Origin of the sequence: Gilliamella sp. Pra-s60 (assembly GCF_009795755.1) — a bacterium.
In the GTDB taxonomy this organism is placed as follows: domain Bacteria; phylum Pseudomonadota; class Gammaproteobacteria; order Enterobacterales; family Orbaceae; genus Gilliamella.
Map to the genome: position 1 here is coordinate 1 of NZ_WTFA01000001.1, position 57671 is coordinate 57671.

Sequence of the window (57671 nt, forward strand, 5' to 3'; positions counted from 1 at the left end):
ACCCAATCGCGATGGCAGAAGGTTTACGTTTTGCGATTCGTGAAGGTGGTCGTACTGTTGGTGCTGGTGTGGTTGCTAAAGTTATCAAGTAATCGACTTGCTACAATAAAAAAGGTGCTTTTATGCACCTTTTTTATTTTATTACTCAAAACATATCTGTCACATAAAATCCACTTTACCCATAACCATTATCGGCATAATCATCATTTAATATCCCCTCACTTTTCTATCTTAAAGTTATGCATACGTTTATTATTCGTGAATTTAATTCATGATACTATAAATTAATACCGCATTTATCTTAAACAAGATAACAATTAAAATATTCACAGAAATAGTGTGTATTGGTAGCAATAAAAAGCACCTATCACATTTACTCAAGTCAATTTCTAAAAAAGAGAGGGTGTTATGGAATATTTACAACTTGGTAATTCTGATATTCAAGTATCTCGTTTTTGTTTAGGCTGTATGAGTTTTGGTGACCCAGCTAGCAAAATGCACGCATGGACCCTTAATGCTGATGAAAGCGAAGCCATCATTAAACATGCACTCGATTTAGGCATTAATTTTATTGATACCGCAAATACTTATTCGGCAGGAACTAGCGAAGAGTATTTAGGGCGAGCACTTAAAAAAAATATTGCCCGCGACAAAGTCATCTTAGCAACCAAAGTCTATTTTAATGAAGGACACCTATCAAAAGCTGCAATTGAAAAGGAAATCGACAGTTCGCTTAAACGACTTGGCACTGACTATATTGATTTATACATTATCCACCGCTTTGACTACACAACACCAATTGAAGAAACAATGCAAGCACTACACAACCTTGTCAAAGCAGGCAAAGTCCGTGCGTTAGGCGCATCGGCTATGTATGGGTATCAATTTCATAACATGCAACTTGCCGCCAAACAAAATAGCTGGACACCTTTTGTTTCAATGCAAAATCACTACAATTTGCTGTATCGTGAAGACGAACGTGAGCTTATTCCTATCTGCCAACAATTTAATGTCTCTTTAACACCCTATAGCCCTTTGGCCGCAGGCAGACTTGCTCGTTTAGAGTGGCAAGCCGACACCTTACGCAGCCAAACCGACCAAGTCGCCAAGTCTAAATATGACAGCACGCAAAAATCCGATACCAGCATTGTACAAAGGGTTAATGAACTTGCCGAAAAATACGGTGTGACAATGACACAAATAGCACTAGCGTGGCAATTTGCAAAAGGGGTGACAGCACCAATTATTGGCGCGACTAAAACTAAATATCTTGATGATGCAGTTGGGGCTATTAAGGTTTCGTTATCGGAAGATGATATTGCTTATTTAGAAGAGCCGTATATACCGCATCGTATTGTTGGGGCGATTTGATGATAAAAGGAGAATGTTGTTGTTTTTTACAAAAACCATGCAAAAAAACTTTAATAAAATCAATACCTTTCCTGACCGCTTTTTTAGCGGAAAATCAGGCCTTTTTTTTGTTTTTGTGAATAGAATAAATTGGGTGCGGTGGTTTTGAAATCTTGCTTCTTCAATTATTTTACTTATTGCTACTTTAGCGCCATATAAGAAATTTAAAAAGTAATTAATTGTCAAATATATAGCATCTATTGATTTTTGTGATTTGTATAAATTTTCTTTATTCTTTACCTTATGGTATTTATAATCGACTTAAGGTTGAGAGCGTATTAGTTCTCAGCCATTCTTATATAAAAACTAATGAGGTGAATTTATGGGTCACGCACAAATAAAGGAAAATCGTCTTTATATTCCGCCACGTGACAAACATGTAGAGGTTAAAGCAAAACCTGCGTTAAGTGATGACTGCAATCATAATGAGCAAGTTTTAAATGCCTTTGCCTTTGGGTTCGCTCGCTACAAAAAAGCCATGAGAGACTTATCAAAGGTTTAACGAATGCTAGTGTCACAAATTGGGGAAATAGTTGATGGAATCAATTTTCTTTCAGTTGATGATATAAAGCTTATCAATTCATTGCTAATTAAACTACAGACACCTAAAGAGCCTATATATGTTCGTGATGAGAATACCTTAGGCTCATCCCAAGCTAGACCCAGTCTTTACAGGTATCACTAACAAACTGAGGATATTTTTAGGTTAGCGGCTGTTCTTATTGAGAGTTTGATTAGAAATCACCCTTTTGCAAATGCTAATAAAAGAACCGCTATGTTTTCTGGTTATCTCTTTTTACTATTAAATGGGCAAGAATTAAAAGCGCCTGACGCAGAAGTTGTTGAAATGGGCGTTGGAGTCGCGACAGGAAAGTATAGTGTGGAGGAGTTAGAAAACTGGCTTTTTTATTGGTCACACGAATTTGACTCCCGAACTCTTTGCGTTAGTAATGCGCATGCTATTGAAAAACTGATGAGTTCTATTAAAAGTTAGTGTATAGAGTGGGTTAGATGCAGTCGTTTCAGACGTTTTGACCTTTGGTGAATAAATTAGACCACCGCTTTAAACCGCCACAGCGTAATCCACTAAAACTGCTATCGATACTTTCAGCGTCGGCAGCGGGGGGGGGCGGCGCTATTGTGGCTTTGCCACAACGGCGCAACCCTAAGGGAAACGCCCCAACTTACGCGGGGGCTTTATTCTTTTTTATATTATCCCCTCAGGCACCATAACCCCCTTCCGCGCCCCAAGGATTAAGGGCTAAACGTTAAAAATTAAGGTGTGGTGCAAATAACGTAAAATCGGTAAGCAACACTGTAGCCGCCGATTTCGCCGTAGTGCGAGGTGACATAGGCCTTGTAGGCACTTATTGGGGTTCCCGTAAAGTAGATGCCAGTGACGTAGTTTGTAGCGTAACGAGGTATGTCACCCCACTCCGAGAAAAAACCTGCCCCTATGCGACGCGTGTAAGTCCTACCTGATAAACTAGGTGCTGCGCCTGAAATTTGATTAGTACTTCTTCTGGCATCGGTTAACTCTCTTACACTTGCCTCTTGATAACCCAAACTATTACACCAAGCATATTGTCTACTATCATAATCCAGTTTATTACCCCGATTGACGAACCACCGCCTCAATACAAATCCATAACGAACCTCATTACCATTACTATCCCTACCCACCAACTCAAACTTCTGTGGCAAAGCTGGACGTGGAAATGAACCAGGATTACTTGAACTTATATCTCTACTATCAGCTTCAGGACCACTCAACGTTACCCGTGCTACATTCTTAGATTTATCCCTAATCCATTCATCAGCTTGGACAGTACGCCCATTTGGGTCTGTGAATGTCCCTGTTAGCGGCCTTCTCCAACTCACCGTTGCTCCTAGACGACCACTTGTATTAACTGTCCAACTCAACTGACTTCCATCAATCCCAGTAGGAATTTCTAAATCAAAATACAAGCCATTTGAACCTGTAGTTGGAAAGTTTAGGTTGTAAGTTGATGGATTTGTTGATTGAGTTAAAAAGCCCTTAGCTGGATTCCATATGTTAGATGGACCGGCATAAATTGGGTTGTCGTCAGAATCAATGCCACTTGTTCCACCCATCAACAAATTCGGCCTGACCGATTGCACAAAGTAACAACTACCAGAAGAATCTGGCTTGATGTAATACTCTACACTGCCTCCAATAAATGTACTACTATTTGGTACACCATACCGTGTAGTTAAACTACCCCCTGTACTACTTAAGGTTACCTTATAAGGTGCACCACATTTACTTAATGTATCACCACGACTAACCGTAGCGCCATCTTTATCCTTTATTGTTAACGATATATTCCCTGTTGCAGTAACACCATTTGCACCCTGACCATCCCCATCATCATCTCCCCACTTCCCTTGAGTTATTAGACTATTTAAACTAATAGATGTTGTTCCCGATGGCAATACCGTATGAATATCATTAAATGTATAATTTCCACGAGGTAATATTATCGGATTTGTAGCACTCGATGTGTTAGTTGACTGCGTAATACGTCTTCCATCTGGCAACTCGATTGCCAAAAAGGTGTCTGTATTAGTAGCCTTTGTCTGTCCACCATCAAACGTTAAATATGGCGCGCTACCCTCTATTGCCCTTGATGTCTGTGCCGATAACGCCTGTACATCCTGCGTATATGACAATAACAACAATGGTGCGAAGAACAGTGCCGATTTAGACAATAATGACGGTTTGGATTGTAATGGTGGTTTGGATAACAACTTGGATATCGGCGGTAATTTTGCCGATGACGGCGTCGATTTCGCTACGCGAAATGACTTCGCTGATGAAAATAACTGTGGCGCCCTATTTTGGACACCGTGCGAATCAATAAGATTTAGGGCATAGGTTTGGCAGGCCAGATGCCAGATGCCAGATGCCAACCATGGTAATGCATTTTTATTCCTTTGTCAAGTAATTTGTTGTTTTTTATCGATTTTCCTATCCGTTCGCTTTGTTTTTTAGCGATTCCTTGCTTGAAGGAGCCTAAAAATTATAACTTGGTGGTGAATAATCTGCCACTTTTTTTGTTAATTTATTGTAAAGATTTGTTAGAAGTAAGAAAGCGTTGCTTTGGGTTTTTTGGGAGAGTGGTTTTGTTTGATAAAGACCTAGATTACACCATGAAGTGCAATTTTTCTTAGCTCCTTCGAATAAAAGGAGGCAGGGCTTTTAAACTTATGCCGTTTTCTTGGGCGTGTGTTCAATAGATATTGTATTTTCTTTATCTGTTCGTCGTCAACTAATGAAATGGCCGCTGACTTAGGTATAAACTGACGTATTAAGCCATTGGTGTTTTCATTTGTGCCTCTTTGCCAGCTTTTATAAGGCTCCGCAAAGTATACGGTAGTGTTTAAATAATGCTCAATCGCATGATGATAATTAAATTCCATCCCATTATCAAAGGTGATGCTTTTAACCATCTTTTTAAATGGCGTTAGCAATTTTATTATCATATCTCTCGTTTCGGAGGCGGTACGTTGATTAAGGCGTCCAATGAGTACGAGTCCAGTTTTGCGCTCAACTAACGTCAACAATGCTTGTTTGTCTTTACGGCTAATCATGGTATCGCCCTCCCAATGTCCTTGCGTTTTCCGGCTTTCTACATAACTTGGACGTTGTTTAATTGACCGTTTATATCGGCGGTCTCCTTCTTTAATACTCGGTGCCTTGCAATGCCGATAAGCTTTACCTTTTCGTCTTAGATAAGGTTTGAATTGTTCATAGCGTGCTTTATTTTGATAAAGGTAGTTATAGATTGATTGGACGCTGACTTTCTTTAAACGTGCAGCAATCTGTTCTGGGCTGTAATAAAGCATGAGGTATTTTTCAACTTGACGCCATACTGAAGACTCTATTGCCTTACCATTACCGCTGTTTTTTCGCCTTTTCCGAGCGAGTGTTACCGCCTCATGTGCTTGATAGGTTTGATTAGGTTTTGAGTTTCTTTTTATCTCTCGACTTATTGTTGAAGGATGTCTATTGAGTAGCTGCGCTATCTCTTTTTTATTCTTTCCGGCTTGTAATAATACGAAAATCTGGTATCTTTCCTTTCTAGAAAGGTGATTATAATACATAGCAATCTCCAAACTGTGGTGGTGCGAAGGTGCTAGTATAAATCACCTTTCACTTTCTTCACTCCACCGTGTTTAAAATTGCACTTCATGTTTGAATCCAGGAATAACAACAAAAAAATATAAATAAAATCAATATATTTTCTGGATTTTCTCGTAAGATAAGCCTTTTTTTATTTTGTTGATCAAAATAATTATAGTTGATTGTAGTGCTCACGTTGTAGCCTAAGGAATTGATTGATGGATAACACGCCAAAAACTCAAAACGTCTTAAAAATAAATCTATATTTTAATTACTCATTCCCCCAAATTAAATTTAACTATTTATTTTATTTATATTAATTTACGTTTATTTACAAAAAAACACACAAGAAAACTAGTCAAAATTTTTATGACACTTTATACTCTAAAACGTTAATACCATCTTATTTAAAAAATTGGTAAGCATAAAATAGAAAGATTTGTAGATGGAAGGCAATATATTTTTAATATAAAGCTAGGGATTGGTAAAGATATTCCTTAACCATTTAAAAATTCTCGAAAACCACAAATTTATCAAAGAAAGTTGTGAATTTATTTATATTCACACCACGATTTTTGAGTATTTTAATAATCGACATAATAAACAAAATAACCAAGCTGTTGGTTGTAGCGATATGGTACGTGTTTGCGGTGTGCTTTAATAAAGCCGTGTTAATTCATACCTAATGCCTAAACTCTCATTTTAGTTGCAACTTCCCGACTAGAGTGTGACTAGTTTTAGGTTTATCCATATCAAAACGACCAACTGACTTGGTCCTTAAAAAATATTGATTTAGTTAAAAATTTTTAGTGAATAAAGTTTTTCTTTAGTGATTTTTAACAAAAAACATCGTCTAAAATCACCATCAAAGCTGAACCATGAACTGCCCCCAAGAAAGTAGATTTAAACAATCCAACTTTTTAAAGCTGTTCAAATTCCCTTTGTAATCCCACACTTTGTCTACATAATATGACCTATGAATTCTCGACGCCGTCACTCGGTCTTAACGTATTGGTAATGATTACTTGTATCATCCTGATACTCGATTCTACAAGGCCACCTTCATTTTGTACAGATGTTCAAATTTGTTCCAGACGGAAAATGGTCTTGCTCTAATTGACTATATATTCTAAATGTCGGAGCAATATAGACAATATAGCTTTGAGTGGTTTTATAAGTGACTTTTTTATAAAAAACAACGAAATTACTTTTCAAAAATCGGTCAGGAAAGGTATTGATTTTATTGAAGTTTTTTGTTTAGCTATTTTCAAACAAAATCAACCAGTTGCATAACTAGCGTTGAACTCCAACAACTAATAAACCCACAAAACCAATAAAAGCACACTTTAGATAATAGCGCTTAACCACAAAAATCGGTCAGGAAAGGTATTGATTTTATTGAAGTTTTTTATTTAACTATTTTCAAACAAAATCAACCAGTTGCATAACTAGCATTGAACTCCAACAACTAATAAACCCACAAAACCAATAAAAGCACACTTTAGATAATAGCGCTTAACCACAAAAAACAGTCAGGAAAAGCATTGATTTTATTGAAGTTTTTATACAACATTTTTATCAAACAAAATAATCCCCCAAAAAAACAAAGCAACTCCCCCTACAATCTAACAAATCTTTACAATAAATTAACAAAAAAAGTGGCGGATTATTTATCATCAAGTTATAATTTTTAGGCTTTTTTCAAGCAGGGAATCGCTTATTAATTGAGCGAACGGATATAAAAATTCAAATAAAACAAGAAATTACTTGACAAGGAAATAAAAATGCATTACCATGGTTGGCATCTGGCATCTGGCATCTGGCCTGCCAAACCTATGCCCTAAATCTTATTGATTCACACAGTGGTCAAAAACAAGCGCCACAGTTATTTTCATCACCGAAGTCATTTCGCGTAGCGAAATCGACGCCGTCATCGGACATATTTTCGGCAAAATTATCGCCGATATCCAAGTGGTTATCCAAACCGCCATTGCTATTTAAATCACCATTATTATCTAAATCCGCATTGGTTCTTGCGTCATTGTTGTTATTGTCGTATACGCAGAGTGTACAGGCGTTAACGGCACAGACATCAAGGGTTATAGAGGGTAGTGCGCCGTATTTAACGTTTGATGGGGGAAGGATAAAGGCATTTGATATTGATACCCTTTTAGCGATAAAGTTGCCTGATGGTAGGGTTATCACTCGGTCAACAAATAGATCAACCAACACAAATCCGATAAGACTAGTCAATGGTAGTACATTTAATGATATACATATGGTGGTGCCATCATCACAAAGTTCAATTAGCATAAATGATTTGGTTACTCAAGGACATTGGGGAGATGATGATGGCGATGGGCAGGGTATAGGAGGAGTAACGGCAACTGGTAGGATATATGTATCTATTACGGATAAAGATAACCATACCGTTAGTCGTGACGATACACTAAGTAAATGTAATTCGCCCTATGAAATAAGGCTAAATAATTCAAGCGGTACATTAACCACCCAGTATGGTGTGCCAAGGAGTAGTAGCTTTAGTTCTAGTGGGGTAAATTATTATATTAGTACGAGTGCTGGTATTTGTTCTGTCAGGCCGAGTACGTACACAGATACAACTAACTTACCTACCGTTTGGAGTAATGGTTTTTTCGTTCAGTCAACGAATCCATCATTTTACGGCCGAAATTTCCCAACAACGGGAGCAGATGGCTTGTATTTTGATTTGAACATATCTGGAATTAATGAAAGTCAGTTGACGTGGTCAGTTATCACGACAGGTGATATAACGGCAACGGTAAGTAGGGTTAACTCATCCACACGGGTAACGTTGAATGGTCCTACGGCGGATTATACTAAAATATGGTCAAGTAACCCTGGTCCAATTAGACGCCCATCTTTGCCACAGACGTTTGAGTTGGTGGGAAGGGATGGTAATGGTAATGAGGTGAAGTATGGATTTGTGTTAAAGCGTTGGTTTGTCGGTCGGGGTTCTTATGATAAACCTTATAACGACCAGTTAGCATGGTGTAGAAGTTTGGGTTATTATCTTGCTAGTATAAGTGATTTAACCAATGCAATGTGTGGTCCTTATTCTTACTTCCCTTGTGTAAGTGGTATAAATGGTATAAATGGTGCCGTGCCGTGGTCTAATGGTAATTATTACCAGCGCCGAATAGGAGCAGGGCTTTTATCGGAGTGGGGCCGCCTGGGTTCCTATGAGAGTGCGAAATTCATGTCGGCCATTAATCCTTGGCACTGGACAAGTGACGAATTTAACGGGGCTCACTTTTATGTCGACTCGGACAAAGGCGAGGTCAGGAAGGATTACTCTCCTCGCGGTAGAGACAATCTTGCTATTTGCGTCGCACCTTAGTTCTTAGCATTTAGTTCTTAATCCTCATGGCACGGAAGGCGGTTACGGTGCCTGAGAGGACAATATAGACAAGAATAAGGCCCCTGCGTAAGTTGGGGCGTTTCCCTTAGGGTTGCGCCGTTGTGGCAAAGCTACAATAGCACTGCCCCCACCACGCCGTCAGCCGAGCCGAAGGCATGGCTGTCGGCACATTCTGACACCGAAACAAGACAACAACATAGTCTTGATTGGTTTTTATGAATTACTTTTTTATAAAAAATACTGCAAAACCATAAAAAAATGGTCAAGAAAGGTATTGATTTTATTTAAGTTTTTTACTGGCGTTTTTGTTAAAAAAACTCATCCGAAACCATCTTTACTTCCCCCTATAACCCAAAACCCTATCATTAATTCACCTTATTTAAATATTAAGTTGCAATATTTTGCTCAAAAGTTATTATATTTTTCCACTTTATTTACAATTAGGGCTATCGCAATGAAGTCTTTTTTTTCGTTAATCTTTGCAAGTTGTGTGCTTTTTTTTACTGCTGTTTCTTATGCCGATGAGCCAACTTATGTGGTTGGTGCTGGTGGTACATATCGTCCATTTGAATTTGAAAATAGCCAACGTCAGTTAGAAGGCTTTGATATTGATCTGATTAAGGCAATTGCCGATGCTGAGCATTTTAATATTAAGCTGATTAATACGCCTTGGGATAGTATTTTTGCAAGTTTGAATAATGGTGAGCGTGATATTATTATTTCTGGAATTACAATTACCGATAAACGTAAAAATTCAGTTGATTTTTCACTGCCTTATTTTCCTGCCGAACAAGTTATTGTGACGCAACAAGGATCTAATATTGCTTCGCTTGCTGATTTGAATACCAAAACAGTAGGTGTCGTTAATGGTAGTACAGCCGATGTTGTTGTGTCGAAGGTTTTAGGTCGCAATAGTCGTGCTATTAAGCGTTTCGATAATACGCCGCTACTTTTACAAGATCTATATGAACAAGGTATTGATGCTGCGGTCAGTGATGTTGGGGTAGTTAAGTTTTATATCAAAATGCACCCAGGTAAGGATTTTAATTTGATTTCTGATTCAAATTTTGAATCGCAATATTTTGGTATTGCTGTTGCTAAAGGGAATCAAAAATTAAATGATAAAATCAACGACGGGCTTAAGAAAATCGTTGCTGATGGCACTTATGACAAAATTTATCGTAAGTGGTTTGACGATAACGTACCAACTTTACCAATTAACTAATTTGGGCAATAGGTTTTATTGATGGGATTTAACTGGGATATTATACAAGATTATTTACCGTTGTTTATTGATGGCGCAATAATGACGGTGACTTGCACGGTTGTTTGCGTGGTGCTTGGGACTTTTTGGGGCTTAATATTAGGTATTGGTCGCGTTGCTCAGTGTCGGCATGGTATTTATAAATATGTGCTGTGTTTGCTAGTTAAGTGGCCGGTTAAAATTTATGTTAGCGCCTTTCGTGGTACACCATTATTTGTGCAGATTATGGTAGTTTATTTTGTTGTTATGCCTTTTTTGTTACATCCTAATAATGGAATTTTAGTGTCAGATTATTTTATTTCGCCACAATTGGCGCGATATTTGCGTGTTGAGTATGGTGCATTTATTTCGTGTATTTTGGCGATTACTTTGAATGCTGGTGCTTATATTTCTGAAATATTTCGTGCTGGTATTGAGTCTATCGATAAAGGGCAAATGGAAGCTGCCCGATCGCTCGGTATGGGGTATGGCAGTACAATGCGTAAAGTCATTTTGCCTCAAGCCTTTCGCCGTATGTTACCGCCTTTGGGCAATAATGCGATTGCTATTTTAAAGGATTCGTCATTAGGTTCCGCTATTGGGCTGATTGATTTGGCTTATGCGGCTCGGACTGCAGGTGCTGCTAATGCGGTTTATGCTGAACCTTATTTTGTTATTTCGCTTGTTTATTGGTCAATGACTTTTTTATTATCACTTCTTGTAAAATATATGGAAAAAAGGTTAAGTAAAAGTGATTCACATTAAAAATCTACAAAAGCAGTTTGGTGATATCCATGTATTACGTGGTATTTCTTGTGATATCCAAGAAAAAGAAGTCATTTCGGTCATTGGTCCATCGGGTTCGGGTAAGAGTACTTTTTTGCGTTGTATTAATGCGTTAGAAGATATCACATCAGGCGAAATTGTTGTTAATGGTTTTAAAGTACATGATCCTAAAACCAATATTAATCGTTTGCGCGAATCAGTTGGTATGGTGTTTCAGCGCTTTAATTTGTTTCCTCATATGACTGTGTTGCACAATTTGATTTTAGCGCCGATGGATGTCAAAAAAATGGCGAAAACCGATGCCATTGCTAAAGCCGAAAGTTTGCTTGTTAAAGTCGGTTTGATTGATAAGATTGATGCTTACCCAAGTCAACTGTCAGGTGGCCAACAGCAACGTGTGGCAATTGCTAGGGCTTTGATGATGGATCCCGCTGTGATGTTATTTGATGAGCCTACCTCAGCACTAGATCCAGAACTTGTTGGCGAGGTGCTTGCTGTTATGAAGTCGCTAGCACAAGAAGGGATGACGATGATTGTTGTTACCCATGAGATGGGGTTTGCAAGAGAGATGTCTAACCGTGTGATTTTTATCGATCAAGGAATTATTCAAGAACAAGGTTCGCCAGAACAGATTTTCAAAAATCCACAAAATGAACGAACACAGTTATTCTTAAGTAAAGTACTATAACTATTTTGTGCTTGATTATTAAAAATAAAAAAACCGTTCAATTTAGAACGGTTTTTTTATTGTTTGATATCAATTAAATTTGCTTACTAAGCTTTGTATTTTTTCATGACAATTGAGGCATTTGTACCACCAAAACCGAAGCTATTTGACATGACAGTTGTTAATTCACGCTCAGTTGGTTCAGTAATAATGTTCATGCCAATTGCCGCTTCATCTAATTCATCAATATTAATACTTGGGGTAATAAAGCCATGCTCTAACATTAACAATGAATAGATAAGTTCTTGCGCACCAGTTGCACTTAGTGAGTGACCGGTCATTGATTTAGTTGATGAAATAGCTGGAATGTTATCGCCAAATACTTGTTTAATTGCCCATAATTCTTTAACATCACCCACTGGGGTTGATGTGCCGTGAGTGTTGATATAATCAACAGGAACATCTAAATCTTGAATCGCAAGTTGCATACAACGCATTGCGCCTTCACCCGATGGGGCAACCATGTCATGACCATCTGATGTTGCGCCATAGCCAACAAGTTCGCCATAAATATGAGCACCACGAGCAAGCGCGTGCTCTAATTCTTCAACTACAACCATGCCTGCACCACCCGCAATAACAAAACCATCACGGTTTTTGTCATAAGCGCGTGATGCCTTTTCTGGGTTGTCGTTATATTTGGTTGATAAAGCACCCATGGCATCAAATTCGCATGACATTTCCCAACAAAGTTCTTCACCACCACCTGCAAATACAATATCTTGTTTGCCAAGTTGAATAAGCTCTGCTGCATGTCCAATACAGTGAACTGATGTTGCACAAGCTGATGTCATTGAATAGCTAATGCCTTTGATTTTAAATGGTGTTGCTAAACAAGCTGAAATGGCTGATGACATTGATTTGGTTACCGCATAAGGTCCTACGCCACGTAATCCCTTTTCTTTCATACCTGCAACAACATTGTATTGCGTTTTGGTTGAGCCACCATAACCGGCAATTAACCCAGTACGAGGGTTAGATACTTGCTCTGGTGTTAATTTGGCATCTTCAATAGCTTGTTGTAGAGCTAAATAACCATAAATAGAAGCATCATTCATGAAGCGAACAATTTTACGATCAATCAGTCCGGTTGTATCGAGTTTAACATTTCCGCATACATGGCTACGCATTCCGCTGTCTTTCATTTCTTGGGAAAAAGTAATACCGCTACGACCTATTTTTAGTGATTCTAAAACTTCTTTAGTATTATTCCCAATACTTGAAAGAATTCCTAACCCTGTAATTACAACACGTTTCATTTACTATTTAGCTCCTAAGTTATTTGGCTTCATACAGAAAGTGTGCTGATTATAGCGTACGCTTGTAAGCTGAACAATACCTTGGCTCTTTTTTTATTTCTAATAATGTTTTATTCCATTGGTTTTTTATATAAAAATAACTAATTTGGTTATTTGTTAAATAAAAGCTATTTGGTTTAGCAGTACTATCAGGTTGCATAGAATAGTAATATCGCTATAATACTGTATTTATAAACAGTATTATTGATGGTTTTTATATGAATGAAAAAATGGTAGCGAAGCTTGAAATATTAGCCGAATCGGCAAAATATGATATTTCTTGTTCGTCAAGTGGTGCGTCAAGAAGCAACAAAGGTAAAGGTATTGGTAATGCGCATAAATCTGGTATCTGTCATACATTTACTGCTGATGGTCGATGTGTTTCGTTACTTAAAATTATGCTGACCAATTATTGTATGTTTGATTGCGCTTATTGTATTAATCGACAAAGCAACGATATACCAAGAGCAGGCTTTACACCAAGAGAACTGGCCGATTTGACCATTGAATTTTATCGCCGTAATTATATTGAAGGTTTGTTTATTAGTTCTGGCATTGTAAGAAGCCCTGATCATACGATGGAAAAGATGATTAGAGTGGTAAAAATTTTGCGTAATGAGCATGGCTTCAATGGTTATATTCATATGAAAGCGATCCCTGGTGCAAGTAATGAACTTATTGATCAAGCAGGTTTGTTGGTTGATAGAATGAGTGTTAATTTAGAAATTCCAACCGAAGAAAATCTTAAATTATTAGCGCCCGATAAAGATCATCAAAGCATTTATCAACCAATGCGCCAAATTCATCAAAATTTGTTAGAAAATATCGAAGATCGCAAAAAATTTCGATCCACCCCTAAATTCGTACCCGCAGGGCAAAGTACGCAGGTGATTATAGGTGCGACAGATGAGTCAGATAAGCAAATTTTGCAATTAACTTCTAAACTCTATAAAAGACCAAGCATGAAGCGAGTTTATTATTCGGGTTTTATTCCTGTAAATGGTTACGATAAACGTTTGCCCGTTGTCCAAGACGTACCCAGAGTGCGTGAAAACCGTTTATACCAAGCGGATTGGTTATTGCGTTTTTATGATTTTAATGTCGATGAAATTGTGAACGATCAGTATCCTGATCTTGATTTAGCGGTTGATCCTAAACTGGCTTGGGCAATTCGTAATCCACAGTATTTTCCTGTTGATGTTAATCGTGATAGTTATCAAAAAATCTTGCGTGTTCCGGGTATTGGGGTTAAATCAGCAAAGTTAATTGTGATGGCAAGACGTCATCGTAAACTGACTTTTGAGGCACTTAAGCGTATTGGGGTGGTTTTAAAGCGTGCCAAGTTTTTTGTTGTGTGTCACGAAATGAAACAGTTTAAATTACTTGATTCTTCGGCCGATTATATCCGACTTACTTTGCAAGAGCAGCCTTTGCAAGAACGAACTTTATTAGAAGATAAGCAAAATAATGTTCCTCAGCAATTGGTGATGGGGTGGTAGGGTGTTAGCGTTTTACTACGATAAAAGTTTTGAAGGACTGTTATGTGCGGTGTTTGATGCGTTTAAACTGAAAAAAATGCCCGAATGTTTGTTGACGGTAGAGCAGATTGAACCGTTGTTAGTATCTGACAGGCATCATGTCGAATTTAGCGAGTCTAAATATCAGCGAGTGCGTGTAGCATTAATTAAAAAGGTCAGTAAAATTGCACTTCGTCATTTAATGTATGTGTGGCTATCAGAATTGCCCGAAAGCGATTTGACTGTTTTTCGTTATATTTGTAAGGTATTTAAATCATCTCAATCAATCGAAACCGATTTTGCTGATCATGATGTGTTAACCGTGCATGATATTGCAAAAAAAGTAAGTCGAGAACGGCATCGTGTGATGCAATTTGTACGCTTTAATGCTATTAGTAATCCACTTAATAGTGAGTTTGAGCATCATGATAACAATGATAATAATGATAAAGTGTATTTTTCGGTTATCGCTCCTATTTATAATGTATTGCCATTAGTACTTAGCTTTTTTAAAGCGCGCTTTGCCGATCAAAAATGGGCGATATATGACGAAAAGCGTGAATATGGTTATTTTTATAATTTACACACTGTTGAGCCTGTTTCGCTTATTAATAAGGATGATTTGATTATTCACAACCAAGTTAATCAGCAGTATCTAACTAAAGAAGAAGCATTATTTCAAACCATGTGGCAACGCTATTGCAATGCGTTAACTATCAAAGAACGTATCAATCCTAAATTACAACGGCAACAGATGCCAAGTCGATTTTGGCATTATCTGCCAGAAATGAGACCCGTATTAAAATAAAACATTTAACTAAAATGGTTTATAGATATGACTTACAGTAACTTGAAAAATAAATATACAAAAAAATAAAATTAACGCTGTTCACAAGTAAGTGATATGTTTTCTATTGATGAATCAAATAGCATCAGCACTAATAAAAAAACCGCCTATTATTAGCGCGGTTTTTATTTAATTTAATAAAAGTTATTGTGAATCGATATCATTAATAAAATCATTAATGGTTTCTTCACGTTGTTGTTGCTTACTTTCATCGACTTTACCGCCTGATGCTACAAAGTCGTTACGTTGGAAGTAGGCATTGCGCATAAAGTTGTAAGGGTCATCGCTGTTTTTAATTAAATCTTCATATTCGATCGCAACAGCACGCGCTTCAACTCCATCAAACACACCTCGCACTAATGCCCATTGCCAGTCTAACCAAACAAGCGGTGGGTAAAGGGTGTCAACTACGTGACCACCTTCGTTTCTTAACGTTGCTGATCCATAAAATGGTAGCACAACATAAGGGCCATAAGGGACATCGTAATGACCTAAAACATCACCAAAACTTCGTTTTCCACCTTTTTGTAATTGTGGATCAGACATGCTAGCAACATCCATTAAACCAGCAAAACCGAAAACAGTATTTAAAAAGAATCGTGCTAAATGTGTGCCTGCTTTATGAACATCACCTTGTAATAGATTATTCACCATCGAAGCGGGTTCAGAAAGGTTAGATGAAAAGTTAACCACACCAGTACGAATAGGAGTAGGGACATAATCTTTCCAAGCTACTGCAGCAGGGCGTAAGACATAAGGATCAAGCGCATAGTAGTTAACATCAAACATGGTTTTGTTAAAGCCAGATAACGGATCACTATAGGAATTAGTTTCGGCCTGATAAGTGGCACAACTCGTTAGTGCCATCACAGAAAACATCATACTAACTATTCGTTTTTTCATAATATCTTCGTTTAAAAGTGATAAGATTAAATATGGTGTAATTGTATCATGATTACTCAAAATAAAAAATTTTTCGTTATTTAAATAGCATTATCTTTATAAATTTATTAAAATGAGCGCCCCTATGACCTCATAGTTAAATGGATATAACAAGCCCCTCCTAAGGGCTAGTTGCAGGTTCGATTCCTGCTGGGGTCGAATTCATGAATAAGATTTAAAACGATTCTAAACGATTGATAACGCAATGCTCTAACGGTATATTTTAATACCATGAGCAAAAATACCGTAATCATGCTAACCGTAAAAGCCATTGAATCAGCCAAACCAAATAAAAACCGTACAAACTAAATCGTAACGTAGCCAAATAGAGCGCACACCACTCCCTGACACCATTATGCCTTCTTGACAACAGCTTGTTGAACGTTACCGAGTTGCTTAGCTAATTCTAGCTGCCTAATTTAGGTTTAAGCATTTTTGCGATTTTTTTACTCTTTATTTATTGTTATTGAGAATAATTCGCATTTTTACACTAAAAATAACGTTGATTTTTTTTAAAATAAGCATATTTGATTTTATACGATTGCTTTTATCAATATTATCGTCATTTTTAGGAAGCATAATGTCATCTTTTACTCTTAATCAATTACCTTTAGGGCACGAGGCGGTGATTACTCGATTGTTACCCGAATCGTTGCCTTTTCGTCGAAAGTTACTTTCAATGGGTATTACGCCCGGTTGCAAGGTTATGGCTGTGCGTATTGCCCCTCTTGGTGATCCAATTGAAATTAAAATGCGTGGTTTTTCACTTTGTTTGCGTTGCAAAGAAGCACAAGCTATTGAAGTGATGGAGGTAAAAGCGTGAAGATAGCGTTAATTGGTAATCCAAACTGTGGTAAAACAACGTTGTTTAATTTATTAACTGGTTCAAAACAACGTGTAGGAAATTGGCCCGGTGTGACAGTTGAGCGTAAAACGGGCGTTTTTACTTATCATAATCAACAATATGAGGTTATAGACTTACCTGGTACTTATTCAATCGAGCCTGATCCACTTTGTGTGTCGCAAGATGAACTTATTGCTCGTCAGTTTGTGTTGTCTGAACAGGATAGTGTTATTGTCAATATTATTGATGCCACGAATTTACAGCGTAGTTTGTATTTGACTTGTCAGCTAATTGACTTACAACTGCCAATGATTGTGGTGTTGAATATGTGCGATGCACTTAAAGCCATGGGGGAACAGGTTAATGTCGATAGGTTATCAACGTTATTGGGTTGCCCAGTCGTTGCGATATCATCCACCAAAAAAACAGGATTGGTGTATTTTTATCAAAACATTGAATCAATGGTAAGCCATCCACAGCTTGTGCAACCGTCGATAGATTTACTTGGTGATGAGGCACAAGCGGTGATTAGTCGTTATATTGACGAATTGCCTAAAGAGAGTGTGGTGCGTCAGTTTAATCGTTGGCAATTGATGGATGTGTTATTAGATGATTCCCGTTGTAATTTGCCACAATTGGATCGTGAAGTGTTAGCAAATTGTCGATTATCGCTCGCAACATGGTGTGATAACGAAATTGATATTGCACTAGCTAGCGCCCGTTATGACACTATTGATGCAATTTGTAAAAAAGTGATTGATAAACCGCGTGAGTTTAATAGTCGGTTTTCTAATTTGCTGGATAATATAACTTTGGGTCGTCTGACAGGAATTCCATTTTTTTTGTTAGCCATGTATGCCATGTTTATGCTGGCGACTAATTTTGGCGCAGTTTTTGTTGATTTTTTTGATGTGCTTTGTGGCTCGATTTTTGTTGATGGCACGGCTGAACTTCTTCATGCTATCAATGCTCCTAATTGGCTTACGGCGATTTTAGCTAATGGCGTTGGTCGAGGAATTCAAACGGTTTCGACCTTTATTCCAGTCATTAGCGCAATGTTTTTGGGATTATCGTTTTTAGAAGATTCAGGGTATTTAGCACGTGCTGCAATGATGGTAGATCGTGTCATGCGTTGTGTTGGTTTGCCTGGTAAAGCGTTTGTGCCAATGTTAGTCGGATTTGGCTGTGGCGTGCCAGCGATTATGGGTACTCGAACGTTAGAAAGTACACGCGATCGTATTATGTCAATTTGTATGATCCCTTTTATGTCTTGTGGGGCCAGATTGCCAGTGTATGCTTTATTTGCGGCGATATTCTTCCCTAAAAATGCCGCCATTGTGGTATTTGCTTTATATTTATTGGGTATAGCAGTGGCAATGGTAACGGGGTTTGTGCTCAAATTTACCTTATTAAAAGGTCCTCTCACACCATTTATTATGGAAATGCCTGTTTATCGCATTCCAACATTGCACAACTTAGTTAGTTTGACTTGGCAGCGTTTAAAGTCGTTTGTTTTTAGATCAGGTAAGGCCATTGTGTTAATGGTGACAGTATTAAGTGTACTTAATTCATGGGGCAGTGATGGTTTGTTTAAGCATGAAAGTTCACAAGATTCTATGCTTTCTGTTGTCAGTCAAACTATTACGCCAGCTTTTGCACCGATGGGCATTAAACACGATAATTGGCCAGCAACAGTGGGAATTTTTACGGGTATTTTTGCTAAAGAATCGGTCATTGCAACATTGAATTCGCTTTATTCGATGAATGACGATAGTGAACAAACTAAGTCATGGAGTTTATCGCAAGATATTTGCGATGCGCTAGCCACAATTCCTAAAAATTTGGCTAGTTTATCTGATGCAGTTTTAGATCCGTTAGGTGTTTCTAATGTTTCTCAGGATGTTGATTCGCTCCAATCTGATTTAGCGGTGGATTCGACAACAGTTTCACAAATGAAATATGCATTTGGCTCATCTTCAGCTGCGATGAGTTATTTGATTTTTATTTTACTTTATACGCCTTGTGCTGCAGCACTAGGTGCCGTGTACCGCGAGGCTGGCTTTAAATGGACTTTATTTGTAGCCATTTGGACTTTTAGCATAGCATGGCTAATGGCAACCGTTTATTATCAATTTACGTTGCTTGGGCATTCGCCTGTGGCAGTTTGGTGGTTGTTGGGATGCGGTACATTTATTGTTGTTGCATTATTGTCCATGCGTGCTTTTGGGCGATATTTATCTTTTAATCAACACATCGTGTCTAATTTATCTGATGATAAAAAAACAACATGTTGTCAATAAATTTGTTAGGTTAATTTGTAAAACATTATATAGAGGAAAAATACGCAGGGTAACGCCTGCGGTTTTAATTATAGCCATGTTAATAACATCAATTCGTGATTATGTGCAGTTAAAAGGTCGTGCATCTTTGCAAGATATTGCACGTCATTTCCGCTTACCAGAAAGTGCTGTTACTCAAATGCTGGCTTTTTGGATTAAGAAGGGGACGATAAAGTTAGTAGAGCAAAATCAACCGCTATTTTGCCAAACAAATCAGTGTCATTCTTGTTCAAGTTGTGACTTAAGCCGTAATATTGAATATATTTGGTGCTAATTATTTTGCTGTTTTTCATAGAAAATCAATACCGATTTTGTTTTGTGATTCAGTTCACATAATTGAGTTTATTTACACAATAAAAAAAGCAGTAATAAATTGTTTAATGAGTGATTTTATTTCAATCAAGCCTTATGCTAGCTAATTTTGTTCATATTTTGTAATGTTTGGTTATTACCAATTATACGATTAGATCCTAGTTGATGACAAAGTCGTTTTATTATTGAATAAATGTTATTATACTTTCATTGAAATAAAACGATGTATGAGGACAAATAGTATGAGTCAATTAGATGAGTTTAAAAAACTAACCGTAGTGGTCGCTGATACTGGTGATATCGATTCAATTAAACAGTTTTCGCCTGAAGATGCAACAACTAACCCTTCTCTTGTTTTAAAAGCAGCACAACTTCCTCAATATCGTTATTTAATTGATTCTGCGGTGCAAACGGCTAAAAAGTTAGGTGGTAGCAAAGAAGAACAATTAGTTAATGCATGTGATCAGGTTGCGGTTAATATTGGTGCAGAGATTTTAAAAAGCGTTCCGGGGCGAATTTCGACCGAAGTTGATGCCCGTTTGTCTTTTGATAAACAAGGCTGCATTGAAAAGGCTCGTAAAATAATCTCACTTTATAAAGAAAAGGGCATTGATAAGTCCCGTATCTTAATTAAAATCGCATCAACGTGGGAAGGTATTAAAGCAGCTGAAGTGCTTGAACAAGAAGGTATCAATTGTAATTTAACGTTATTGTTTTCATTCGCTCAGGCTCGTGCATGTGCTGAAGTAAATGCCTTTTTAATTTCGCCTTTTGTTGGTCGCATTTATGATTGGTATCAAGCTAAAAAGCCAATCGACCCTTATGTGGCAGATGAAGATCCGGGTGTTGTTTCTGTTCGTAATATCTTTAATTATTATAAACAACATGGTTATAAAACCATTGTGATGGGAGCAAGTTTCCGTAAAGTTGATCAGATTTTAGCGTTAGCTGGGTGTGATAGGTTGACAATTTCACCTAATTTACTGGCCGAAATGCAACAATCAAATGCCCCTGTTGTTCAAAAACTCAACCCAAATCAATCTGTAGTGGCTCGTCCTGCCCCTATGACTGAAGCTGAATTTAGATGGCAACATAATAGTGATGCTATGGCCGTTGAAAAACTTGCTGAAGGCATTCGTGCTTTTGCCGTTGACCAAGGCAAATTAGAAGACATGATTAGCACACTGCTATAATTATTTAAAATAATTGGGGAGTTTGCTCCCCATTTTTATACAATTTCCTTTCGTTAATTTGACTAACGATTTTGCAAGTGATGTTAACCTTGCAGGTATTAACGAATTTTAACTCAAAATTTTTTGGAGATGATGACATGAATGCAACCACACTATCTCACCGCGAACTGGCGAATGCGATAAGGGCATTAAGCATGGATGGCGTGCAAAAAGCAAAATCGGGGCATCCTGGTGCACCTATGGGGATGGCGGATATGGCTGAAGTGCTTTGGCGTGGCTTTTTAAAACACAATCCAACTAATCCTAAATGGGCTGATCGTGACCGTTTTGTTTTATCAAATGGTCATGCGTCTATGTTGATCTATAGCCTATTGCATTTAACGGGTTATGATGTGACGATTGATGATCTTAAAAATTTCCGTCAGTTGCATTCAAAAACTGCAGGCCATCCTGAATATGGTTATGTGCCAGGTGTTGAAACAACTACAGGTCCATTAGGCCAAGGTATCGCTAATGCTGTAGGTATGGCAATCGCTGAAAGAACATTAGCAGCTCAATTTAATAAAGCAGGTCATACTATTGTTGATCACCATACTTATGTGTTTATGGGCGATGGCTGTATGATGGAAGGAATTTCGCACGAAGTGTGTTCATTAGCGGGTACATTAAAACTTGGCAAACTCATTGCATTTTATGACGATAATGGTATTTCAATTGATGGTGATGTTGAAGGTTGGTTTACCGATGATACAGCAAAACGTTTTGAAGCTTATGGTTGGCATGTTATTCGTGGTATTGATGGTCATGACGCTGAAGCCTTAAAAGAAGCGATCGAACAAGCGCAAGCAGTAAGTGATAAACCATCGTTACTAATGTGTAAAACAGTGATTGGATTTGGTTCACCAAATAAAGCTGGTAGCCATGAAAGCCACGGCGCACCATTAGGCGATGCCGAAATCGAAGCTACCCGTAAAGCACTAGGTTGGAATCACCCAGCGTTTGATATTCCTAAAGACTATTATGATGCTTGGGATGCCAAAGCAAAAGGTAAACAACTCGAAGACGAATGGAATGCTCGTTTCGACGCTTATGCTAAGGCTTACCCTGATTTAGCCAAAGAATTTAAACGTCGTGTTAATGGTGACCTACCAGCAGACTGGTCACAAATCGCTAACGATGTAGTCAATAAACTACAAGCAAACCCAGCAACAATTGCCACTCGTAAAGCATCACAAAATGCTATCGAAGCTTTTGCTCCTGCATTACCTGAGTTTTTAGGTGGTTCAGCAGATTTAGCACCAAGTAACTTAACCATGTGGTCAGGCTCTAAAGAAATTTTAGCTAATCCTGATGGTAACTATATCCATTATGGTGTGCGTGAGTTTGGTATGTCAGCGATCATGAACGGTATTGCATTGCATGGAGGATTTATTCCTTATGGCGCAACATTCTTAATGTTTATGGAATACGCACGTAATGCTATTCGTATGGCCGCATTAATGAAAATCCGTTCATTATTTGTCTATACACACGATTCAATTGGTTTGGGGGAAGACGGACCAACGCATCAACCTGTTGAGCAAATGGCTAGCTTACGGGTAACTCCAAATGTTAGCACTTGGCGTCCTTGCGACCAGGTCGAGTCAGCAATTGCTTGGCAATATGCGATTGAACGTAAAGATGGTCCGACGGCATTGATCTTCTCAAGACAAAATCTTAAACAACAAGATCGCACAGCTCATCAATTAGCTGATGTATATCGTGGTGGTTATATCTTAAATGATTGTACAGGTACTCCTGAATTAATTATTATCGCGACAGGTTCAGAAGTTGAGCTTGCTGTTGAAGCGTATCAACAATTGACACAAGCGGGTAAAAAAGTACGCGTAGTGTCAATGCCATCAACCGATGCATTTGATAAACAAGATCAAGCTTATAAAGAGTCAGTATTACCATCATCAGTATCAGCAAGAATTGCAATTGAAGCGGGTATTAGTGATTACTGGTATAAATATGTAGGGCTTAATGGCAAAGTAATTGGTATGACTAGCTTTGGCGAATCAGGTCCAGCTGATCAATTATTCAAAGAATTTGGCTTTACTGTCGAAAATGTTATTGCTCAGGCAAATAGCTTATTAAAATAGCCTATTAGACAGACAAAAAAGCCATCAATATGACGTTGATGGCTTTTTTCGTTATTTAATAACCAAAAATTAGAATGTAATACGAAAGGTAATACTTTGATTGTAAAATCGTATATAAAAAGTGTTAGCCAATATTAAAAACACCTAACACTTAGGTTGTGACTGATTTTCTAATCTAAAATATTTTGAATATAAAATATATATTAAAAAAACAATTATCGAGAAGCTCGTTTTAAAATTACTGCCGTTGGTTGTTTTTGTATATAGATCATTCTCGCCATTAATAAAATCGCTGCTACAGCAAGTCCCGAAATAATGCCTATCCAAAAACCTGCAGCTCCAATTGGTTTGATAATTAGATCGGTCAATCCTAGTATATAACCAACTGGTAATCCCACAACCCAATATGAAATGAGCGTGATAAAAAAGATACTTTGTGTATCTTTGTAACCACGGAGTACATTACTTGCCACAACTTGCAAATAGTCAGATGCTTGATAGATAGCTAATAAGATAATAAGCTGTAAACAAATGGCAATAACAGTTGCCTCATTAGTAAATAATGTAATTATTGGTGTTTTAAAGATAACTAAAATTAAGGCGACAATGATAGCTAAAGCCAAAGATATCGCTAAACTGATATAAGCAGTTTGCTTGGCTAATGCTGGTTTTTTTTTGCCCAGCAAATAACCAACGCGAATGCTCGTTGCCACTCCAAGGGATAATGGTATGGCAAAGGTTAAACTGCTGATAGTAAAAATAATTTGGTGAGCAGCAACGGTTATGGGTCCTAGTGGTGCAATTAATAAAGCGATTACAGCAAATAGGCTCATTTCAAAAAAATAAGCTAGCGCCAGTGGTGTACCTAACAGAATCACTTTTTTGATTATTGTAAAATCAATTAACTTGGCGATGGGTGTTTTTCGAATATCGCGTTGGGTTGGGGAAGTTAATGTGTATATACGAATTAAAATAAACATTAACCAAAATATAATTGATGCAGTAATACCACAACCTACACCACCAAAAGCAGGAAGGCCTAATTTTCCATAAATTAATATATAATTGATCGGAATGTTAGCAAGTAGGGCAATAAAAATAATAACCATTGCTGGCTTAGTATTAGATAACCCCTCGCATTGGTTACGATAAACTAAAAATAATAAAAATGCGGGTATTCCCCACATAATAGCCCGTAAAAATGACACCGCCACGTCAAACATTTCAGGATCAATTGGGTGCTCTGCTGAGCTTCTTAAACCGATTATTTTGTCAGAATGGTATAAAATTAACATCATAATGACAGATAAAAACAGCGCAATCACCACGCCTTGTCGAGTGTGTCCTGCGACTTGCTCTCGTTTAGCTGCGCCGTTTAGATTTGAAATAATTGGTGTTAAAACGGTTAGTAATCCTTGACCAAATAAAATTGTTGGTAACCAAATCGAAACCGCAATAGCCACTCCTGATAGGGCGGTTTTACTATAATTCCCTGCCATAATGGTATCGACAAAAGTAATTGCGGTTTGCGATACTTGTGCAATCAACACAGGAACTGCTAATTTAACCAGATTTTTTACTTCATGTTTATAATGTTGTTTCATGGTGTTAATTAACGTTTAACCGTTCCCCATAGATCGTACTCATCGGAATGCTCAATGTTAACCTGAACAATATCACCGACTTTGACTTGGTTTTCTTCGTTTAGATAAACAACGCCATCAATTTCAGGGGCATCAGCCATGCTACGGCCTATAGCACCTTCTTCATCAACTTCGTCAATAATAACAGCCAAAGTTTTGCCTATTTTAGCTTGTAATTTTTGTGTTGAGATTTTTTGCTGTAATTGCATAAAGCGATCAAAACGTTCTTGTTTGATGGCTTCAGGAATTTGATCAGCAAGTTTATTAGCCTCAGCACCTTCAATAGGACTATATGGAAAGCAACCTACGCGATCTAACTGTGCTTGCGACAAAAAGTCGAGCAGTAATTCAAAATCTTGTTCTGTTTCGCCAGGATAACCAACAATAAAGGTTGAACGCAGCGTAATATCGGGGCATATTTCTCGCCATTTATGGATGCGTTCTAGGGTTCTTTCAATGGTTCCTGGTCGTTTCATTGATTTTAAAACTGCTGGGCTTGCATGCTGTAATGGCACATCTAAATAAGGCAAGATCTTACCATCTGCCATTAATGGAATAAGATTATCAACACTAGGGTAAGGGTACATATAGTGCAATCTGACCCAAATACCTAAGTTAGCTAATTGTTCGCAAAGGGTTTGGATATCGGTTTTTAATGGTGTTCCATTCCAAAAATTAGTACGATTTTTGATATCGATACCATAAGCTGAAGTATCTTGAGCAATAACCAATAATTCTTTAACGCCACTGTCGGCTAGTCGTTTTGCCTCATCTAAAACATTGCCGATTGGTCGGCTAACCATATCACCACGCAAAGAAGGGATAATACAAAATGTACAGCGATGATTACAGCCTTCCGAAATTTTAAGATAGGCATAATGTTTTGGTGTTAATTTAACCCCTTGGCTTGGAACTAAACTAGTAAAAGGATTATATTCGGGTTTAGGGGCATATTTATTCACATGGCTTAGAACTGCTTCATAGCTATGTGGACCAGATATTTCAAGAACTTTTGGGTGAACAGTTCTAATTTGATCTTCTTTTGCGCCAAGACAACCCGTGACTATAACCTTACCGTTTTCATTCAATGCTTCACCGATCGCTTCGAGTGATTCTTGCACGGCACTGTCAATGAATCCACAAGTATTAACAATAACCAAATCGGCATTGTCATAGCTAGGTACCACTTGATATCCCTGCGTGCGCAGTTCGGTTAAAATTCGTTCAGAATCAACTAAGTTTTTAGGACAGCCAAGGCTCACAAATCCAATTGTAGGGGGTGACATATTCATAGTATTTATAATAGTGTTTTATATTTAATGAGGTAATGTTTGAGAATTTAATAAACTACATTTATTAATTGTTATTTACAAATCAAAATGAAGTCGTCATTTTATCACATTTCATTATAGTTGATACATCGATTTTATAATTTGAAATGTATATTAATAATGTGTAGGAAAATGCCGAGTTGTTTACACTTCATAATTAAAATAATCTTCTAAATACTCACAAGGTATTTTCCTTGAAATCGCTTTATGAGGTTTAACGGTATTATAAAAATTAATAAGCGTTTAAGCTTTTGCTTTCTTTTGAATTGCTAAATATTTGCTGATTATGCCACATCTCTATTATTTAAGTTCATATCTCTCTTTCGGCTTTTCCATTGGTTTGTGGTCTGACCGTTTTGGTAAATTTTTGATTGATACGCTGGTTATTATACGTTTTAAAAAAACATTAGAAAATAACTAATTAATTTGAATAAAAGACTTATTGGTTGAATGTTGTTGAGTAACATAAAATAAAGCCTTTATTTAGAATAAAGGCTTTTGGAAAGAATAGGAAGATGAAGTTACTAATTAAGTTAATACTATTTTAATGCATTAGCGACTTCGTCTATTTGATGATTCATGCTTTCTGCCCCTCCACCTGACAAATACCAAAGATCAGGGGTTAAATAGACAACATGAGTCTTGCTTTTATTTAGAACGTGTTGCGAAAAATAGTGTTCAGCCATACCTTGTTTACCGATTGCTTTACTACGATCAACAACAAAGATAACATCAGGTTTGACTGATTTAATGTAATTATCATCAACAAAAATTGGTTTTGGCTTGCCTATTGCGTTATTTGCTGGTGTAACGGTGAGGGGGACAGCACGTTTAACATCTAGTACGTCGTGAATCAATGCTGCACTTGAGCTTGAATTGATAAGAATCATCTTTCCATCGTTATGAATAACAACAATCGCTTTTTTAGCGCTGGATTGAGCTAAGGCTTGTGTATTTTGGATTTTTTCATCTAATGATTGGATGATATTATCTGCTTTGTTTTCTGTTTCTGTAATTTTGGCTAGCACTTGAATATGATTTTTGGTTGATTCAACGTAATTTTTAGCATCAACACTTAAATTAATAACAGGGGCAATTTTTGATAAATCTTCGGACTTACTTGCTTGGCGACCATCAATAATAATCAGATCGGGTTTAGTTTGTTTAATTGCATTAATATCAGGTTCTTTCATATTGCCAGTATCAGCGATTGAAGCCTTATTAAATTGTTGTAAGTAAGATGGTGTTACTGATCGAGGAATAGCTGTAACGATCGAACCTTTACCTAAAGCATCTAACGTATCTAATGCACCATAATTCATTACCACCACTTTTTTAGGTGCTTTAGGCACCACTATCGTTTGATTATCAGCAGTTATATTCATTGTTGATGATTGGCATCCTGTTAAGCCTAACACAATTACTGCAATACTACTCAAAAGTAACTTTTTTTTATTGTTCATATCGATTTTCTCATGTTATTTATAAATGATAATCATTATTATTTGTAGAAATGGAAATGTCCAGCACTAAATATTTTTTAAAGATATTGATAATCATTCTCAAATGATGTAATGTGCTATGAACTATAAAACAATAAATATCATTATAAATAATGGGGTTATAATAGATGAAAACAAAAAAGAAGTTTAAATTGGCAAAACATGTCATCAATACGGGCATTTTGTTGTCATTATCAAGTACTGCTATAGCGGCTAGCAATTCGGATACTGACACCATGGTTGTGACTGCATCGGGGTTTTCTCAGCAAGTCAAAGAAGCGCCTGCAACTATTTCGGTTATTACGCCTAAAGAGATCGAAAATAAACCTTATCGTGATGTGACTGATGCATTAAAAGATATCCCTGGAGTCACTGTTTCGGGCGGTGGGGACTCAACAGATATCAGTATCCGCGGTATGGATGCCAAATACACCATGATTTTAATTGATGGTAAAAAAGTCAGCACACGTGAAACAAGACCAAATAGCGATAACTCAGGTTTTGAACAAGGTTGGTTACCGCCATTAACGGCCATTGAACGTATTGAAGTAGTACGAGGACCTATGTCATCGTTATATGGTTCTGATGCAATGGGAGGGGTTATTAATATCATCACCAAAAAAGTATCTGATAAATGGCATGGTGGTGTACGTTTAGAATCGGTCATACCATACCGCTCGGCTGAAAAAAACACTTATACTGGCAGTTTTTCAACTTTAGGACCACTGATTGACGATATCTTAGGTATCCAACTTTATGGCCAATATTCTAAGCGTAATGAAGATAAATTTTTAAGCGGTCATGCTGAGCAAAAATTGCGCAGTATAAATGGTAAACTTTCATTAAATGCTACCGACACACAAAAATTTGATCTCGATTTTGGGCGTGCATTACAAAATAGTAAATCAACAGGTGGCAAGACAAGACCTATTTCTAGAGGTGATTTCCTTCGTGATAATCGTCGCAACACCTTTGCGCTAACACATAATGGTCTATTTGGCGATGTATCAACAACTTCATTTGTTGCTTATGAAGGTAATAATAATCCAGAAAGAAAAATGAAAATTCGCAATACCGATGTTGATACTCGTGTTACTATTCCTTTTAGCATTAACATGCTTACCATTGGTGGCAAATACAATTACCAAGAGCTACACGATAAAGGTAATCAATTAAATAAATCGATCACTAAAATTGATCGTTGGAATTATGCCCTATTTGCTGAAGATGAGCTAAGACTACTAGACAACTGGAGCCTAACATTAGGATTACGTTATAACAAAGACGAAAATTATGGTAGCAACTGGAATCCAAGAGTTTACAGCGTGTGGAATATTGATGACAGCTTCACCTTAAAAGGCGGTTATTCAACAGGTTTTGCAACACCACAATTACGCCAAGTCGTCTCTGATTGGGGGCAAGTAACGGGCGGAGCAGGTACGGGGAATAAAGGTATGATTATGGGTAACCCAGATTTAAAACCTGAAAAATCCGATAACTTCGAAATTGGTGTTGGTTACACCAACGATTATGGTGTTGATGCATCGGCTACGGCGTTTTATACTAAATATAAAGACAAAATCCAAAGCTACTACATATGCCAAGGTCCAGCAAGAAGAGGCTTATGTCAAATAGCAGGATATCAAGAAAGATTCGATTTTGTCCAAGGGCGTGAAAATGTAGGCAAAGCCGATCTTAAAGGTCTTGAGCTTTCATTCAAAACACCTTTATTTACTGATTTCTTATTAAGTTCTAACTATTCTTGGACTAAAACTGAACAAAAAAGCGGTAAATATAAAGGACGATCTTTAAACCGCACACCTAAACAAAAATTCAACACCCAACTTGATTGGTATGCCTCACAGCAATGGGATTTATGGGCTAAAATGGCTTATTATGGCATGGAATCATCAAATAACCGTAATGGCACAAAAGTTGAATACCCAGGCTACACTTTCTGGGATATCGGTGCATCTTATCAAGTACACAAACAAGCTAAGATTTATGCTGGTGTTTATAATTTATTTGATAAAGATGTTAGTAACGAAGATTTCGGTAAAACCTTAGAAGGTCGACGTTATTTTGTCGGTACCGAAATTAATTTCTAACAAAACAATATATTCGTTTGAATTATTATTCTAAGGCAGCTTTAATATAGCTGCCTTATTTTTATAAATAATTTATTAGGTTAGGCTGTTATTTGTAAAAAAATCGGTCAGAAAAGGTATTGATTTTATTGAAGTTTTTTAAGGTGTTTTTTACCAAAATCGCGATTAAAAACCGCTACCTAAAACAGCGACTAAAAACGACCACTCAAGCACCCATAAAAAATGTCACTCCCCAAAAAACCAAAGCAACTCCCCTCACACCCTAACAAATCTTTACAATAAATTAACAAAAAAAGTGGCAGATTATGCACCATCAAGTTATAATTTTCATGCTTTTTCAAGCAGGGAATCGCTCAAAAAATAAGCGAACGGATAGAAAAATCGAGAAAAAACAAGAAATTACTTGACAAGGAAATAAAAATGCATTACCATGGTTGGCATCTGGCATCTGGCATCTGGCCTGCCAAACCTATGCCCTAAATCTTATTGATTCGCACGGTGGTCAAAAACAAGCGCCACAGTTATTTTCATCACCGAAGTCATTTCGCGTAGCGAAATCGACGCCGTCATCGCGGTCTTTATTGGCGATGTCTTCGGCGGGTTCTTCAACAGCATCTTCGGCAAAATTACCGCCGATTTCCAAGTGGTTATCCAAACCGCCATTATTATGTAAATCCGCATTATTCTTAGCACCATTGTTGTTATTGTCGTATACGCAGGATACACAGGCATTATCGGCACAGACATCAAGGGTAATAGAGGGAAGTGCGCCGTATTTAACGTTTGATGGTGGACAGACAAAGGCAATGGATACAGATACCCTTTTGGCAATCGAGTTGCCAGATGGAAGGGTTATCACGCCATCGACCAACACATCGAGTCGGACAAATCCGATAATGTTACCGGATGGTGATTTTACTTTTGGTGATATACACACAGTGGTACCATTGTCCGTTCCATGGTCATATGAAAGGTATACAATAGGTATAAATGATTTGGTTAACCAAGGGAAGTGGGGTGATGATGATGGCGATGGACAGGGAGTTAATGGAGTAACAGCATCAGGGAGTATATGGGCAGAGTTTGCAGAGATAACTGGTGAAAAATGGGGTTATGGATTTAGATTAACTGCATGTCGTGATGTTCCTTATACGGTAACCTTAAATAGTACAGGGGGGAGTTTAACTACACGATATGGTTTACCGAATAGGAGTACGTTCAGTGGAGGCAGAGTGACGTATTATCTCATGCCGTCACGGCCTGAAATTTGTTCGGTCAGGCCGAATTTGTTGTTCGGTGGAACAACAGGCATTGATTCTAGGGACAACCGCCGCTACGCAGGCCCACCTAGCATATGGAATCCAGCAAAGGGCTTTTTAGTTCAGTCTACAAACCCATCATCTTACAACCTAAACTTTCCAACTACAGGAGCAGATGGTTTGTATTTTGATTTGCTTATTAGTGGATTAGACGCAAGTCAGTTGCGTTGGACAGTTAACACAAGTGGTAGTATAGGTGCAACAGTGAGTTGGACAAGGCCGCGTACAGGGAGATTCACACTTCCTAATGGGAATTCTTGGGACGCTGATTATTGGATTACGGATAAATCCAAGAATGTAACACGGGTAACATTAACAGGTCCTAGGGCAAGTAGTAGTCAAATAAGCTCAAGTAATCCAAGTCCACTTGCACGTCCAGCTTTGCCACAGACCTTCGAGTTGGTCGGAAGGGATAGTAATGGTCATGAGGTTCGTTATGGCTTTGTGTTAAAGCAGTGGTTCGTCAATCGGGGTGGTGAAGAAAAATATTATAGGGAGCAATTAGCATGGTGTAATAGTTTGGGTTATCGTATACCACAGGTAAGTGATTTAACCAATGCGAAGTGTAGTTCAGGTGTAAATAGCAGTTTTCGTTGTATCTATGGCATAGGTGGCGCAACACCTCGCTCATCAGATAATAATTACGAGCGTCACATAGGCGCAGGCTTTTTCACGGAGTGGGGCGAAATGGGCGACTACGTTGATGCGGGCTTCGTCGGCACCTACTGGACGAACGCCGTTGCAGGTAGTGACAAGTTCTATGTCTACTCGTACAACGGCGCTGTCAGCAGCATCCCTGGGACCTACACCCGTTATGCTGTTTGCCCTACCCCTTAGCGTTTAGTTCTTAATCCTTAGGGCGCGGAAGGGGTTACGGTGCCTGAGAGGACAATATAGACAAGAATAAAGCCCCCGCGTAAGTTGGGGCGTTTCCCTTAGGGTTGCGCCGTTGTGGCAAAGCCACAATAGCGCCGCCCTTCTAGTTGAAGCTATCGACTCAATTCATTTTATTCACCAACAAAAAAAATATTATTTTCCAACAAAAAATAGTTCAGGAAAGGTGTTGATTTTATTGAAGTTTTTATTTAACTTTTTTATCAAAAATTATCCTACATCAACAATAAGTTAACCTTGGGTACGCTTAGGCTGTTACTGACTTATTCAATTAATGCAATATTATCAACGTATTGTTTTAAACTTTCTACTTTACCTCTTGTATTTGATGCTTTTTGTTTGAATTTAAGTTATTGAATTTTTAATAATATCACCTTGATTTATTTAATACCTGTTGATATATTAAAAGTTACCGGCGGGGTACTTTACCTTTGATTGGTTAATAGACTGGAAACAATACCAATATGATAAACAAGAGAATTAGGTATCCATGCATCCTTTTTCTCTTTCAATCCCTAGTTAAAAGCTGAGGGTTTATTTTATCAAGCTTCTTACTTGATAGTTGTTATTGCAGGATGCTCTACTATAAAAGTCGATGTTTTATATAACATATTAAATTTTATAGTTTTTGGATTTATTTTAAATGGATTTTATGAAAAAAATAGCTATCTTACTCTTATTTGTTCCGTTATTTGTTTATTCAGCACAGAATTTTAATTCAGCCAAAACACAGTTAACTAAATTATATAAATCAAACCCTAATCAAACGACATTTTATTGCGGATGCGAATTTTCGTGGGTAGGTAAAAAAAGCGTTGTTGATTTTAGCAAGTGTGGGTACCAGCCAAGAAAAAATCAGGCTAGAGCTGAGCGTATTGAGTGGGAACACGTTATGCCTGCCGAAAATTTTGGTAGACACCTGACATGCTGGCAAGAAGGTGGGCGTAAAGCGTGCAAAAAAGATGCTACCTTTAATCAAATAGAAGGGGATATGCATAATTTACAACCCGCTATTGGTGAAGTGAATGGTGATAGATCTAATTATCGTTATTCACAATTTACTAAAGAATTTAATCAGTATGGACAGTGTAAAAGTGCTGTGGATTTTAAAGCTCGCATATTTCAGCCACGTAATGAAATTCGTGGAATGATAGCACGCACCTATCTTTATATGTCTGATAAATATAAAATCAATTTATCAAATCAAGAAAAGAAACTCATGATGGCTTGGAATCAAATGTATGCCCCTGAAAATTGGGAATGTGAGCGTAATGTGCATATAGCAAAAGTGCAGGGTAATGAGAATAAGTTTGTTACTGAACGGTGTAGGTAATAAATAAAAAAGATAATAGTATTATTTTTAAAACGGCAATCCCTGATGCGATTGCTGTATACTATGTGACATATTGTGGTTAAAATTTTTTATGCAATTAAATTAATTATTATTTTGTTTTTATCAAATTTATATCTTTTTTAAGATGGCTAATGATAGCTTAAAAAATAAGAAATCATGGTATATACTTCGAATAATTTAAAAAAGAAAAAACGAACCGCTTAATTGTGGTTTTTTTATGTCAAAATTTTGAGTAATTTATTCATGCCAATTCAAGAATAATATACAAAATATAAAATGATTAATAATTTCAATAATCCTCGTTAATAAAAATTGTTTATGAGAAAGTTATTAAAATAAAGCCCAAAAAGCTAGTTTAGTAACTAGTCTAGAAAAATTAAATTTCATTTAACACGTTATATTTAAATGTTGCAAAATACCAAAAGTAGTTATGCGATGATTTATAAAACTCTATACTTTTTAAAGTGTTAATAATATAATGAATGAAATTTAGCCTAATTTAAAACAAAATATATTCAAGATGCAAATGCGATGAAGAAAGAAACAGGTCTTGAAGATAGCTATAATCAAATGAATGAAAAAGTTAGTCAAAATAGGTTGGAAAGGAATAACCAGATAGCAGAAAATAAAGGGATAATTAATAGTGAAATAGATAAGTTAAGAGAAAAGCAAAAATCAGAACAAAGCATTAATGAGCAAACTATTGAAAATGTAAAAAATGAAGGTAAAGCTACTCATGATGTTAAAGGAAACCACCATACAAAAGAGACACAAAAAATAAGAAATCTCTATAATAAGGCTAACGATGATGATATCTTTTATTCTTTGGCGAGTTGTTCCAATTATTGTCGCCGTAGTTGTTTTAGTCATATATTTCAAATGTGATGAAGATTATTTTGTAAATAAAGGGAAAGCTGTTATTGCTTTCTTATCCAAACACACTAGACCACTTACACAAGAAGAACTGAGACATATAAACCAAATGCACCAAATACAGGAAATGGGTGATCCTGCCTCATTGTTAGATCCTAGTACGCCAGAAGGAAGAAATCTTCATCCTGATTATCGTGGTGATCATCGCTACGACTGAGTCTGCTATAAGGAAATTTAATTAATGAGCTTCGATAACAAAAATTTTACACAAGGTGGACAAGTTGTTTTTTATATGATTAGCATGTTTTTGCAAATCAATAAAATCATTTTTAAATATTTGTCCATCTTTTTTTGTGTGCTCACTATTTTTATTTTTTTTTCTTAAATGTTGCTCGTTTTAATGCTATTAAAATGGGGTATTACTATTATATAGCAAAAATGAGTTCTTTTGGCTTTAACGGGCATATAACAATAAATTTAGGGGAAAAGTCTTTTTCTGCTAGGGCAAGTGAAATCTATAATAATAAAGAATTTATAAAAGCAGGCCAATTTCTATTAAATCAAATCTATATATCAGCTATTAGCTTATTTGTTGTTTGTCTTTTTATTGTAACTATGAACAACTCTTCAAAAGTTGGGCTTTTAAATCTATTTTTGAAATTCCAAATTTATTCCACCTATTAAAATAAAGTCACCGTTTTAAGCAAAAAAACGTCAGGAAAGGTATTGATTTTATTGAATTTATTTTTTAGCCAAGTAAGCTAACAAACTACCTTCGGGTGATCTGTTATTGCTATTTGTTAATAAATTTCATAATATTACCAAAAACGAAGGAAATAGTATGAAAAAAATTTTACTAGTTGGTTTAATTGGGGTTGCTTTATTTGGTTGTGGTAAAAAGAAAGTAACTGAAAAAATGCTTATCGGGAATTGGGAGTGTAGTATAACCGAACAAAGAGCAAAATGGGAGAATGGCGGGTTTCAAAACTATTCTGCACCAATTGATCATGGAAAATCAGTAGTTACCTTTTTAAAAGAAAACGATGATTTTTTTGTAAAATGGTCGAGTACAGATGAAATAGTGAAGGAAGATTTTAAGAAATTGAATAAAAGTTTCAACGGCTTTTTAGCTGGTATACAATTCTCTGGTTTTAACGGGTTTGAATATATATCAGACAATGAGTTTAAGATGATTTCTGAGTTAGTAATGAGGCTAGATGAGAAAGAAAAAAATGAAAAAAATAAAATATTAAAGCACTGTACCAGAATACAATAACTATGAAACCAGAAAGGAATTGTTTTTATTTAGTGCTATTTTATCAAATTTTCTAGGAGGGGTTTTTATTAAAAATTTATCAGTTCAGGCTTGATTTGTAGTGCTCGGGCAATTTTAATCCGTGTTGCTTTTCTTAACTTTTGGCTTTTTTTATATTGAGAATAAGCTAGTTGGCTAATACCTATTTTATTCGCAACTTACAACTTTGTTTGGTGCACCTGTTTCAATATTGATTGTTCTATTTAAAACCTAAAGCTCGGTGATGAGGGAGAGGTTATGTCTAGAGGAAGTTAGGGTAAAATTTTAGGCATTCTAACTTAGATCTATCATCAATTTAGGTATGCAACAGGTTGACGAAGAAGTGCAGTTAAAGTAATGGGAAAATATCGGGTTTTATTAAATTGTATTGATGTCGATACTACGTCAGCAATTGACTGGTCAGAAAAGCCATAGTAAAAATCAATCATTCTGGATAATTGTATTTGTTTTTTGCGTATAAACAGTGCAGTTATCTGGAATATCTTTATTTACGAATGACATTGCGCCGATTTTTACATTATTGCCTATTTTTATCTTACCGCCCAAAATCACGGAATTGGCACCAATAGAAACATTATCACCAATTATTATTTTAATCGGTTCATTTGCACCACCAATTGTTATATTTTGTAGAACGTAACAGTTTTCTCCTATTACCGTGTTTTTCGTTATTGTTATAGAGTACGGATGGGCTAATATTAAATTTTTACCAATTTTTGTTCCTAGCTCTATATCAATTTTAAATCTATATATTAATTTTTTTTGTATTTTCCGGGCGATTACTTTTTGTTTTTTATTTCCGCATATATACATTTCATTAGCTAAACGCCACCAAAATAAATACTTTTTTTTATTATATATTGGTTTAACGAATAATTTTAATAATTGATAGAAGTTTATTTTTTTATTATTTGTGACTTCTGCCTGCCAGCATTCTTTCAAATGCGTTAAATCGTGAGTCATTAAAAATTTAATTATGTGTATGTATTTCATAAAGTCACTCAATTTAATTAGATAATTGAGATATTAACAAACATATTATCAATCTTCAACTTACAATACTCAACAGCGTCATGCGTATGTAAATTGGTCGTGTGTAGTTTATTGTTATCATGATAAGTGAAGCGTTAGTTTTACCCCAGTTTTACCCTATGAATAAAATCTGAGTTTTAGGTAATCACTTTAAAGGCTTGTAAGATAAGGCTTTAGAATGGTACGCCCGGGTGGACTCGAACCACTGACCCCCACCATGTCAAGGTGATGCTCTAACCAACTGAGCTACGGGCGTATATTTGAAACACGTAAATATTAGCGGGCAAATCGGTTTGTATCAAGTAAAAAAATAAAAAATAGCTGCTTTTTTAATCTGTTGAACGAGATTGATTGTATTATGAACATAATTTTTTCGATTTTAAAAAAATTCATAACATGATTATTCAATACATATTTTTTCTAAGAATTTTTTTATTTTTGGAACGAATTGTAAGTTTATGTAAGTTCATAGTGGTGTGTTTAACTTAATTTAGCTATACTCGACGCATTTCGTTTAACGTTCGTATTTAGGTTTGTATGTCGATAAAAGATCAGATAGAAGATGTTCTACAAAATGTTTTTGGTTATAAGGCATTTAGAAACCAGCAAAGGGAAATTATTGAATCTATTATCGATGGGCGTGACACTTTAGTGATTATTCCAACAGGGGGCGGTAAATCTTTATGTTATCAAATTCCTGCGGTTTTATTATCTGGTACTGCCATTGTTGTTTCGCCTTTAATTTCTTTGATGAAAGATCAGGTCGATCAATTATTAGCTAATGGTATTGATGCGGCATATCTTAATGCTTCTCAATCAGCAACAGAACAACAAGAAGTTATCGAAAAGTATTTAAATAAATCAATAAAATTGCTATATATCTCGCCTGAACGATTGAGCGTGCATAGTTTTTCTACTTTAATTAATGAACAACCTCCTTCGTTAATTGCTATCGATGAGGCGCACTGTATTTCTCAATGGGGGCATGATTTTAGGCCTGATTATCGACAATTAGGACAACTTTCTATTCGTCTTCCTAATGTGCCAATCGTTGCCTTGACAGCTACAGCCGATAAGTTGACACAAGCTGATATTATGACTCAACTTAATCTGGTTGATCCGTTGGTTGTGGTAAGAAGTTTTGATCGACCTAATATTCGTTATACTGTCGCTGAAAAGTTTAATCAGATTGAGCAGGTTGTTTCTTTTGTTGAAACTCAAAAAGGTAATCCAGGTATTATTTATTGTTCAAGCCGTTCTCGGGTTGAAGATATAACGACGAAGCTCTCGGCTCGTGGTTTTTCGGTTATGGCCTATCATGCTGGATTGTCTAACGAAGAGCGCCAACAAGCACAAGATGCTTTTTTAAAAGATGATGTGCAAATTATTGTTGCCACCGTTGCATTTGGTATGGGGATTAATAAACCCAATGTGCGCTTTGTTGTTCATGCGGATTGTCCGCGAACGATTGAAGCTTATTATCAAGAAACAGGCCGAGCAGGGCGTGATGGCGTACCGGCAGAAGCGATACTGTTGTTTAATAATAAAGATCTTGAGTGGTATCAGAAAAAAGCTATCGAAAAAAAGGATGGTAAGCATAAAGATGTAGAATTACAAAAGATCAGTGCGATGGCCGCTTTTGGACAAAGTTTGACTTGTCGGCGTACTGTTTTGCTTAATTATTTTGGCGAAGAACGAACTGAACCTTGTAATAACTGTGATATTTGTTTGTATCCTCCTGAACTTTATGATGGTTTAATTGATGCTCAGAAAGTTTTATCTTGTGTTTATCGTGTTCAGCAGCGTTATGGGGCGCAATATATCATTGATGTTTTAAGGGGATCGGGTCGTATTCACATTAAAGAAATGGGGCATAATAAATTATCGGTTTATGGTATCGGTAAACAACACTCACCAAACTATTGGCTTAGTGTTATTAGGCAGCTGGTTTATTTGGGGTATTTAAGCCAAAATATATCAACCTATACAACACTTCAATTAACACAAAAAGCTCGTTTGATACTTAGAGGCGAAATTCCATTATCATTGGCTAAACCTCGCTTAGAACTTGTGAAGAAAAGCCGCATAAATCGATATGCTAGATCCATTAATTTAACAACGATTTTATCTTACGAAGAGCGAATTTTATTTAACAATCTTAGGCGATTGCGTAAAGATATTGCTGATGTCGAAAATGTGCCGCCATATATTATTTTTAGTGATGCGACATTGTTAGAAATGGTTCAAACTAAACCTGAAAGTAAAAAGCAGTTAATTAACATTACAGGCGTAGGTAAAATTAAGTTAGAAAAATATGGTAATTTGTTTTTAGATGAGATAAATGAATTTATGGTAAAAATTTTGTAACATTTTTGTACAAATTCCATATAATAACCATTCTTAGAAAGTTTTGATTATTTTGAAAATTATAATCAACCAATAAAAATGGAGATTTTTATGTCAACAATGAACAATATGCCACAGATGCTTGCGTTAGTGTTGTTGCTGATAATTCTTTATATTGGCGATATCGTTTCAACGCGAACTAAAGCTTGGATCCCTTCTGTTTTTGTTTGTGCAATACTTTTTTTAGTCGGTTATTGGACGTTCTTCCCCGCCGATATTGTTGCTAGAGCAGGTATTCCCCCAGTAGTTGCTGTTATGTTTATGTATTTATTGATTGTGAATATGGGGACGTTATTATCGGTAAAAGAGTTATTACGTCAATGGAAAACCATCTTAATTTCGCTTGCTGGTATTGCAGGTATCGTTATTTTTGCTTTTTTTGTTGGTTATCTATTTTTTGATTTTAATACTACTATTGTTGCTATTCCACCTTTGGTTGGTGGTATTGTTTCGGCGATTATTATGGCTAAAGGGGCAACTGACGCAGGATTAGCTGAACTGGCGGTTTTTGCTATTATTATTTATATAATGCAAGGCTTTATTGGTTATCCTCTTACTTCAATTATGCTTAAACGTGAAGGTAAAAGAGTTTTAAAACAGTATCATGAGGGCACTTGGAAGTCAGATGTTGAGGAAAAATCTAATTTAGATAAACATGATGATGTCTTAACTGATGAAAACCCGATGCCTCGTTTATTTGCAAAAATTCCTGCTCAATATAATTCTTCTTATTTCATCTTTTTACGCATTGCCATTGTTGGCTTTTTAGCTTACAGCGTGTCTGAAGTGTTAAAACCGGTTATAACAATAAATGCGTTTGTACTTTGTTTGCTGTTTGGTGTTATAGCTTCTTCATTCGGCTTTTTAGAGCGCCATCCATTAAAAAAAGCAGGTGGATTTGGTTTAGCCGTAATGGGACTGATGTTATTTGTTTTTGATACATTAAATCGTGCTACGCCAGAAATGCTACTTCGCCTTGTTACGCCTTTAGTTGTGTTTATTTTGGCGGCGGTTATTGGTATGTTTATTTTTTCAATAGTTGTCGGTAAGTTACTGAAAGTAAGTACTGAAATGGCATTTTCGATTGCTCTTACTGCATTATATGGATTCCCAGCAGATTATATTATTACTAACGAAGTGATTAATCATTTAACCAAAGATCCAAAAGAAAAAGAGGTACTCACAAGCCACATGTTAGCACCAATGTTAATCGGTGGTTTTATTTCTGTGACAATTGTTTCGGTTATTTTAGCCGGCATAATGGTTAGTATGATTGTTGGTCATTAATATGACTAAATAAATTAAAATTTAAAGGTAAAAAGATGATAAATCAGAATATAAAAACACTAATTAAACAACATGTAAGTGAAATGATAGCCTTTCGTCGTGATTTGCATAAACATCCAGAATTACCATGGGAGGAGTTTAGAACTACCGATAGAATAGCAGAAGAATTAGATAAAATCGGTATTCCTTATCGCCGAACTGAGCCAACGGGAATTATTGCTGATATCGAAGGTGGCAAACCCGGTAAAAGAATTTTGCTTAGAGCGGATATTGATGCTTTACCCGTACAAGAGTTAAGCCAAAATATCGATTATAAATCAACTATCGATGGCAAAATGCATGCGTGTGGTCATGATACTCATGCTGCAATGTTATTAACTGCGGCAAAAGCGCTTTGGGCTATTCGTGATCAATTAAAAGGTAATGTAAGACTTGTTTTTCAACCAGCAGAAGAGGTAGCTCAAGGTGCTAAAGGTATGATAAAACAAGGTGTGTTAGAAGATGTTGATAGTGCTTTTGGTATGCATATTTGGGCGCTAATGCCTGTCGGCAAAGTCTCTTGTGTTGTCGGTTCCAGTTTTGCGTCTGCCGATTTGTTAACAGTTAGATTTAAAGGCAAGGGTGGACATGGTTCTATGCCTCATGATACTGTTGATGCTGTAATGGTTGCTTCGGCATTTGTTATGAATGTGCAGTCTATTGTTTCTCGTGAAATAGCACCATTGGATCCTGCGGTTGTGACAATTGGGCGAATGGATGTAGGAACGCGTTTTAATGTTATTGCTGAAAATGCTGTTTTGGAAGGTACTGTTCGTTGTTTTAATATCGCAGTGCGAGACAAAATTGAAGCTGCGATCCGTCGTTATGCAAATCAAGTTGCCGCAATGTATCGTGCAACAGCTGAAGTTGAATATATTTATGGTACTTTACCTGTCATTAATGATAAAGAAAGTGCCTTGCTTGCTCAAGATGTGATTGTTCAATCTTTTGGTAAAGATGCGCTTTATTTTGAAGCTCCAACAACAGGCGGTGAAGATTTTAGTTATTATACTGAAAACATTCCTGGTGCATTTGCATTAGTCGGTTCTGGCAATCCTGATAAAGATACTCAATGGCCACATCATCATGGTTGTTTTAACGTTGATGAAGATGGTATGACTGTTGGTGCAGAATTTTATGCACAATACGCTTGGGCATATTTAAATAAAAACTAATCTTAAAAAAATCCAACCATTAAATCGATTTGATTAGTGGTTGGTTTTTGTTTTTTTAGTTATAATGCGACAATTATAAAAAATATATAATCATTATGGTGATTGGTTTTATTGGCGCAGGTAAAGTAGGCTGCACTTTAGCTAAGTATTTTTCTTTGTGTGGTATGCAGGTCGCTGGGTTTTATAGTCGATCTTATGAACAAGCTAAAGTCGCAAGTGAATTTACTCTAAGTCGGGCATATTCAACGTTAGACAAGCTAGTGAGAGATTGTGATTGTCTGTTTTTGACAGTGCCAGATCATCAAATAGCCGTTGTTTGGCAAACGCTTTGTCAGTTACCTATTGACAATAAATGGGTCGGTCATTGCAGCGGATTATTGACATCAAACGTATTTATATCTCGTCAAGCGGTTCATCCTTTTGCATTTTCTTTGCATCCTTTATATGCAATCTATGATCGATTTGATTGTTATCACGCCATGTCAAAAGTGTTTTTTACGCTTGAGGCAAATGAACCCGCTATTTCTCAATTACAACAAGTTTTTAAACCATTAAAAAATCCTATGGCGATACTGTCGGCTGATAAAAAACCGCTTTATCATGCGGCTTGTGTAATGCTTAGCAATCAGGTTATCGCATTAGCTCAAATAGGAAGTGATTTATTCGCAAAATGTGGGCTTGATGTTGAATTTAGTCAACAAGCTTGGCATATGTTATTTTTAGATAATGCAAAAAATCTTTGCAAAGCGGGGACAATTGCCGCTTTAACGGGTCCTATTGAACGTGCTGATGTTGAAACAATAAAAGAGCATTTAGCTGTCATACCAACTGATGTTAAACCGTTGTATAAGCAATTATCCTCAATTTTAGTTAATCTTAGTCGTAAAAAACATCCAAATAAGGACTATCGACAATTAGAATTGGAGTTGTTACCTTGAAAAACACTATCCTTACACTACAAAAACGTAAACAAAATAAACAAAAAATTACTATGTTAACGGCATATGATTATACAACTGCCAAATTGATGGACGAAAGTGGCGTAGATTGTTTGTTGGTTGGCGATTCTTTAGGCATGGTAATGCTAGGCTATGATAGTACTGTATCGGTAACTATGGAAGATATGATTCACCATTCTAAAGCTGTTGCAAGGGCGGCTAAAACGGCTTTTGTTGTCACAGATTTACCTTTTATGTCTTATCACGCTTCGGTATATGATGCCGTTTTTAATGCTGGACGTTTAGTTAAAGAAGGGCAGGCTCAAGCCGTTAAACTTGAGGGGGGGCAAGCTTTTTGTGAGCATATTAACATGATCACACAAGCTTCTATTCCTGTTATTGCACACATTGGATTAATGCCGCAATCAGTGCTTGCTTTAGGTGGCTATAAAGTTCAAGGCAAAGAATATCAACATGCTAAAAATATTATTCTTGATGCATTAGCTGTTGAGCAAGCGGGCGCGGTTGCAATACTACTTGAATGTGTTCCTGCTGATTTAGCTAAATTTATTTCTGAATTAGTTAGTGTTCCAACTATTGGTATTGGTGCAGGGGTTGGTTGTGATGGGCAAGTGCTTGTTTATCAAGATATGCTTTCTATGTATGATGGTGTTTCATCAAAATTTGTTAAATCTTTTGCACCAATCGGTGAACAAATGAAAAAAGCGTTTTCCGAGTATTGTGAAGAAGTGAAGGAACAGCAATTTCCTGCTTCAGAGCATGAGTTTGCAATTGATAACGAAATAATGGTAAAACTTAAATCTGAGTTTTCAATAGGTCATAAAGGGTAACTAAAATGAACGTTGTAACAACTATTGAACAAGTGCGTAAGCAAGTCAAAGCTTGGCGTCAAGCTGGTTGCAGTGTTGGACTTGTGCCAACTATGGGGTATTTGCATGAAGGGCACCAAAGTTTAATGGCAGCGGCTAAAAAAGATAATCAAAAAGTTATTGTTACTATTTTTGTTAATCCGATACAGTTCGGTCCTTCAGAGGATCTTGCTAGCTATCCTCGTGATCTTGAGCGAGATAAAATCGCCTGCGAGCAGATGGGAGTCGATCTTATTTTTTGCCCGTCAGCGAGTGAAATGTATGATGCTAACTTCAATAGCTATGTTGATGTTAATGATTTAACCGATGCGCTTTGTGGCAAAAGAAGACCTGGTCATTTCAAAGGTGTGTGTACGGTAGTAACCAAATTATTTAATATTACTCAGCCTGACCGTGCTTATTTTGGACAAAAAGATGCTCAACAACTTGCGGTGATTAAACGTATGGTTGATGATTTAAACTTTAATGTTGATATTATAGGCTGTCCAATTGTACGTGAAGCGGATGGTTTAGCCAAAAGCTCTCGCAATAGCTATTTATCAGATGCCGAACGTAAAGCTGCAGTTTGTTTATATCAGGCTATTGAATGTGCTAAAGATAAAATTAAACAAGGTGAAAAATCAGTAGCTACAATAACCCAAGCTATGCATAACGTAATAGTAAAGCAATCGCTAGCTAAAGTTGATTATATTGAATTTGTTGATTTAGCTGCCTTGAAACCAGTAGACTCTCTTGAGCAAGACAGCTTATGTGCATTAGCCGTGTATATTGGTAAAACACGATTGATTGATAATTTTATTTATCAACATAGTGGTAGATAAAAGTTATTTTTTATTCATATTGGAGCTATTAAAAATAATTTTTGTTTTAACCATATAATTTGGCTTTTTTAATTCACCGTTTTAATTTTAAAACGGTGAATTTTGAACTCATCACTATCAATATTTACATAAGATCGTCAAAGATAAATTAAATCCACTTAGATTATCGTTCTGCTAATTTATTGTTTTTCTATTTTACTGTAGAATAGAAGTTATTTCTATTATGCCCTAGATCAGGATTGATGCTTTAATTATGAAAAACACAACTTATAATCCACACGAAATTGAGCAACCCATTTATCAACATTGGGAAGAAAGCGGATACTTTAAGCCTAATGGTGACAAATCACAGCCAAGTTATTGTATTGCTATTCCACCACCGAATGTGACGGGTAGTTTGCATATGGGGCATGCTTTCCAACAAACAATTATGGATGCCTTGATTCGTTATCACCGTATGCAAGGGCATAATACCCTTTGGCAATCAGGAACTGATCATGCTGGTATTGCAACGCAAATGGTGGTAGAGCGTAAAATTGCTGCTGAAGAAAACAAAACTCGCCATGATTATGGTCGAGATGCTTTTATTGACAAGATTTGGCAATGGAAAGCTGAATCCGGCGGTAGCATTACAAAACAGATGCGTCGTTTAGGGGATTCGGTTGATTGGGATCGTGAACGATTCACTATGGATGATGGTTTATCAAACGCCGTAAAAGAAGTTTTTGTTCGACTATATCAAGAAAACCTTATCTATCGAGGCAAACGTTTAGTTAATTGGGATCCTAAATTACGCACGGCGATCTCAGATCTTGAAGTTGAAAATCGAGAAGTTAAAGGCTCAATGTGGCATTTGCGTTATCCATTAGCAGATGGAGCCAAAACAGCCGATGGTAAAGATTATTTAGTTGTTGCAACTACTCGCCCAGAAACCTTATTTGGTGATACTGGCGTTGCGGTTAATCCTGAAGATCCACGCTATAAAGATTTGATTGGCCAATATGTGATATTACCGTTTGTTAATCGCCGTATTCCTATTGTTGGTGATGAACATGCTGATATGACAAAAGGTACAGGGTGCGTAAAAATTACGCCAGCTCACGATTTTAATGACTATGAAGTAGGGCGACGTCATCAATTACCGATGATCAATATCTTAACCTTTGATGGTGATATTCGTCAGCAAGCTGAAGTGTTTGATACTAATGGTGAACCAAGTGATGCTTACGAACCAACTATTCCTGCTCAATTTCAAAATCTAGAGCGTTTTGCTGCTCGTAAAGCGGTTGTGGCAGAATGTGAATCACTCGGTATTTTAGAAAAAATTGAACCTCATGATTTAACTGTTCCTTATGGTGATCGTGGTGGTGTTGTTATTGAACCTATGCTAACTGATCAATGGTATGTGCGTGCAAAAGTGCTTGCCGAGCCTGCGATCGATGCTGTAAAAAATGGCGATATCCAATTTGTACCAAAACAGTATGAAAACATGTATTTTTCTTGGATGAATGATATCCAAGATTGGTGTATTTCGCGTCAATTATGGTGGGGACACCGTATTCCTGCTTGGTATGATAAACAAGGTAATGTTTATGTTGGCCGAGATGAAGCCGAGGTTCGCCGCGAAAATAACCTTGCTGATGATATTGAACTGAAACAAGATGACGATGTGCTTGATACTTGGTTCTCATCAGCGCTTTGGACGTTTTCAACGCTAGGTTGGCCAAGTAATACTGATGATTTAGCCACATTCCACCCAACGAATGTGCTTGTAACTGGTTTTGACATCATTTTCTTCTGGGTTGCCAGAATGATTATGATGACCATGCACTTTATTAAAGATGAACACGGTAAACCACAAGTTCCTTTTAAAACCGTGTATGTTACAGGCTTAATTCGTGATGAAGAAGGGCAAAAAATGTCAAAATCTAAAGGAAACGTAATTGATCCTTTAGATATGATTGATGGCATCTCTCTGCCTGCATTATTAGAAAAACGTACAGGCAATATGATGCAACCTCAATTGGCTGAAAAAATCGCTAAACGAACTCAAAAGCAGTTTCCTAATGGCATTGAGGCTCATGGTACTGATGCATTGCGCTTTACGTTAGCTGCCTTGGCATCGACAGGGCGAGATATCAATTGGGATCTAAAACGATTAGAAGGTTATCGAAACTTCTGTAACAAACTTTGGAATGCTAGCCGTTATGTGTTAATGAATACAGAAGGACACGATTGCGGATTCAATGGCGGAGATTTAGATTATTCTCTTGCTGATAAATGGGTTTTAGCTGAATTTAACCAAACCGTTAAATCTTATCGTGAAGCATTTGATACCTACCGATTTGATTTAGCCGCAAATATTTTATATGAATTTACTTGGAACCAATTTTGTGACTGGTATTTAGAACTAACCAAATCGATTTTAGCCAATGGCGAACAATCACAACAACGTGCAGCTCGTCATACATTAGTGACAGTATTAGAGGCGCTATTGCGTCTAGCTCATCCAATTATTCCATTTATTACGGAAGAAATTTGGCAAAATGTAAAAGGATTGATGCACATAACTGCTGACACTATTATGTTACAACCAATGCCTGCTTTTGATAAACAACATGTAAATGACGAAGCGGTAGCAGATATTAATTGGATAAAAGATGTGGTAATTGCTGTGCGAAATATTCGTGCAGAAATGAATATTGCACCAAGTAAACCATTGCAATTACTAATTAGAAAGGCCTCACCAACGGTACATCGAATTATTAGTGACAATATCAACTTTATTGAATCACTAGCAAGATTATCCGAAATAGTTTTACTTGATGAAGGTGAAGTAGGGCCATTGTCTGTCACTAAACTAGTGGATGGTGCTGAGTTGCTTATCCCAATGGCTGGATTAATTAATAAAGAAAACGAACTTGCGCGTTTAGAAAAAGAAATTGAGCGAATTAATGGCGAAATTTCTCGTATTGAAAACAAACTATCTAACGCAAGCTTTGTTGATAAAGCACCCGCAGCAGTGGTCGCGAAAGAAAAGGAAAAACAACAAGGCTATATTGACGATAAAGCCAAGTTGCAAGAGCAGTATACCGCGATAAAAAATCTTTAAGTTTTTTAAAATTAAAAGCCTCTCATTTGAGAGGTTTTTTATGAATATTGTGATGTTCAATTTAATGTTTTTTAGATTCACATTTAAATTATTAGCAAATAAAATGAGATCGATAATTTGCATTATTGATTAGATTTATATAGAATAACTCAGTAATATTTCAGTGGGTTGTTAGCTCAGTCGGTAGAGCAGTTGACTCTTAATCAATTGGTCGCGGGTTCGATCCCCTCACAACCCACCACTCCTCTTTTTTAACTCTTTATTCAATCTTTAAAAATCATAAAAGAAAGGTTTACCTAAAAATCACTTTTGCTAAGTTGCACTGAACTGCGTATATTTTTGTATACGGTTATAATGTGGCTAGAAGCATATACAAATTTTTTTAGGCATGAGTTGTTATGGCTAGTAATAAATTAACTGATATAAAAATTAAAGAAAATAACAATATAAATTATTAATTTGAAGGGTAGATTTGACGAGTAAAAAATAAAAAGAGGGAAACCCCTCTTTTTATTATTACTTATAAACCAATTATTTTTACTCTTGAATTTTGAAATTCGCAATCATCATATATTTCTTTATCTTTTGAAATATTACATGCGACTTTTAGTCCTCCAATTATGTGATTTCCTTCTGTATCTGAAAATTGATTAATTTGCTTTAATTCACTTGTATTATTGTTAAAGTTGAACAAATAATCTATGTCACTATCCATAAAATTTTTATTGTATGATGATTTTTTTCCGATTACTTGAAATTTAACTTTTTTATCAGATGATGATTGAATACAAGTAAAAGTAATATCATCATCCGATAATACTATTTTATTTACTTCTTCCTTAGTTTTTGAGCAATCTTTAATAGCTGAAGAATCTAAAATTTCATTCATCTTACTACTAATATCACTTAAAATAAAACGATGGTACATATAGTATTTGTTATTATTAAAATCATACATAGATATATGTTCTTTATTATCTTTTATTGCTTCTTTAGCAAATTTTACAAACTCATCATCACCACAACCAACCAACATCATGCTTAAAACGCTAACACACACAAAACTAATTATTTTTTTCATTATTTAACCCCTTTCTTTTTTACTTAGCATTAATTAATTTGTAAGTAATGCCGTTTTTACATACTCCTGTAGTATATTTACCATCAGTATTTAAATTTATAGCAAGTGTTACAGTATCAATATTACAATTTTTACTAATCTCATTCATAATTTTCATATAACTCAAACCATTTACATTTGGAGCTTGAGAATCAAAACCGCTTGCTGTTGCTTTGCCAGTTTTTATGTCATAAGTAATAGTATTTTTATCACCACATCCCACCAAAACAAAACCTAAAACACTAACACACACAAAACTAATTATTTTTTTCATTTTATCGCCCTACCCTTGTTTTATCATTCAATTGACTGTTAGACTCATAAAAGGTGTATCTATTCACTGTTTTTTTAATATTATTATTAAAAAAGATTGTTAATTCTTTCTGATGAAAATCAGCTCTTGTTTTATAATTAAAGAGTGAAACATATGGTATAACAGCTGATGTAACATCTTGTTCTTGAGAATAATAACTGTATGACCAAATTTCCGTACCACCATCAAAATGTGCCGATGTTGGCTCTCCAAATGTTTCTCTTATCTGATTTTGAGTTGTTTTTCCTTCTTTTATTTTTTTTCTAATAGTTTCTTTTGTTTCATCTTTTAAAATCATTTGTGCACTTTCAATTTTAGTCACACACCCAGACAATAAAAAACCTGTAGTTAACACAATGCTAATAAGTAATTTATTCATTTTTAATTCCTTATAACATTTATTAATTAATGCATAAATGATAGTAATGTACCACCAATAACAATTAAAAATAAAAGCCAAATAGCAATACCAATAATTCCACAAATAATTCCCGCTTTAGCAAACCCCAAACCGTCTTTTTGATTGTTTATTACATCATTTTTACCTATCACACCTAGCACTATTGCTATAATCCCGACGACTATGTTAAACCCAGCCATTGGAAGTATTATCGAAATAATACCGCACACCATTGACGATATTGATAAATAACTTGTTGCTTTTTTTTGTTGTTCCATTTTTATCTCCATAAAAATTTATTAAAAGTAAAGTAAAGGTTAAGTTAAAAAGGTTGACTATTGTATTATGATCGGTTTCACAGATCAATAAAATATATTATAATAGGTTTTATCTATCATAATTAACCTTACTGATCGTTGTAATCTTTCAAAATTTTTTAAAAAGTAACAAGTTAAGTTAAAAATAAAAAATGTAATCAATAAAAAAGGGCTAAAAAGCCCTTTTATATTTAATTAATTGTAGGAAAACGCCGAGTTGTTTACACTTTATGATTAAAATAATCCTCTAAAAACTAATAAGACATTTTTCCAAAAATGGTTTTTATGAGGTTTAATGATACGATAAAAATTAATCAAACATTTAAGCTTTTGTTTTCTCTCTATTGAATCGCTAAATATTTGCTGATTGTGCCATATCGCATTTCAAAGTTCGTATCACTCTTTTCGGCTTTCTCATTCGTCTGTGGGCAGGCGAGTTTGATTAATACGATGATTATGACACGTTTTAACAAATAGGTGTTCGCGGGTCCTTGATATTCATGTCTATTATCAGAATAAATACATTTAATGATATAAGGACATTGGGCTAATACATTATTTTGTAAAAACTGTGTTGAGCTAAATTGGGATTTATTGGAGTAAATACCCGCATAAAGCTCACGTGAAAAATGACCAATGCTGACAAATAAATATTTTCTAGTTTGCTGTTTTGTTTCATTTTTAAGTAAAAGGTAAACGTTTGGTATCAACGTGTAGCATTTCATTCAGATAGGTTTTGTTATAGCGTTTAGCTTGTCGTCTTAATTTATCTTCAATAGATTTTCGATTTTAACCAGACGTTTAATTCCATAACTAATGGTTTTATAACGCTAATTTTTACTGGTTAAAGGCCAAAAAAGCTTCAATGGGGCTTTCTTTAGTACGTTATAAACAGTAGGAATACTGACCATAAAGCGTTTTGCCAAATTAGTGACCGTTATTTTTCTTTATGATATAAGCGCCATATTTCTTGTCAGTGATAAGGCATTAGTTTTGTTTTTTTATGTATATTCATTACAGTAGTTTCTCTAATTACTGTAAACAACGTAAGGAATTTCTATATATTAACTTATTATAAGTGTAAAAGTATTATTTCTAATTTTATCAGAAAAAATAGAACTAGAGGATATTTCTGTTCAGTTAGAAGGGTTGGTACATCAATAAGTAGAAAATTATATAAAATGAATTCATCTACCACACCAAAAATAGTATGTAAAAGTTACTACTAAGTGCCTTATTTTAGGTATAATGATGGTTGTTTTATAGATTTAGCGGATCTATTTTGGTATGTGGGCTATGTTTATTTTATTAATAATTAATAAGTTATTTTTAAAGTAAAAGCCTAAGTTATCATAAATATCATCCTTTTCAAGCGTTAATAGCTATCTATCTTTACCTTTCGATCATAATTAATGATATCAAAATAAGGCAACAAAATATTGTTTTTATCTATTAACGTTCAACAGTTAATTAGAGATTGATTGTTCTAAAATTTTAACCCAAATTTTTGGTAGTTGGCTTTTTATTTGACGATTATAGGCATTAAGATGAATTCATATTTATTACTTTTTTTTGCAATTATTTGTGAAGTTATTGCAACTTCTTCATTGAAACTATCCGATGGATTTACCAATTTTATCTATTCCATCATTACCATTGTGGGCTATAGTGCTTCGTTCTATTTACTTTCATTGGCATTAAAAACCATTCCTGTAGGTATTGCTTATGCTATCTGGTCTGGAATTGGAATAGTGTTAATAAGTTTAATTGCATGGATCTTTTTAAAACAAACTTTGGATCTTGCGGCTTTAGTTGGGATGGGGTTTATTATGTTTGGTGTTGTGATTATTAATTTATTTTCGAAAGTTTCAGGGCATTGATTAATAAAGTTACTGTTATAGTCAGCTTATAGACTAGATGTTATCTTAAAATTAATAATGTTATTTTTTATATCTATCATTATAACAACTGAAATAACGCATTATTGTCTTTTAATTGACTTAAAAATATTGATTAACCAATATTATAAAATAGCTCTTTGTTTTATCGTTAATAGCTTCAACAGCCAGTCTTGTGTATAACTAAATACGTTTTATTTAATTAAAACGTCATTTAGAGTATTTTTTGTTGTTAAACATTAAGATGAATATTGCTTAATAACTTAATAAATAGAAAGAGTAAAAAATCTTGATCTAATAATTAAAATAACTGATCAGCTTTGAATGAATTAAAAGATAATGAATTGGGTATATCCTGATGTCGTGAATAAGTTGAAGGAAAAATGCCAATCTTTTTTGAATAAAGAAATTAGTGTGCAAGAAATTCAATCTAGTATTTATGAGGCCGAACACAAAATTTTGGCATTTGAAGAAAAATGGTTAAGAAAATTGCTTTTTGATGCAGAAAACCAAATTGAATTGAATCGTCATATAATAGATAACGATAAATTAAAACCATCTGTTGAACTTATTGTTAAAGATATAATGACAAAAATATCATAGTACTCTATTTCATATATTTTATTTGTTTGAAATTTTTTATAAATTAGATTTATCAAAAAAACGGTCAGGAAAGGTATTGATTTTATTTTAGTTTTTATTGGTGTTGCAATTGCTAATTAAATCATAAGAATAGAAACTTAAAAAGTGCCTGAGTTATATAACTTTCATTTAATTTTTATTAATAATTTATTATTTTAGTTTTTTGTTTTTTTTAATAAAATGCTTAATCTATATAATATTTTGTTTTTTCAAATCTATTGATAAAGTGTTTTCTAAACCATAATACTATCATTCTTTTTTTCTTGTCTTTTTTAAATAGTTTTTTTCTATAATCAGATCGTTGTTTGATAAATTGAGCTCTATCAGTGTGTATTGATGAATTTGAGCGGTTTTTGTCATTTGTTGTAATTAAGCAGGGTAATGTTGCATATAATTTAACCCCTGTGCATAATTTAATTATTCTAAACATATCAGCTTCATAGCGAATAGGATATAAAAATTTAATTAGCTTTTTGGCTGCTTCGTTCGTTATGATGTATCCAGTAGCTCTAATAGCTCTTGTTACCTCAAATATGTCAAAACTATCTAAGTTGAATTTTTTGTTAACAAGGTAATGAAAATCCGCTGTTAATAAAAAAATTCCTTTTTTATCATTTTTGTTTTTAAAACTATTTAAAAAGTCAGGTAGTTTTTCATCTAATACTGCATCATCTTCAAGAACTAAGGCGTAGGGTAAGTTGTTTTGTATTATTTTTTTATATACATTTATGTGACTTAATGCGCAACCTATTTCCCCTTTTGTTAAAAAATTATTTGGATAATCGTAGACTGCATTTTGAATGAATTCTTCAGATAAAACATTACCATCGACGGCATTATAAATTTCGAAGTCTAGGTTTAGTTTTTCACATTCCTTTTTTATATGTTCTTTTTTAGCTGATTCTCTTTCTAAATTTATTATAAAAATCTTCATGTTATTTACTTCCATTATAACAATATTTAAAGTATATCATGCTAATAAAAATATAAAAAATGATAAAAAACTTATTAATAAATGATCTACAAAAATGATTGACTTAAGTATATACTCTTTATCAATTAAATTGGATTATCATGGTGTATGTTAATAGTGAATAATTCAATTGTCGGTATTTATTTTATCAATATTTTAAGGACTTTTTAGTATGATTTTAGGTAATATTAATCATTTAAGGCTAGTTCCTTATTTACCTAGCAAAATAAAACAATCAATTGAATATATTAAAGATAACGTTAATATTAATACCCCTGTGGGGCGGTATGATATTGATGGTGATAATATGTTTTTTATGGTTTCTGATAGTCAATCACGTTATATTGATGAGGCTAATCCTGAATATCATGAAAAATATATCGATGTTCAGATTGTTTTAGACGGGCAAGAGGGGATGGCTGTGTGCACGTTACCACCTTATACCAAAGTGGTAGACGATAAGTTAGCAGAAAACGATATTGCTTTTATCGAAACACCAAAAGAGGAGACTATGCTAATATTACAGCCAAATGATTTTATTGTTTTTTTACCTAACGAGGTACATAAGCCGCTTTGTGCTATTGATAATAAGATTGAAACAGTTCGTAAAGTTGTGGTGAAAATTGCACTGGATTATTTATAATTAAGTCAAGGATATAGGTATAATATGACGACAAATATCGCTGTGATTGGCGAATGCATGATTGAATTGTCGATGAAACAAGATTCGACTACGCGTGGTTTTGGTGGTGATACACTTAATACCTCTGTTTATTTATCGCGTTTATTAAAAGGTAATGATTTTTCAATTCATTATGTAACAGGGCTTGGCACAGATCCTTTTAGTCAAGAGATGTTAGATAGTTGGCAAAAAGAAAATATTCAAACCGATTTAGTTCAAAGAATGTCGGATAAAATGCCCGGTCTTTATTCTATTGTGACCGATGAGCAAGGTGAGCGTTCTTTTTATTATTGGCGTAATGATGCAGCAGCTAAATTTTGGTTAAAAACAACTGACACAGATAAAATAACGCAACAAATTGGACAATGTGATTATGTGTATTTAAGTGGTATTAGTATTGCGATTTTAGATGCTGAAAGTATCCTTAAATTGTTAGATCTTTTAAAACAAGTTAAGGCTAATGGTGGTAAGGTTATTTTTGATAATAACTTCCGTCCACGTCTATGGAGTAGTCTTGATTTGGCCCGTAGTGTTTATGCTGATATTCTTAGTTTGACCGATATTGCATTTTTAACATTAGATGACGAAGATTTGTTATGGGGCAAGCAGCCTTATGAGCAAGTGATTGAACGTACAAAAAACTTTGGTGTGACTGAAATTGTTATTAAGCGTGGTAGCGATAGCTGTATTATTGATTCAGTTGAAGGGCGTTTTGATGTTCCAGCTAATAAGATCGCAAAAGATAAAGTGATTGATACTACCGCTGCGGGGGATTCATTTAGTGCAGGATACCTTGGTGCGCGTTTAACTGGACAAAATCCATCTCAATCAGCATTGCAAGGCCATTTGGTTGCCGGTACGGTTATACAATATCGTGGTGCAATTATTCCTGCTGATGCTACTCCTAAATTAATTGGTTAATCTATATTTGTAAAAGACGGTCATTGATGACCGTTTTTTGGTTTCAGCTTGTTAGAAATAATTCTTTGAGTTGATGTTCTTATCAAAATTTTTAGAAAAATTTACGTTTTGTTGTAAGTCACCAATTAGCGTATCTATTTATATAGTAGTATATTTAATCGATTCTCACTGGTATAATATACAGTTAATTTTTCATCCATTTTTTAAAAACAAACATAAGAGAGATCTATGTCAATCAAAGATATCGATATCCGTGGTGCCAGAACGCACAATCTAAAAAATATTAATGTCACCATTCCTAGAGATAAGCTCGTTGTGATTACTGGGCTTTCGGGATCAGGTAAATCTTCGTTAGCATTTGATACTCTCTATGCGGAAGGGCAGCGACGTTATGTGGAGTCGTTGTCGGCATATGCTCGTCAGTTTTTGTCATTGATGGAAAAACCCGATGTCGATCATATTGAAGGTTTATCGCCTGCGATTTCAATCGAGCAAAAATCGACGTCACATAATCCTCGCTCAACTGTTGGGACTATTACTGAAATTTATGATTATTTGCGTTTACTTTTTGCTAGAATTGGTGAGCCACGTTGCCCAGAACATCATTTGCCTTTAGCAGCACAAACAGTTTCACAGATGGTTGATAGTATTATGGCGTTACCGACTGAGAATCGTTATATGCTATTAGCCCCTGTGGTTATTGAACGTAAAGGGGAATTTGTTAAACTGTTTGAACAGTTAGCTGCTAGTGGTTATATTCGGGTGAGAGTTGATGGCGATGTGTATGATCTTTCGGATCCTCCAGCCCTTGAGTTGCAAAAAAAACATACCATTGAGGTGGTTGTTGACCGTTTTCGCATTCGTGATGATTTAAAATTACGGCTGGCAGAGTCAATTGAAACAGTGCTTTCGATCACGAATGGTATTGTTAAAGTTGCTAACTTGGATGATCCACAAGCTGAAGAATATCTGTTTTCAGCTAATTTTGCTTGCCCTATTTGTGGTTATAGTATTTCGGAGTTAGAGCCTCGGTTGTTTTCATTCAATAATCCTGCTGGTGCTTGTCCTGAGTGTGATGGGTTGGGAGTGCAGCAATATTTTGATCCTAACCGTATTGTTCAAATGCCAGAAGTTTCGTTAGCAGCAGGGGCAATTAAAGGTTGGGATCGTCGTAATTTTTATTATTTTCAGATGTTAAAATCATTAGCGGATCATTATAAATTTGATATCGATAAACCGTATGAAAAATTGCCAGAAAAGATAAAAAATATTTTGTTAAATGGATCTGGTGAAGCTGAAATTCAGTTTGTTTATTCAAATGATCGTGGTGATGTTGTTAAACGTAAACATCCATTTGAAGGTATCCTTAATAATTTAGCCCGCCGCTACAAAGAAACTGAATCACAAACCATTCGTGAAGAATTGGCAAAATATATTAGTCATCGACCTTGTCCTTGTTGTGACGGTTCAAGATTATGTACAACGGCAAGAAATGTATTTATTAATGATACCAATCTACCAACAATTAGTGATCTTAGCACACAACAAGCTAAAGATTTTTTTGATAAGTTGAGATTAACAGGACAGCGAGCGCAAATTGCCGAAAAAATCTTAAAAGAAATTAATGATCGTTTGCAATTTCTAATTAATGTCGGGCTTAATTATTTATCTTTATCACGATCTGCCGAAACCCTATCAGGTGGTGAGGCTCAACGTATTCGATTAGCTAGTCAAATTGGTGCTGGATTAGTGGGGGTTATGTATGTGCTTGATGAACCTTCTATAGGTTTACATCAGCGAGATAACACTCGTTTGATTGACACTTTAACCCATTTACGAGATTTAGGTAATACTGTTATTGTGGTTGAACATGATGAAGAGGCCATTATGGAGGCTGATTATGTGATCGATATTGGTCCTGGTGCTGGTGTTCATGGTGGTCAAGTTGTTGCGCAAGGAACGCCTAAACAGATTATGTCATGTAAGGAATCTTTAACTGGACAGTATTTATCAGGTAAAGAAAAAATTGAAGTTCCAGCCGTTCGTACTAAAGCTGATAAGAAAAAGATATTATCACTTGTCGGCGCAACTGGAAATAATCTTAAAGATGTCACATTAAATATCCCTGTGGGATTGTTTACTTGTATTACTGGTGTTTCAGGCTCGGGTAAGTCAACATTAATTAATGATACTTTGTATCCTCTTGCACAAAATGAACTTAATCGTGCAGAAAAAACCGATATAGCACCTTATAAATCGATTAAAGGACTCAACTTTTTTGATAAAGTTATTGCGATAGATCAAAGTCCAATAGGGCGTACACCACGTTCTAATCCAGCAACGTATACTGGTTTTTTTACTTCTATCCGTGAGCTTTATGCTGGAGTACCTGAATCTCGGGCTAGAGGATATAATCCTGGTCGATTTAGTTTTAATGTGAAAGGTGGTCGTTGTGAAGCTTGTCAAGGTGATGGTTTAATTAAAGTTGAAATGCACTTTTTGCCAGATATTTATGTGCCTTGCGATATGTGTCACGGCGCTCGCTATAATCGTGAAACCTTAGAAATAAAATATAAAGGTAAGTCAATTAACGAGATTTTAAATATGACTGTAGAGGAAGGCCGCGAGTTTTTTGATGCTGTGCCTATGATATCTCGTAAGTTACAAACATTGATTGATGTTGGCTTGTCTTATATTACTATTGGGCAATCAGCAACAACATTATCGGGCGGTGAAGCTCAACGTGTCAAACTTGCAAAAGAGTTATCTAAGCGAGATACTGGTCGCACTTTATATATTTTAGATGAACCAACAACAGGTTTGCATTTTGCTGATGTTAAGCAATTATTAGCGCAATTGCATTCATTGCGAGATAAAGGAAATACTATTGTGGTTATCGAGCATAATCTGGATGTGGTAAAAACAGCAGATTGGATAGTTGATTTAGGACCTGAAGGTGGCAACGGCGGTGGAGAAATTATTGCTGAAGGGACACCGGAAGATGTTGCAGAGTCTAAACATTCTTACACTGGACAATATTTAAAACCGTTGTTGGAAAAACAAAAAAATAAGTAGTCTATTATTATGCTACTTAACATAGATAAGATAGGTAAAGTATAATGTTCTTCTTGTTATATGTTTAAATTCATATTTATTTTAACAAATATCAACAATAAGTAGGATAAGATTTATACGTGTTTGGTTAGTGTTCAACGTT

General features: G+C 35.6%; 45 protein-coding genes, 3 tRNA genes and 2 pseudogenes. 35 read left to right on the forward strand and 15 right to left on the reverse strand.

The features are described from left to right. From GQ596_RS00005 to GQ596_RS11205, 4 genes and pseudogenes are all read left to right on the forward strand, one after another. Positions 1-92: pseudogene (locus GQ596_RS00005) on the forward strand (elongation factor Tu); the annotation flags it as partial. A 316-nt stretch (positions 93-408) separates the two neighbouring features. Continuing rightward, positions 409-1371, forward strand: coding sequence for an aldo/keto reductase (locus tag GQ596_RS00010; protein WP_160399646.1), 963 nt, complete (start codon positions 409-411; stop codon positions 1369-1371). Between the two features lie 361 nt (positions 1372-1732). After that, positions 1733-1912 (forward strand): hypothetical protein, encoded by a 180-nt coding sequence (locus GQ596_RS00015; protein ID WP_065561099.1) that lies wholly within the window; start codon positions 1733-1735, stop codon positions 1910-1912. Between the two features lie 18 nt (positions 1913-1930). Next, positions 1931-2404: pseudogene (locus GQ596_RS11205) on the forward strand (type II toxin-antitoxin system death-on-curing family toxin). Positions 2405-2685: 281 nt separating this feature from the next. Here the strand turns inward: GQ596_RS11205 and GQ596_RS00025 are convergent. Beyond that, a complete protein-coding gene (locus GQ596_RS00025) occupies positions 2686-4344 on the reverse strand; it encodes a hypothetical protein (RefSeq protein ID WP_160399647.1) in 1659 nt (552 codons plus the stop codon). Positions 4345-4572: 228 nt separating this feature from the next. Next, entirely contained in the window at positions 4573-5538 is a 966-nt protein-coding gene (locus GQ596_RS00030; protein ID WP_160399648.1) for an IS30 family transposase, read from the reverse strand. A 1817-nt stretch (positions 5539-7355) separates the two neighbouring features. Between GQ596_RS00030 and GQ596_RS00035 the strand changes: the two genes are divergently transcribed. The 4 genes from GQ596_RS00035 to GQ596_RS00050 all read left to right on the forward strand — a co-directional run bounded on the left by GQ596_RS00035 (position 7356) and on the right by GQ596_RS00050 (position 11674). Continuing rightward, on the forward strand, positions 7356-8936 hold the full coding sequence (locus GQ596_RS00035) for a hypothetical protein (RefSeq protein WP_160399649.1): 1581 nt from the start codon (positions 7356-7358) through the stop codon (positions 8934-8936). 475 nt (positions 8937-9411) lie between these two features. Then, on the forward strand, positions 9412-10182 hold the full coding sequence (locus tag GQ596_RS00040) for a basic amino acid ABC transporter substrate-binding protein (RefSeq protein ID WP_160399650.1): 771 nt from the start codon (positions 9412-9414) through the stop codon (positions 10180-10182). Positions 10183-10200: 18 nt separating this feature from the next. Beyond that, on the forward strand, positions 10201-10965 hold the full coding sequence (locus GQ596_RS00045) for an amino acid ABC transporter permease (protein WP_160399652.1): 765 nt from the start codon (positions 10201-10203) through the stop codon (positions 10963-10965). Further along, positions 10952-11674, forward strand: a complete 723-nt coding sequence (locus GQ596_RS00050) for an amino acid ABC transporter ATP-binding protein (protein ID WP_160399653.1) — start codon at positions 10952-10954, stop codon at positions 11672-11674. Before GQ596_RS00045 ends, GQ596_RS00050 begins: the two co-directional genes overlap by 14 nt. Positions 11675-11760: 86 nt before the next feature. Here the strand turns inward: GQ596_RS00050 and fabB are convergent, their stop codons facing one another. Then, positions 11761-12972 (reverse strand): beta-ketoacyl-ACP synthase I, encoded by a 1212-nt coding sequence (gene fabB, locus GQ596_RS00055; RefSeq protein ID WP_065636530.1) that lies wholly within the window; start codon positions 12970-12972, stop codon positions 11761-11763. Between the two features lie 257 nt (positions 12973-13229). On the opposite strand from fabB, the gene GQ596_RS00060 reads away from it, so the two are divergent. Beyond that, positions 13230-14510 carry a putative DNA modification/repair radical SAM protein gene (locus GQ596_RS00060; protein ID WP_160399655.1) on the forward strand — a complete coding sequence of 427 codons (1281 nt, stop codon included), beginning with the start codon at positions 13230-13232 and terminating at the stop codon, positions 14508-14510. A gap of 1 nt (position 14511) precedes the next feature. Then, positions 14512-15336, forward strand: coding sequence for a TIGR03915 family putative DNA repair protein (locus GQ596_RS00065; protein ID WP_160399657.1), 825 nt, complete (start codon positions 14512-14514; stop codon positions 15334-15336). Positions 15337-15519: 183 nt separating this feature from the next. Here GQ596_RS00065 and GQ596_RS00070 read toward each other — a convergent pair whose 3' ends face one another. Continuing rightward, positions 15520-16278, reverse strand: coding sequence for an MlaA family lipoprotein (locus tag GQ596_RS00070; protein WP_160399659.1), 759 nt, complete (start codon positions 16276-16278; stop codon positions 15520-15522). Positions 16279-16404: 126 nt separating this feature from the next. Here GQ596_RS00070 and GQ596_RS00075 point away from each other — a divergent pair. The 6 genes from GQ596_RS00075 (at position 16405) to tkt (ending at position 23149) form a co-directional block, all read left to right on the forward strand. Further along, positions 16405-16476, forward strand: a tRNA-Arg gene (locus GQ596_RS00075). A gap of 421 nt (positions 16477-16897) precedes the next feature. Then, a complete protein-coding gene (locus tag GQ596_RS00080; RefSeq protein WP_160399662.1) occupies positions 16898-17140 on the forward strand; it encodes a FeoA family protein in 243 nt (80 codons plus the stop codon). Beyond that, positions 17137-19461: a Fe(2+) transporter permease subunit FeoB gene (gene feoB / locus GQ596_RS00085; protein WP_160399664.1), complete on the forward strand. Its 2325-nt coding sequence runs from the start codon at positions 17137-17139 to the stop codon at positions 19459-19461. The genes GQ596_RS00080 and feoB overlap by 4 nt, the downstream gene beginning before the upstream one ends. Then, complete coding sequence (locus GQ596_RS00090; protein ID WP_160419953.1) at positions 19433-19774, forward strand: FeoC-like transcriptional regulator; 342 nt, start codon at positions 19433-19435, stop codon at positions 19772-19774. The genes feoB and GQ596_RS00090 overlap by 29 nt, the downstream gene beginning before the upstream one ends. 280 nt (positions 19775-20054) lie before the next feature. Beyond that, positions 20055-21005 carry a transaldolase gene (gene tal / locus GQ596_RS00095; protein ID WP_160399665.1) on the forward strand — a complete coding sequence of 317 codons (951 nt, stop codon included), beginning with the start codon at positions 20055-20057 and terminating at the stop codon, positions 21003-21005. 137 nt (positions 21006-21142) lie between these two features. Next, complete coding sequence (tkt, locus tag GQ596_RS00100) at positions 21143-23149, forward strand: transketolase (protein WP_160399666.1); 2007 nt, start codon at positions 21143-21145, stop codon at positions 23147-23149. A 215-nt stretch (positions 23150-23364) separates the two neighbouring features. On the opposite strand, the gene GQ596_RS00105 is transcribed toward tkt, so the two are convergent. The 3 genes from GQ596_RS00105 to GQ596_RS00115 form a co-directional block, all read right to left on the reverse strand. Next, a complete protein-coding gene (locus GQ596_RS00105; RefSeq protein WP_160399667.1) occupies positions 23365-24753 on the reverse strand; it encodes an MATE family efflux transporter in 1389 nt (462 codons plus the stop codon). Positions 24754-24761: 8 nt separating this feature from the next. Continuing rightward, complete coding sequence (gene rimO / locus GQ596_RS00110; RefSeq protein ID WP_160399668.1) at positions 24762-26078, reverse strand: 30S ribosomal protein S12 methylthiotransferase RimO; 1317 nt, start codon at positions 26076-26078, stop codon at positions 24762-24764. Between the two features lie 584 nt (positions 26079-26662). Next, positions 26663-27586 (reverse strand): siderophore ABC transporter substrate-binding protein, encoded by a 924-nt coding sequence (locus GQ596_RS00115; RefSeq protein WP_160399669.1) that lies wholly within the window; start codon positions 27584-27586, stop codon positions 26663-26665. A 167-nt stretch (positions 27587-27753) separates the two neighbouring features. Here GQ596_RS00115 and GQ596_RS00120 point away from each other — a divergent pair, with 167 nt between their 5' ends. The 6 genes from GQ596_RS00120 (at position 27754) to GQ596_RS11210 (ending at position 35902) form a co-directional block, all read left to right on the forward strand. Continuing rightward, complete coding sequence (locus GQ596_RS00120) at positions 27754-29733, forward strand: TonB-dependent receptor domain-containing protein (protein WP_160399670.1); 1980 nt, start codon at positions 27754-27756, stop codon at positions 29731-29733. A gap of 434 nt (positions 29734-30167) precedes the next feature. Then, complete coding sequence (locus tag GQ596_RS00125; RefSeq protein ID WP_160399671.1) at positions 30168-31889, forward strand: hypothetical protein; 1722 nt, start codon at positions 30168-30170, stop codon at positions 31887-31889. A gap of 700 nt (positions 31890-32589) precedes the next feature. Next, on the forward strand, positions 32590-33279 hold the full coding sequence (locus tag GQ596_RS00130; RefSeq protein WP_160399672.1) for an endonuclease: 690 nt from the start codon (positions 32590-32592) through the stop codon (positions 33277-33279). A 552-nt stretch (positions 33280-33831) separates the two neighbouring features. Beyond that, the gene (locus GQ596_RS00135) at positions 33832-34185 is read left to right on the forward strand and encodes a hypothetical protein (protein ID WP_160399673.1); all 354 of its coding nucleotides are present in this window, start codon (positions 33832-33834) and stop codon (positions 34183-34185) included. 829 nt (positions 34186-35014) lie between these two features. Then, positions 35015-35449: a hypothetical protein gene (locus tag GQ596_RS00140; protein WP_160399674.1), complete on the forward strand. Its 435-nt coding sequence runs from the start codon at positions 35015-35017 to the stop codon at positions 35447-35449. Positions 35450-35824: 375 nt separating this feature from the next. Next, positions 35825-35902 carry a tail fiber assembly protein gene (locus tag GQ596_RS11210; protein ID WP_160399948.1) on the forward strand — a complete coding sequence of 26 codons (78 nt, stop codon included), beginning with the start codon at positions 35825-35827 and terminating at the stop codon, positions 35900-35902. A gap of 6 nt (positions 35903-35908) precedes the next feature. On the opposite strand, the gene GQ596_RS00150 is transcribed toward GQ596_RS11210, so the two are convergent. Together GQ596_RS00150 and GQ596_RS00155 are read right to left on the reverse strand one after the other, a co-directional pair. Continuing rightward, a complete protein-coding gene (locus GQ596_RS00150) occupies positions 35909-36481 on the reverse strand; it encodes a serine O-acetyltransferase (RefSeq protein WP_160399675.1) in 573 nt (190 codons plus the stop codon). Positions 36482-36699: 218 nt separating this feature from the next. Next, positions 36700-36776: transfer RNA gene (locus tag GQ596_RS00155), tRNA-Val, on the reverse strand. 281 nt (positions 36777-37057) lie between these two features. On the opposite strand from GQ596_RS00155, the gene recQ reads away from it, so the two are divergent. The 8 genes from recQ to GQ596_RS00195 all read left to right on the forward strand — a co-directional run bounded on the left by recQ (position 37058) and on the right by GQ596_RS00195 (position 47429). Beyond that, entirely contained in the window at positions 37058-38887 is a 1830-nt protein-coding gene (recQ, locus tag GQ596_RS00160; RefSeq protein WP_160399676.1) for a DNA helicase RecQ, read from the forward strand. Positions 38888-38995: 108 nt separating this feature from the next. Next, positions 38996-40213, forward strand: coding sequence for a hypothetical protein (locus GQ596_RS00165; RefSeq protein ID WP_160399949.1), 1218 nt, complete (start codon positions 38996-38998; stop codon positions 40211-40213). 35 nt (positions 40214-40248) lie between these two features. After that, positions 40249-41427, forward strand: coding sequence for a M20 family metallopeptidase (locus GQ596_RS00170; RefSeq protein WP_160399677.1), 1179 nt, complete (start codon positions 40249-40251; stop codon positions 41425-41427). A 95-nt stretch (positions 41428-41522) separates the two neighbouring features. Continuing rightward, entirely contained in the window at positions 41523-42365 is an 843-nt protein-coding gene (locus GQ596_RS00175; protein WP_160399678.1) for a Rossmann-like and DUF2520 domain-containing protein, read from the forward strand. Then, positions 42362-43216 (forward strand): 3-methyl-2-oxobutanoate hydroxymethyltransferase, encoded by an 855-nt coding sequence (panB, locus tag GQ596_RS00180; protein ID WP_160399679.1) that lies wholly within the window; start codon positions 42362-42364, stop codon positions 43214-43216. Before GQ596_RS00175 ends, panB begins: the two co-directional genes overlap by 4 nt. Positions 43217-43221: 5 nt before the next feature. Next, entirely contained in the window at positions 43222-44076 is an 855-nt protein-coding gene (gene panC / locus GQ596_RS00185) for a pantoate--beta-alanine ligase (RefSeq protein ID WP_160399680.1), read from the forward strand. A 253-nt stretch (positions 44077-44329) separates the two neighbouring features. Beyond that, positions 44330-47188 carry a valine--tRNA ligase gene (locus tag GQ596_RS00190; protein WP_160399681.1) on the forward strand — a complete coding sequence of 953 codons (2859 nt, stop codon included), beginning with the start codon at positions 44330-44332 and terminating at the stop codon, positions 47186-47188. A 165-nt stretch (positions 47189-47353) separates the two neighbouring features. Next, positions 47354-47429, forward strand: a tRNA-Lys gene (locus tag GQ596_RS00195). 279 nt (positions 47430-47708) lie between these two features. Here the strand turns inward: GQ596_RS00195 and GQ596_RS00200 are convergent. The 5 genes from GQ596_RS00200 to GQ596_RS00220 form a co-directional block, all read right to left on the reverse strand. Continuing rightward, complete coding sequence (locus tag GQ596_RS00200) at positions 47709-48269, reverse strand: hypothetical protein (protein ID WP_160399682.1); 561 nt, start codon at positions 48267-48269, stop codon at positions 47709-47711. Between the two features lie 19 nt (positions 48270-48288). Continuing rightward, the gene (locus GQ596_RS00205; protein ID WP_160399683.1) at positions 48289-48582 is read right to left on the reverse strand and encodes a hypothetical protein; all 294 of its coding nucleotides are present in this window, start codon (positions 48580-48582) and stop codon (positions 48289-48291) included. 1 nt (position 48583) lies between these two features. After that, positions 48584-49000 (reverse strand): outer membrane protein assembly factor BamE, encoded by a 417-nt coding sequence (gene bamE / locus GQ596_RS00210; protein ID WP_160399684.1) that lies wholly within the window; start codon positions 48998-49000, stop codon positions 48584-48586. A 26-nt stretch (positions 49001-49026) separates the two neighbouring features. Next, on the reverse strand, positions 49027-49299 hold the full coding sequence (locus GQ596_RS00215; protein WP_160399685.1) for a DUF4190 domain-containing protein: 273 nt from the start codon (positions 49297-49299) through the stop codon (positions 49027-49029). Positions 49300-49679: 380 nt separating this feature from the next. Further along, positions 49680-50048, reverse strand: coding sequence for a transposase family protein (locus GQ596_RS00220; RefSeq protein WP_160399686.1), 369 nt, complete (start codon positions 50046-50048; stop codon positions 49680-49682). Between the two features lie 837 nt (positions 50049-50885). Between GQ596_RS00220 and GQ596_RS00225 the strand changes: the two genes are divergently transcribed. Both GQ596_RS00225 and GQ596_RS00230 read left to right on the forward strand, forming a co-directional pair. Next, a complete protein-coding gene (locus GQ596_RS00225) occupies positions 50886-51218 on the forward strand; it encodes a multidrug efflux SMR transporter (protein WP_160399687.1) in 333 nt (110 codons plus the stop codon). A 357-nt stretch (positions 51219-51575) separates the two neighbouring features. Further along, positions 51576-51839, forward strand: coding sequence for a hypothetical protein (locus GQ596_RS00230; RefSeq protein WP_202113705.1), 264 nt, complete (start codon positions 51576-51578; stop codon positions 51837-51839). A 223-nt stretch (positions 51840-52062) separates the two neighbouring features. Here GQ596_RS00230 and GQ596_RS00235 read toward each other — a convergent pair whose 3' ends face one another. Then, positions 52063-52812, reverse strand: a complete 750-nt coding sequence (locus GQ596_RS00235) for a glycosyltransferase family 25 protein (RefSeq protein ID WP_160399688.1) — start codon at positions 52810-52812, stop codon at positions 52063-52065. A 211-nt stretch (positions 52813-53023) separates the two neighbouring features. Between GQ596_RS00235 and GQ596_RS00240 the strand changes: the two genes are divergently transcribed. From GQ596_RS00240 to uvrA, 3 genes are all read left to right on the forward strand, one after another. Beyond that, positions 53024-53494, forward strand: coding sequence for a YhcH/YjgK/YiaL family protein (locus tag GQ596_RS00240; protein ID WP_160399689.1), 471 nt, complete (start codon positions 53024-53026; stop codon positions 53492-53494). Positions 53495-53518: 24 nt separating this feature from the next. Further along, on the forward strand, positions 53519-54454 hold the full coding sequence (locus GQ596_RS00245; RefSeq protein ID WP_160399690.1) for a sugar kinase: 936 nt from the start codon (positions 53519-53521) through the stop codon (positions 54452-54454). 234 nt (positions 54455-54688) lie between these two features. Further along, on the forward strand, positions 54689-57529 hold the full coding sequence (uvrA, locus tag GQ596_RS00250) for an excinuclease ABC subunit UvrA (RefSeq protein ID WP_160399951.1): 2841 nt from the start codon (positions 54689-54691) through the stop codon (positions 57527-57529). Positions 57530-57671: the final 142 nt, after the last annotated feature.

Coding starts and splice junctions, on each gene's coding strand:
- panC (WP_160399680.1), top strand. CDS start 43,222: ATGAACGTTGTAACAACTATTGAACAAGTGCGTAAGCAAGTCAAAGCT.
- tkt (WP_160399666.1), top strand. CDS start 21,143: ATGAATGCAACCACACTATCTCACCGCGAACTGGCGAATGCGATAAGG.
- GQ596_RS00200 (WP_160399682.1), bottom strand. CDS start 48,269: ATGAAAAAAATAATTAGTTTTGTGTGTGTTAGCGTTTTAAGCATGATG.
- GQ596_RS00130 (WP_160399672.1), top strand. CDS start 32,590: ATGGATTTTATGAAAAAAATAGCTATCTTACTCTTATTTGTTCCGTTA.
- GQ596_RS00235 (WP_160399688.1), bottom strand. CDS start 52,812: ATGAAGATTTTTATAATAAATTTAGAAAGAGAATCAGCTAAAAAAGAA.
- GQ596_RS00205 (WP_160399683.1), bottom strand. CDS start 48,582: ATGAAAAAAATAATTAGTTTTGTGTGTGTTAGTGTTTTAGGTTTTGTT.
- GQ596_RS00090 (WP_160419953.1), top strand. CDS start 19,433: ATGATAAAAAAACAACATGTTGTCAATAAATTTGTTAGGTTAATTTGT.
- GQ596_RS00140 (WP_160399674.1), top strand. CDS start 35,015: ATGAAAAAAATTTTACTAGTTGGTTTAATTGGGGTTGCTTTATTTGGT.
- GQ596_RS00040 (WP_160399650.1), top strand. CDS start 9,412: ATGAAGTCTTTTTTTTCGTTAATCTTTGCAAGTTGTGTGCTTTTTTTT.
- GQ596_RS11210 (WP_160399948.1), top strand. CDS start 35,825: ATGGGAAAATATCGGGTTTTATTAAATTGTATTGATGTCGATACTACG.
- GQ596_RS00230 (WP_202113705.1), top strand. CDS start 51,576: ATGAATTGGGTATATCCTGATGTCGTGAATAAGTTGAAGGAAAAATGC.
- GQ596_RS00245 (WP_160399690.1), top strand. CDS start 53,519: ATGACGACAAATATCGCTGTGATTGGCGAATGCATGATTGAATTGTCG.
- GQ596_RS00010 (WP_160399646.1), top strand. CDS start 409: ATGGAATATTTACAACTTGGTAATTCTGATATTCAAGTATCTCGTTTT.
- GQ596_RS00170 (WP_160399677.1), top strand. CDS start 40,249: ATGATAAATCAGAATATAAAAACACTAATTAAACAACATGTAAGTGAA.
- GQ596_RS00120 (WP_160399670.1), top strand. CDS start 27,754: ATGAAAACAAAAAAGAAGTTTAAATTGGCAAAACATGTCATCAATACG.
- GQ596_RS00070 (WP_160399659.1), bottom strand. CDS start 16,278: ATGAAAAAACGAATAGTTAGTATGATGTTTTCTGTGATGGCACTAACG.
- GQ596_RS00115 (WP_160399669.1), bottom strand. CDS start 27,586: ATGAACAATAAAAAAAAGTTACTTTTGAGTAGTATTGCAGTAATTGTG.
- GQ596_RS00165 (WP_160399949.1), top strand. CDS start 38,996: ATGCCACAGATGCTTGCGTTAGTGTTGTTGCTGATAATTCTTTATATT.
- bamE (WP_160399684.1), bottom strand. CDS start 49,000: ATGAATAAATTACTTATTAGCATTGTGTTAACTACAGGTTTTTTATTG.
- GQ596_RS00030 (WP_160399648.1), bottom strand. CDS start 5,538: ATGTATTATAATCACCTTTCTAGAAAGGAAAGATACCAGATTTTCGTA.
- GQ596_RS00225 (WP_160399687.1), top strand. CDS start 50,886: ATGAATTCATATTTATTACTTTTTTTTGCAATTATTTGTGAAGTTATT.
- rimO (WP_160399668.1), bottom strand. CDS start 26,078: ATGTCACCCCCTACAATTGGATTTGTGAGCCTTGGCTGTCCTAAAAAC.
- GQ596_RS00080 (WP_160399662.1), top strand. CDS start 16,898: ATGTCATCTTTTACTCTTAATCAATTACCTTTAGGGCACGAGGCGGTG.
- GQ596_RS00105 (WP_160399667.1), bottom strand. CDS start 24,753: ATGAAACAACATTATAAACATGAAGTAAAAAATCTGGTTAAATTAGCA.
- fabB (WP_065636530.1), bottom strand. CDS start 12,972: ATGAAACGTGTTGTAATTACAGGGTTAGGAATTCTTTCAAGTATTGGG.
- GQ596_RS00190 (WP_160399681.1), top strand. CDS start 44,330: ATGAAAAACACAACTTATAATCCACACGAAATTGAGCAACCCATTTAT.
- GQ596_RS00150 (WP_160399675.1), bottom strand. CDS start 36,481: ATGAAATACATACACATAATTAAATTTTTAATGACTCACGATTTAACG.
- tal (WP_160399665.1), top strand. CDS start 20,055: ATGAGTCAATTAGATGAGTTTAAAAAACTAACCGTAGTGGTCGCTGAT.
- GQ596_RS00135 (WP_160399673.1), top strand. CDS start 33,832: ATGAAGAAAGAAACAGGTCTTGAAGATAGCTATAATCAAATGAATGAA.
- GQ596_RS00240 (WP_160399689.1), top strand. CDS start 53,024: ATGATTTTAGGTAATATTAATCATTTAAGGCTAGTTCCTTATTTACCT.
- recQ (WP_160399676.1), top strand. CDS start 37,058: ATGTCGATAAAAGATCAGATAGAAGATGTTCTACAAAATGTTTTTGGT.
- GQ596_RS00015 (WP_065561099.1), top strand. CDS start 1,733: ATGGGTCACGCACAAATAAAGGAAAATCGTCTTTATATTCCGCCACGT.
- GQ596_RS00215 (WP_160399685.1), bottom strand. CDS start 49,299: ATGGAACAACAAAAAAAAGCAACAAGTTATTTATCAATATCGTCAATG.
- GQ596_RS00175 (WP_160399678.1), top strand. CDS start 41,523: ATGGTGATTGGTTTTATTGGCGCAGGTAAAGTAGGCTGCACTTTAGCT.
- GQ596_RS00060 (WP_160399655.1), top strand. CDS start 13,230: ATGAATGAAAAAATGGTAGCGAAGCTTGAAATATTAGCCGAATCGGCA.